We start from the raw sequence: 55,898 nt of genomic DNA on the forward strand, positions 1-55,898 counted from the left end.
CCTTCCCGTACGCGTCGGCCAGGGCCCGCCGGCCCAGCTCTTTGAGCCACGCCGGGAACTCCGCCACCCGGCGGCCGTTCACGTCGTGGGCCAGGCGAGTGTAGCGGTAGGGCTGCCAGTGCCAGCCGACGCAGACAGTCTGCACGGACATGACGCCGCCGCCGGGCAGCACGGTGTGCCGGATCGGCACGGGGCCCTTCGCCCATTCCCGGCACGCTTGGACGAGGTGGCGTTGCTGGTCGAGGGTGAGCCAGCCGGGCACATGCACCGCGCCCGGGGCGATCTCTCGGAACGGCAGCGGGATCACGAGATTTCCTGATCTGGGGTCGCGGGCCACATGCCCCCATTCTCGTGGACGGCCCCCGCGACCCACTCGGCCTCGTGGAGCCCGTCCCATCGGCGTGGAGCATGACGGACCTATGTGGCGTCGTGGAGGACGAGGCCGAGAGTGTGGCGCAGGCCGGAGCGTACGGTGCTGACGCCGTGCCGCACCGGCGCGGCCGACCAGCCGCGCGACGACCGCACCGGCCGGTCGCGCGTGGTGAAGACCAGCCCGTGACCCTGGGGCAGCAGCGTCACCGTGCCCCGCGACTGCGCCCGCGGCCGCTGCTCCACCAGCAGGAACTCCCCGCCCGTGTAGTCGTGGCCGGGCCGGTCAAGCCCGATCACCACCTGGAGCGGGAACACCAGGTCGCCATAGAGGTCGCGGTGCAAGGCGTTCCAGTCGTTCTCGCGGTAGCGGAGCAGGATCGGGGTCGGCCTCGTCTGCCCGGCGCGGTGGCACATGTCCAGCCATTCATTGAAGTCGTCCGGCCAGGGCGCGGGCTGCCCCAGCCGGGCCGCCCAATCCCGGGCGATCGGCAGCAACCGGGCGTAGAACGCGGCCCTCAGCCGTGCGATCAGGGGAGGGATCGGGTGCCCGAAATATCGGTACTGTCCGGCGCCGAAGCGGTGCCGTTCCATGTCGATGGTGGCGCGGAAGTGCCCGGGTTCGTCGTACAGGCCGGCGATCTGCGCGCACTCCTCCGGAGTGAGCACCTGCGGGGTCAGCGCGCAGCCGTACGCGTCGAGCTCGCGCGCCAGCCGCTCGTCCGTCACGATGTCCATGCCTGTCCCAACACCGCCGCCTCGCCGGAACTCGGCAGTTTTCGGACCTCGCGCCCGGTCATTTGATCGCGGGGGCCGGACGTCGTACGCTCACCGCACTCCGGACCCAGGAGTGAGCACCCAGGGAGTAGGCATGGCCGCGTCGCGCGAATACACCTTCACCGGCACCCGAGTCGTCAACCACGTCCGCGAATGGCCCCATGACCGGCCGCGCTACGTCGCCCTCCTCGTGCACGGCTACGGCGAGCACATCGGCCGCTACGAGCACGTGGCCGACCGGCTCGTCCGCCACGGCGCCGCCGTCTACGGGCTCGACCACATGGGCCACGGCAGGTCCGAGGGCGACCGGGTGCTCATCGCGGACTACGAGGACGTGGTGGCCGACGTGCACGCCCTCGAAGGGCAGGCCAGGGCGGCGCATCCGGACGTACCGGTGGTGATGATCGGGCACTCCATGGGCGGCCTCATCGCGGCCCGCTACGCCCAGCGCCACGGCACCGGCCTGGCCGCGCTCGTCCTGTCGGGGCCGGTGCTCGGGGAGTGGGCGGTCGTGCCGCAGCTGCTGGCCTACCCGGAGCCGCCCGACACGCCCATCGACCCGGCCACGCTGTCGCGCGACCCGGCGGTGGGGGAGGCGTACGCGGCCGACCCGCTGGTCTGGCACGGCCCGTTCAAGCGGACCACGCTCGAAGCCCTCGCCACGACCCTCGACGTCATCACCAAGACCGGCCCGCTCGGCCCCCTCCCCACCCTCTGGGCCCACGGCGAGGACGACCAGCTGGTCCCCCTGGAAGGCACCCGTCCCGGCATAACCGCCATCCGCGGCACAAACCTGATCGAACGCATCTACCCAGGCGCCCGCCACGAGATCTTCAACGAAACGAACAAGGACGAAGTCCTGAACGACGTCACCTCGTTCATCGACCAGTCCCTGTCGTAAAGATCACTTTCCGTACGACCAACCACCATCACACAAGGGGCGGCGCTCCACGTCGTCGCGGGTACGGCGACGGCCGGGCATCGCCCGCGCCCTGCGACCCATAAGCCCACACCACACCCTCACCGTATCCTCCTCTACCTCGCCGTCCGGGTCGTCCCACCCCCACTACTCCGAATTCCGCCACGAGGTTCCAGCCCCGGCCCAGCGCACGACCCGTCCTGACAGGTCCCCGATGAGTTCTCGCCTCGCCACGGGTCTCCCTCTACGAGGAGGCGATATGAGCGAGCACGAGCAGGCGCTGAAGGCAGGGGTGGCACTGCTGGAAAGAGCCATCACGTACGCCCTCGGCAGCCTGCGCCTGGTCACCCCGGCCACCCTCTGCCGCCCCACCCCCTGCACAGCTTGGGCCCTGCACCACCTACTGACCCACCTGACGGACTCCCTCCAGGCCCTCGCCGAAGCCGCCGGCACCTCTGTCTCGCTCACACCCCAGAGCAAGGAACACGAACCCCCACCCCTGACCCCCACCGCCCACCGCCCAACCCCACTCCCCGGCCCCGGCCTCGGCCTCGGCCCCGGCCCTGGGCTTGGGCCGGGGCTCGGGGCAGGCCCTGCATCCGGGCACGAGCACAGGCGTGGGCCAGGGGACGGACGCGGGTTCGGGCTGGTGCATGGACACGGGCCGAGGGCCGGTCGCAGCTCTGAGCCTGGGCACCAAGGTGGGCCTGAGGAGGGGCGCGGGTTGGGCGTCGTGCACGGCTACGAGCCGCGGCCTGGCCAAGGCTCTGGGCTTGCGCACGGAATGGGGCCTGGCGACAGGTTCGCGCATGGAATGGAGCCTGGCGACAGGCTTGGGGATGAGCGCGAGTCCGGGCCCCGTAACCCGGCTCTGCTGCTCAGGGACAGTGCCACCGAGGTGCTCGGTCGATGGGTCGCTCTGTCGGGGGATGCCCTCATCGCCGTCGGCGACCGCAGGCTGACCCGTCCGATGGTGGCGGCGGTGGGCGCGATCGAGATCGCCGTCCACGGCTGGGACGTTGCCATGGCGTGCGGTGAACGTCGCCCGCTTCCGCCACTCCTGGCCGAAGAACTGCTCGACCTGGCCCGGCTGTTCGTCACCGCTCAGGAGCGCCCAGCCCGCTTCGCCCCACCCTTCACCGTCCCTCCGCACGCCCCCGCCCAGGACCACCTCCTCGCCTACCTCGGCCGCGACCCCACCTGGACCCCCTTCCACTGACCACCTGCGCCGAGGTCCTCTGTCACCTGCGCTGAGGTCCTCTGCCACCTGCGCCGAGGTCCTCTGTCACCTGCGGAAAGGGTCTCCGTCATGGCTGCAGCGTCTTCGCCAGTGGCTTCGTCCATGGGCCTAGAAGGCGCGGGTTAGGGCCGAGGGTTCGCTTGTGGGTTCTGCTCCGAAAGGCCCAGGGCGGCGGGTTTTCGCTGGCCGGGCGTTCGGGGAGGCCGTGGCGCGGTGGGTGTTGAGGGGCTCGTGGTGGTGGCGACGGCCGCACGAAGAACGGTCGTCGCCACCACGTTGGCCGGCCTGTCCGCGGTGGACGAAGAGGTCGCCTCGCGGACTCGGACCGGACGGGTTACCGTCCCCCCGGCACGGTGTGGCTTGGGTGGCCTTCCAGCCATGGCTGGATACCTTAACCGATCTTCTCACCGTATCGGTCGGAACGCCGCCGGGTTCTACCCAGAGCCGCGTCACGGTGTGCGGTTTGACATTTCCGTACAAAGTGATCGTACGACGTGTGGGGTGGTGTTGTGCAGCCGGGTTCTGTTGGGCGACGTACCGGTGGTCGGCCTGGAGGCTCAGTCGCGGAGTGGTGTAGCCGCATGGCTTCCGGGCGCTTGCGGTTACGGGGCAGGGGTGTCCTCCTGTAGGACTTCCAGGACTTGTTCGCCGTACTTCGCGAGCTTGTTCTCGCCTACGCCGTTGACCTTGCTCAGCTCTGCCAGGGTCGTGGGGCGGGCGGTGGCGATCTCGCGGAGGGTCGCGTCGTGGAAGATGACGTAGGCGGGGACGCCCTGCTCCTTGGCGGTGGCGCCACGCCATGCGCGGAGGTGTTCGAAGAGGGGGGCGGCTTCGGCGGGCAGCTCGACGGCGGCCTTCGCGGACTTCGCCGAGCCGGCCGCCTTGGCGCGGGCCGGGCGGAGGGTGTCGCGGCGCAGCCGCACCTCGCGCTGGCCGCGGAGCACGTCGGCACTGGCGTCGGTGAGCACCAGGGCGCCGTAGTCGGACTCCACCGCCAGCAGGCCCTGGGCGAGGAGCTGGCGTACGACGCCGTGCCACTCCGCGTTGCCCAGGTCGGTGCCCACGCCGAAGACCGTCAGCGTGTCGTGGTCGTGCTGGATCACCTTGGCGGTCTTCTTGCCGAGCAGGATGTCGACCACCTGCCCCACCCCGAACTTCTGCCGCCGCTCACGCGCCAGCCGCAGCACGGTGGACAGCACCTTCTGGGCGGGGACCGTGCCGTCCCACGACTCGGGCGGAGCCTGGCAGGTGTCGCAGTTGCCGCAGGGCTGCGAGCCCTCCTGCCCGAAGTAGTCGAGCAGCATCGTGCGGCGGCAGCCGACCGTCTCGCACAGCGCGAGCATCGCGTCGAGGTGGAGCACCTGGCGGCGGCGGTGGGCGTCGTCGCCCTCCATGGCCATGCGCCGGTGCTGGACGACGTCTTGCAGCCCGTACGCCATCCACGCCGTCGCCGGCAGCCCGTCGCGGCCGGCCCGCCCGGTCTCCTGGTAGTAGCCCTCCACCGACTTCGGCAGGTCGAGGTGGGCCACGAACCGCACGTCAGGCTTGTCGATGCCCATGCCGAACGCGATCGTGGCCACCACCACGAGCCCGTCTTCGCGCAGGAAGCGGGCCTGGTGGTGGGCGCGCGTGCGCGCGTCGAGGCCCGCGTGGTAGGGGACGGCGGCGATGCCGTTGTCGGCCAGGAACTCGGCGATCTTCTCCACGGACGAGCGCGACAGGCAGTAGACGATGCCGGAGTCGCCGTCGTGCTCGGTGCGCAGGAACTCCAGCAGCTGCCGCTTGGGGTCGCTCTTGGCGGTGATGCGGTAGTGGATGTTGGGGCGGTCGAAGCTGGCCACGAAGTGGCGGGCCTGGTCGAGGTTGAGCCGGGAGGAGATCTCGCGGTGGGTGGCCGGCGTGGCGGTGGCCGTGAGCGCGATGCGCGGCACCTCCGGCCACAGCTCGTGCAGCCGCGAAAGCTCCAGATAGTCGGGACGGAAGTCGTGGCCCCACTGCGCCACGCAGTGCGCCTCGTCGATCGCGAACACCGAGATGTCGCCCTTGGCCAGCAGCCGCTGCGTCGCCTCGACGCGCAGCCGCTCGGGGGCGAGGTAGAGCAGGTCGAGCTCGCCGGCCAGGAACTCCGACTCGACGAGCTGGCGTTCGTCGAAGTCCTGCGTCGAGTTGAGGAACCCGGCGCGTACGCCCAGCGCTCTGAGCGCGTCCACCTGGTCCTGCATCAGGGCGATCAAGGGGGAGATGACCACGCCGACGCCTCGGCGCACCAGGGCGGGGATCTGGTAGCACAACGACTTGCCGCCGCCGGTGGGCATCAGGACGAGCGCGTCACCCCCGGCGACCACGTGATCGATGATCTCCTGCTGGCCCTCGCGGAAGGAGTCGTAGCCGAACACGCGGTGCAGGACGTCGGTGGGGGTATCCATGCGGCTACCTTACGTGTTCGGTGGCGGGTGGATGGCCGGTTCCGCCGACGGCGGAGCCGGGCAGCAGCCTACGAAACCGCCCGAATGCGGGAGTCTCGACCTATCTGGAGGCCGACGCCGTCACGAGGCGCGGTACGCCCACCTGTCGACTAGAGGTGGCCGAGGGTCGTGCTGCACGTCTACCGTACTCAAGCGGTCGCCCCTCCCGTACGCCCTGCGCCGGTCATTGCATGCCATGAAGCGCGCCGTAGCCGGCCGTCCGAATGATCGCCGGTGTGCCGATCAAGCGTTTGTGGAGCGTCCCACCGGTGATCGCGAACTACCGCGTTCCCGGCCATTCTCGCGGGAATGCGGGAATCAGCATGACGCGTATCACTATGCGCACTACAAATGATCGAATGGCCGCATAGCGTAAGCAATATGAGCATTTCCTACGTAGTGACTGGTGGCGGACGAGGCATCGGCAGGGCCGTGGCCGAGCGGCTCCTGCGCGACGAGGAGGCCACCGTGATCGCCGTCGAACGTGACAAGGATGCGCTCTCCTGGGCGGACGGCCGGCGGGTCGTGCCGGTCATCGGGGACGCGGCCGACGAGGAGGTCGCCGCGTGGGCCGCCGACCTGGCGCAGGAGTCGGGCACGCTGGCGGGGTGGGTCAACAACGCCGCGATCTTCCGTGACGCCTCCGTGGACTCGTCGCCGGTCGCCGAGGTCAGGGCCTTGATCGCGGCCAATCTCGACCTGGCGGTGGTGGGGTGCGCGACCGCCGTACGCCACTTCCTGGCCGCCGGCACCCCCGGCGCCATCGTGAACGTCACCTCGCACCAGGCCGTCAGGCCCGTGCCCGGCAGCCTGCCGTACGCGACGGCCAAGGCCGCCACGGAGGGGCTGACCAGGGCACTGGCCGTGGAGTACGGCCGGCGTGGCGTCCGGGTGAACGCGGTGGCGCCCGGCTCGGTGGCGACCGAACGGTATGAGCGGTTCCTGGCGGAGCAGAGTCCCGAGGGGGCTGCGGCCGTGGAGGCCGAGCTGGCCCGGCTGCATCCGCTGGGGCGGGTCGCCACGCCGGCCGAGGTGGCGTCGGTCGTGGCGTATCTGCTCTCGCCCGACGCGTCCTTCGTCAACGGGGTCACGGTGCCGGTGGACGGGGGTCGTGCGGTGCTGGGGCTCGACCCTGAAGCTCGGGAATGAAAACCGTTGCCAACGGGTTGCAGGGGGCATGAAGAAGAACCTGCACCCCGCGTACCGCCCGGTCGTCTTCCGCGACCCGAGCGCCGGTTACGCCTTCCTCACCCGCTCCACGCTGACCAGCGGCAAGACGGTCGAGTGGGAGGACGGCAGGACCTACCCCGTGATCGACGTGGACGTGTCGTCCGCGAGCCACCCCTTCTACACGGGCAAGGGCCGCATCCTCGACACGGCCGGCCGCGTCGAGCGCTTCAAGCAGCGCTATGGCCGCGCCACGTCCTGAAATATCCCAAGAATCGTGATGGCGCCCGCGCGCCCTGGGCCACCCCAGGACGCGCGGGCGCACTGCGTTGCATGGCCGTGTGGGGGCGGGTGGGGTCTGAGGCGTTGGTCAGTGGTGTCGGCGGGGCTGCGGGCGGCGGGAGACTCGGCGGTGGCGGATGATCAGGAGGTCGACGGCGGCGACGACGGCCACTGCGGCTGCGATCGCCGCCTCCCACACCCATACCTGCTCGCCCGTCCGCATGGCCTGGACGGCGAAGAACACCGCAGCCACCACCCCCAGCACCAAGGCGATGATCGACAGCACCCGCCGCACGCCCAGCGCGCTGCGGGCCGTCACCGGCTCGGTGCCCTCGCGGTCACGCAGCCACATGGATCCGTCCTCTCCAAGTAAGGGTTCAGGCCAGGCAGCGCAGGGCGGCCGCCAGCCGGGGGTCGAGGTCGTGGCCGGCGGGGAGCCGGCCCACGGTGGCCTCCACGAAGTCCGAGGAGGGGAGCGTCGCGCCGACCCCGTTCACGGACGCCCTGACCTGCCCGTCGGCGGGCTCCACCTGCACCTTGGCCTCCTGCTCGGCCAGGACGAAGCGGCCCACCGCCACCCGCCACGCCGTCCGCCCGGCGGCCTCGTCGGACGAGACGGGCGCGCCCACGTCGTCGGCGTGGGTGGCGTACTCGGAGTCGTAGTGGAACGTCTGGTGACCCACCGGGTAGGGCCCGGACAGGGTGTCGAGGGTGCCGTCGGAGCCCAGTGCCCGCATGCGCGCCCGGGTCTCGCCGTTCTTGGTGCGCCACTCCTCCAGCACCTGCCCGATCGGCAGGCTCCTGCGCTGGCGTACGGACAGCTCGTTGAAGTCGTTGTAGTCGCTCACGCCCTCGGCGGCCAGCCGCGCCATGAGGTCCGGGACGGTCCCGTCGAGGCAGGCGTGGTTGTAGAGCTCCTCGCCCGCGAGGTGCGCGAGCACGTCGCGGACCGACCAGCCGGAGCATCGTGACGGCCGTGCCCAGCCGGCCTCGTCGAGCCCGGAGAAGAAGCGGTCGAGCCTGGCGGCCTCGGCGTCGAAGATGTCGAACGGGTTGAAGTCTTTGAGCAGGTCCTCGGACATACCGGGGACGCTACCCGTCAGATCCGACGATTCACGGCCCGGTACGGACGGCGCCCCCGATGGCCGACCTGACCCGCTCGTACTCGGCGGGGCAGGAGGGCGCCCGCTCCGGCGGCACCCAGCCGCCCTTGGCGATGGAGGCGTACTTGGCCGGGTCGGAGCCGTAGAGCAGGCAGGCGAACGTCGCCGACTCCTTCATGCCCTCCAGATGCTCGGCGCCGTCGTGGCCGGCGAGCAGGTGGCGGGCCTCGGCGGCGGCCACGACGTGCTCGGGGTCGTCGGCGAGCAGGGTGAGCGCGGCGAACTGGTCGGCCTGCGCGACGCTGTCGGGCAGGCCGTTGAGCGTGGTCAGGGCGTGGCCGAGCTGGCGGTGGAAGAGCATGGCGAGCGCGCCGTCGGTGCGGGCGCCGGTGGCCTTCGCGTCGGCCTCCTCGGTCTCGGAGATGCCCTTGATCGTGCGCTGCACCTTGTCGACCAGCGAGTAGCAGATGGTGATGCGGCGCTTGCCGGAGCTCCAGGTGGTCTCGGGGGAGTCGCAGTCGCGGGCGACGACCTGCACGTCGCGCGGCGGCATGATGTCGGTCTTGAGCGCCTCGCTCTTCTTCAGCAGCCGTTCTGCCTGCTCGGCGCTGTTGGAGGAGGGCTGCTCGTAGCGTACGGACACCTCGGGTGAGGGTGCCGCTCCCAGGGCGCTCGTGATGCTCAGGACGAGGGCGATCACGGAGTGCGGCATCCGGGGAGCTCCTTCAGGGGTCGGCCGTCGCAATGGGTGGTCCCATGCGGCGATATCAAGATCGCTAAACCTCCCGGACGGTAAAAAGCCGGAAACCCGGCCCCGCGAGGGGACCGGGCTTCTCGGCCTGGATCACATGAGCGGGACCTTCAGGCCCTGCCCAGGTGGTCAGTGACGGTGCCAGGTGTACACGCGCACGTAGTCGCTACGGCTCGTGGTGTCCTCGAGACGGCGGTCGCCGCTGAAGACGGCACGGAAGGAGCCGCTCTTGTACGCACGGGTCTTGGCGTAGAACTTGCCACCCCACGACGTACGGTCGGTGGCGACCCACTTCCAGGTGCTGGAGCCGTAGGCCTTGTAGTAGATGTTCACCCGCTCGTTGCGGACGCCGTCCCAGTCACGGCCGTCACGGGCCTCAAGACGACCGGTGAAGGTGATCGTCCTGCCCTTGTGGACCTTGCCGGGGCTGGCGTAGAAGCGCGAGATGCGGGTGTCGTCCTTGCTCTTCACCTGCTTGACGTAGAAGTAGGCCGAGTCCGTGGCGATCCGCTCGCCGTCGCGGTCGAAGGCCACGGCGGTGGCCTTCCACTTGCCCTGCGGGTCGTTCTCGTTGAAGGCGGCGCTGAAGCGCCAGCCCTCGAGGCCCTTGACGTCCTTGGCCGCGAGCGTGCGCACGCCCGCGGGGGCCACGCTGAGCTCGACGCGCTCGACGTTGCGGCTGGCGAGGACGTTGAAGTGCGCCGTGGTCTCGGCGCCCTCCTTGACCAGGACCGGGTTCGGGCTGACGTCCTTGATGTAGAGCTTGGTGTGGGGCCTCGCGGCGGTGGACGCCGAAGCGACGCCCGCGCCCGAAACCACCATGGTGCCGCCGACCATGGCGGTCAGGATGCCTACTGCGAACTTCTTCATGAGGGTGCTGATTCCTCTCCCCGTATTGACTTCAGAGCGTGGCCTGGGGGTGCCGCGCTCCCTCTACTACTTTGAGGCACGGGATCGGGAAAAGGTTGGGCCAAAGTTCCGAAAAAATTTCGATCAAGCTTTAACCAGTACTTATGCGGAAAAATGGGATTTAGGACACGTGATCGACTACGCTCTGGCGCCATGACGGACGTCTACACCCTGGGAGAGCCACTGGGCGTCGTCTCCAGCGGCAGAGTCCGCCATGAGAGCGAGGCCAGGCTGGACGTCTGCGGTCCCGAGTTCACCCTCGCCGTCGCACTCGCCAGGCTCGGCCACGACTGCGCCTACCTGGGCAAGGTCGGCGAGGACGAGCTGGGCGCCAGGGCGCTGACCGTGCTGCGGGGCGAGGGCGTGGACGTCGCCGACACGCGGGTGGTGGCCGGCACGCGCACGGGGATGCTGCTCCGCGACACCCGCGTGGCCAGGCCGACAGGCGTCTCCCACTACCGCGCGGGCTCGGCGGGCTCGCTGCTCGCGCCGGGCAACGTCCCGATCGACCGGATCGGCGCCGCGAAGATGGTGCACGTGACCGGCATCACCGCCGCTCTGGGCAGGGACCCGCTCGAAGCCGTGCGCACGGCCGTCAACGCGGCGCGCAACGCCGGGGTGATGATCTCCTTCGCCGTCGAGTACGTCCCCGAGCTGTGGCCGTCCGTCCGCGAGGCAGAAGAGGTGCTCGGCGAGCTGGCCCGCGCCTCCCACCTGCTCTTCCTCCGCCAGGACGAGCTCGACCTGGTCAAGCCCGCCCTCACCCCCGAGCGCGAGGTCATCGTGGACCGGGGCGCGAAGGGCGCGAGCGTGCGCGCCGACCGCATGCGCTACGACGTCCAGGGCTGGCAGGTGCCGATCGTGGACACCTGCGGCGCGGGCGAGGCGTTCGCCGCCGGTTACATCAGCGCCGCGCTCGACGGACTCACCCCGCAGGAACGCCTGCACCGCGGGGCGCTGCTGAGCGCCGCCGCGGTGACCAGCGTGAGCGACTGGCAGGGCATGCCCACCAGGGCCGAGCTCTAGTCGGCTCTAGGGCGTGTTTCATAAGGCACTGAGCCACTGGTTGATCGCAGCGATGATGACGACGGCTTCGTAGCGTACGGCGAGCTTGTCATAACGGGTCGCCATGCCGCGGTTGCCTTTGAGCAGGTTGATGCCGCACTCCACAGCGTGACGCAGCCGGTAGAACGCGGGGTCGAAGGACGGCGGGCGACCTCCCTTCGATCCCTTGGCTCGCCGCTGAGCGTCCTGGTCGGCCTTGCTCGGAATGCACGCCTTGATCCCACGCCGGCGCAGATGAGTCCGGTTGGCCTTGCTGGTGTAGGCCTTGTCGGCCAGGACCCGATCCGGGCGGGTCCTGGGACGGCCACCGCCGAGGCGGGCCACCCGGATCTTGCCGAGCACCGGGATGAACTGCGGGCTGTCGCCCCGCTGCCCGGCGGTCACCACCGCAGCCAGCAGCTTGCGGCCCTGCTCGCAAGCCAGATGGGTCTTGGTGGTCAGCCCGCCGCGTGAGCGCCCCAGCGCGTGATCGGCCGGCTCGCTGTGCACCCCGCCGGGTGGCTCCTTCTGCAGGTGACCGTCCCGGCGGGCTCCGGCCGCGTGCTGGTGAGCCCGGGTGATCGTGGAGTCCACGCTCACCGTCCAATCGATCTTCCCGGCGGCGTCCGCACACGCCTGCAACGCCGCCAGGATCCGCGCCCAGACCCCCTCCCGCTGCCAGCGCCGGAACAAGCCATACACGCTGAACCAGTGGCCGTAGCAGGCAGGAACGTCCCGCCACGGCGCCCCGGTCCGGATCCGCCACCGGATCCCGTCGATCAACTGCCGCCTGCTCCACTTCGGCGGACGCCCCTTGCCCGATGCGGCAGGCAGATGCGGCTCCAGCGCCGCCCACTGCGCGTCAGTGAGGTCGTGCCGCCTCGTCACCACTACGCTGGCCACGAGGTCTCCGGTATTTCGTTCTTCTTGGTCGTTGAACCAACTACCGGAGACCTCTTCGTTCAACGATCACCGACACGCCTCACACGTGATCTTTCGAAACACGGCCTAGTCGGCTCTAGTCGATGGTGAGGGTGAACGTCGAGGTCGTGTTCCTGATGTTCTGGTGGTTGTCGCTGAAGCGCAGGTTGTGGAAGGTGGCCGACCCGATCGCCGGGCCCTGGCCGGGCTCGGGCAGCTCGTTCACCCAGATCCCGAAGCCGGACTTGGCGTCGAAGGCGTCACCGCTCTTCCTGGCCCCGCTGATCGACACGTTCGTGAAGACCGTGTCCCGCACGGGGTTGAGCGGCGTGCTCGGGTTCTGGTAGCCGGTCTGGAACATGATCCCGCTGTACGTCGGGTCCACGATGTCCAGGTTGCTGACGCGGATGCCCTGGAACGTTTTCGAGGAGGAGAACAGCCACATCGCCGGGAACGTCTGCTGCCCCCAGAAGTGACCACCCGCCCTGACCAGCGAGATGTCGTCGAACCGCGTGGGCGGGCTGGCGCCGAAGCCGTGCATCGGGTAGCCGAAGTCCAGCGAGGAGATCGTGACGCCCGAGTACACCAGCGTGTCCGCCACGTAGATGTTCCTGAAGGTGTTGTCGTAGCCGCCGTACACCGCGAGGCCGGCCGCCCGCCAGGTCAGCAGCGAGGTCAGGTTCTCGTAGACGTTCCCGAACTGCTCGCCCGGGTTGTTGTCGGTGGCCGAGAACAGCGCGAAGCTGTCGTCGCCCGTTGACCTGGTCTCGATGTTGCTGACGCGGTTGCCGGTGCTGCCGTTGGTGAGGTTGAGGCCGTCGGCGAACACGTTCCTGATCCTGGAGTTCTTGATGGTCAGGTTGTCCACGTTCGTGCCCCACAACATGCAGACCTGGTGCTCGACCCAGATGCCGTCGATGGTGAGGTTCGCGACGTTGGTGAGGTCGAAGACCTTGCCGGGGCCGTTGATGCGGTCCACGTAGTTGCCGAAGTAGGCGAAGCCGGTGAACGACGAGCCGTTCGCGGTGGCGTCCGCACGGAAGCCGACGTCGGTGTTCTGCTGCCCGGCGGGCGCGTGGAAGCGGGTGAACCACGGTCCCGCCCCGACGACCTTGATCGCCTTGCCGTACACCTGGAACTTGCCGCTCGTCCGGTAGTCGCCCGCGGGGAGGTAGACGCCGGTCAGGTCGGTGTCCATGCGGGCGCGGTCAAGCGCGTTCTGCACGTCCTGGTGGGTGAAGCCGGCCGGTACGGCGTACTTCGCCGGGTCCGGGTTGGGCACCTGCGCGACCTGCTCGAAGTCCACGAAGTCGATCGCGTACGTCGAGGAGTTGGCCGCGTCCTTCTGGAGCCTGATCCTGCTCCCGGCCGGGACGGTCGTGCCGAGCATCAGGTTCGCCTCGTCGTAGATGTGGCGGGGCGGGCCGGCGCCCGGGTTGTTGGTCGGGCTGTCCTCGGGGCCGTACAACCAGGCGTGACGCGAGGTCAGGGGGATGGCCTTGCGGAACGTGCCGTCCACGTAGACGTTGAGCGTGGTGTCGATGCCGCCTCCGCCCGGCGCGTCGGGGATCGAGAAGCGGGTGACCAGGGTGTTCGTGGGGGCCTTCGCGGTGAACTCGACGTACGCGCCGGTCTGGCCGAGCGTCACCGCGCGCCGTCCCGACGCCTCGCCGGCGATCGTGCCGATCTCCCTGCTGGGGCCGACGCGGGTGGCGCCGCCGCCGATGGCCGCGTCCTCGGCCTCGTACGTGTCGTACGGCATGTTCGCGCCCCGCCCGACGAACAGCGGCAGCGTGCTGGTGTTGTTGTCCCGCTTGACCGGCAGCTCGTTGGCGTCGGCGGCGAGCACGGTCTTGACCGTGTACCTGCCGTTGGCCGCCGTCCACGTGCCCAGATTGACGGGGTTGGTGGTGGCGCCGGGGGCGATCGTGCCGCTCACGGAGCCGGTCAGCGTCCTGACGACGGTGCCCGACGCGTCGGCGACGGTGAGCGTGATGCCGTGGGAGCCGCCGCCGGAGGCGACGGTGCCCTGGTTCTTGACGGCGACCGAGAACGTCACCGTGCCGCCCGCCGCCGGGTTGCCCGGCGTCCAGGAGACGGGGGAGGCGATGAGGTCGGCCGTGTCGACCGGCCGGACCGTGAGGGTGCCGGTCGCGGTGTTGTTGGCCTCGTTCTGCTCGGGGACCTCGCCGTCCTCGTCCACCTTGGCCGACAGCTCGTACGTCCCCGCCTCCCGCGCGCCGATGTCCGCCGACACGGTCGCGGAGGCTCCGGCGGCCAGCGCGCCCACGGCGGCGGTGCCGACCTTCGCGCCGTCCGCGTAGAAGGTCACGGAGGTCGCGGCGGAGCCGGTGCTGCCCGCGTTCCTGACCGTCGCCGACAGCCGCACGTCGTCGGTCTCGACCGGCGAGGCGGGTGAGGAGGTCAGGCCGGTGATGGTGAGATCGGGGTTGGGCGCGGGCGTGCCGAAGATCTGGAACTCGGCGATCTGCCCGCCGGGCGCGCCGGTGTTGGCCGTGACCTGCAGGCGGACGTCGGCCGCCCGGCCGCTCACCGGGATCGTGACGCTGTTGCCGGTGGCCGGGTCGAAGGTGTAGGCGGCCTGGGGGACGAGGGTGGTGAAGGCGGTGGCGCCCTGGGCGCGGCCCTGGACGGTGAGCGTCTGGGTGCGGCGGGCCCAGACGGCGTCGGGGTTGAGCTTGAGGGTGATGGAGGTCAGCGTGGCGTCGGCGCCGAGCTGGGCGGTGAGCGTGGCCGGGTAGGCGGCGCTCTCCCAGTAGGTGCTGCGGTTGTCGTCGTTGGCGTTCGCGGCGACGTACGTGTGCGTGTGCGACGACGCGGTCATCGTCTTGCCGAGCGCGAGGTTGGCGCCGTCCTGCGGGGTGCCGGGAGCGGTGCCCCAGACCTCCAGCTCGGCGAGCTGCCCGGCGGGCCAGCCGCTGTTGGCCGTGATGTGCAGGCGCACGTGGCGGGCGGTCGTGCCGGCGGGGAGGGTGATCGTGGTGGCCGGGTTGACGGCGTAGGTCGTCTGGGGCACGACGGTGGTGAAGGTGGTGCCGTTCGTGCCGGTCTGGACGGCGAGCGTCTGCGTACGGCTCGGCCAGCCGGTGGGGAGCTTGAGCACGAGGCGGGTGAGGGTGGCCGTGGCGCCGAGGTCGACCTGGATCCACTGGGGCAGCGCGTTGTTCGCCGACTCCCAGTAGGTGGCCTGGTCGCCGTCGGTGACGTTGGCGGGCCGGTAGACGTCGGTGTGGCTGCTGGCGGTGGCGGGCCGGCCGGCGGCGAGGTTGCTCTCAGCGGCGGCTTGAGCGGCCGGATGGGGGACGACGAGGAGGGCGGTGAGTAACGTGAGGGCGGCTGACAGTGCTCTCATGAGGGGTGGCCCTTCGAGGGTGGGGCGGATGGCCGAACCATAAGATGTCGAGCAGATCGCCGCAATATTTCGACGACATTTCGCAAACGATGGACTGACTCGCGTTGTAGAATTCCGCCAAGCCGCGCTGGTCAGCGCACCCGTCAGAGGCACGAAGCCGCCGTGGGAGCCGCGCAAGGCACGACGTACGGTCTACGTAAGCCGTTGCAAGCGCTTGCGCTGAAGGCCGTATAGTTTGCGCATGACTCGACGACTCGCAGAGGTGGCCAAGAAAGTCGGAGTGAGCGAGGCGACCGTGAGCCGCGTGCTCAACGGCAAGCCCGGGGTGTCCGACGCGACCCGCGAGGCGGTGCTGACGGCGCTCGACGTGCTCGGCTACGAACGCCCCACCCAGCTGCGCGGCGACCGCGCCAGGCTGGTCGGCCTGGTGCTCCCCGAGCTGCAGAACCCGATCTTCCCCGCCTTCGCCGAGGTCGTCGGCGGAGCGCTGGCCCAGCAGGGGTTCACCTCGGTGCTGTGCACCCGCACGGTCGGCGGCGTCTCCGAGGCCGACTACGTCGATCTCCTGCTCCAGCAGCAGGTCAGCGGCGTCGTCTTCGCCGGCGGCCTGTACGCCCAGGCCGACGCCTCCCACGGCCACTACGAGCTGCTGCACGAGCGCAAGCTGCCCACCGTGCTGGTCAACGCCGCCGTCGAGCGCCTCGACTTCCCCCAGGTCTCCTGCGACGACGTGGTGGCCGCCGAGATGGCCGTCGCCCACCTGCGCGCCCTCGGCCACGAGCGCATCGGCATGGTGCTCGGGCCGAAGGACCACATGCCGTCGCGGCGCAAGCTGGAGACGTTCCTCGCGTCCGGCGGCGACGCCGAGCTGGTCGAGCACACGATGTTCTCGCTCGAAGGTGGGCACGCCGCCGCGGCGCGGCTGGTCAGGCGCGGGGTCACCGGCGTCATCTGCGCCAGCGACCTGCTCGCGCTCGGCGCCGTGCGCGCCGCGCGCCGGGCGGGGCTCGCCGTGCCCGCCGACATCTCGGTCATCGGCTTCGACGACTCGGCCCTGATGAACTGCACAGAGCCGCCGCTCACCACCGTCCGCCAGCCCATCGACGCCATGGGAAGGGCGGCGGTCGACCTGCTGGTCGCGCAGATCGACAAGGCCGTCGTCCCGGCCGACGAGTTGCTGTTCGAGCCCGAGCTGGTCGTCCGCGCCTCCACGGCGCGTGCCAAGGACTGACCTGCCATGTGATGCAGTCGTTATCTTGCAACTTCAAGTCGGAATCTTGCGCCCTTCGGTCGAGGAACCTATGGTGTGGGCACCTCGCATCAAGAAGGGTCAGACCATGCAGAGATCCACCGGACTCCTGCTCGTAACCGCGCTGAGCCTCACGGCCACCGCATGCGGCTCGGGCGGCGAGCCCGCCACCCCGTCCGCCGGCGGCGCCAAGGCCGTGTCGATCACGGTGGCCTGCCAGCCGGCGAAGTCCGCGCCCAAGGAACGCCAGGCGTGGGACGACGACGTGGCGACGTTCATGAAGGAACACCCCGGCGTGACGGTCAAGAGCACGGACCAGCAGCCGTGCTTCGACCCCAAGACGTTCGGACCCAAGCTGGCGGGCGGCCAGATGGAGACGGCGTTCATGGTGCCGATGACGAACTACGCCGACGTGATCTCCAAGGGCCAGGCGCTCGACATCACGCCGTACACGAACCTGATCAAGAACTGGAACGACCTGCGCGCCGACCACAAGGAGCTGCTCACCAAGGACGGCAAGGTCTACGGCGTGCCCAACGTGCACTACAGCGTGGGCCTGGTCTACAACCGCGCGCTGTTCACCAAGGCCGGGCTCGATCCCGACGCCCCGCCGCAGACCTGGGCCGAGGTGCGCGAGGCCGCGAAGAAGATCGCCGGGCTGGGCGCCGGCCACATCGGCTACGGCGAGTACTCGGGCGGCAACACCGGCGGCTGGCACTTCACCCAGGCGCTCTACGGCCGCGGCGGCGACATCCTGACCCCCGACGGCAAGCGCGCCGCCTTCAACTCGCCTGAGGGCAAGGCCGTGCTGCAGACGCTGCACGACATGCGCTGGGTGGACGACAGCATGGGCACCAGGCTCCTGGTCGGCTGGGAGTCGCTGATGGTCGCCATGGGCAGCGGCAAGGTCGGCATGATGCTCGGCGCCCCCGACGTCGTGACCGACGTCGTCACCAAGTTCAAGGGCAACGTCGACGACTACGGCATCACCGGCTTCCCCGAGGCCAAGGCGTCGCTGAGCGGCGGCGAGGCGTTCATGATCAACCCGAAGGCGACCCCTGAGGAGGCCAAGGCCGCGCTCGAGTGGCTCGACTTCCGCTACAACACCGTCGGCAAGGGCCGCTTCGACTTCGCCCGCGGCAAGAGCATCGGCAACCCGGTCGGCGTGCCCGACAACGCGGTGTACGGCGACTCGCCCACCGGCCAGGCGCTCCAGGAGGACCGGGTGAAGAACGCGACGCTGCCGGTCGCCAACTACGACTCCTACGTCAAGGCCGCCGGCACCGTCCCGCCCAAGGCCGAGCCGGCGCACGCCCAGGAGCTGTACGCCGTCCTCGACGTGCCGATGTCGGGCGTGCTCAGCCGTGAGGACGCCGACATCGACCAGCTGCTCGCCGACGCCGAGTCGAAGGTGAACTCGCTGCTGGCGGCCAAGGGCTGACCTCCATGCAGATCTTGAGGCGCAACCTGACGGCCTACGGGTTCTTGTGCGCGGCGCTGTTCTGCTTCACGGTGTTCGCCTGGTATCCCATGGTCAGGGAGTTCATCCTGAGCTTCCAGAAGACCGACCTGCTCAACGAGCCGATCTGGGTCGGGCTGCAGAACTTCGAGACGGCCCTCCTCGACCCGGCCTTCGGCGAAGCCTGGCTCAACACCCTGAAGTTCACGCTCCTCGCCCTGCTGTGCGGCTACGCCGTGCCGTTCGTCGTCGCGCTCGTCCTGAACGAGCTGCGCCACGCCCGGGCCTACCTGCGGTTCGTGGTCTACCTGCCGGTCATGCTGCCGCCGATCGTGGCGGTGCTGCTGTTCCGGTGGTTCTACGACCCGGGGCCCGGGCTGTTCAACCAGGTGCTCGACTTCTTCGGCCTGCCGGGCCTGGCCTGGCTCGACAGCTCCTCCACCGCGCTGATCTCCCTGGTCATCGTCTCGACCTGGATGAACATGGGCAGCGCGACGCTGATCTACCTGGCCGCGCTGCAGAACATCCCGCCCGAGCTGTACGAGGCGGCCGAGCTCGACGGCGCCGGCATCTGGAAGCGGATCAGGCACGTCACGATCCCGCAGACCCGGCTGATCCTGCTGCTCATGCTGATGCTGCAGATCGTGGCCACCATGCAGGTGTTCATCGAGCCGTACATGCTGACCGGCGGCGGGCCGGAGAACGCGACGGTCACGGTGGCGTACCTGATGTTCCAGAACGCCTTCACGTTGCAGGACTACGGCTCGGCGGGGGCGCTCGGCATGATGCTGATGCTCGTGCTGCTCGTCTTCGCCGCCTTCCAGCTCCGTCTGACCAGAGAGGACAAGGCGTGATCTCCGTCGGAGCCGGGGCGGCCGCCCGCCGCGCCCGGGGCAGGAAGCGCGCGCCGAAGCCGATCGAGGTGCAGTTCCGCACGATCGTCTCGCCGCACCAGCTCAACAGCAGGTGGGGCCGGCGCATCTACTGGCTGGTGCTGGTCGCGGTGCTCGTGCTGTTCACGCTGGCGTTCGTCTTCCCGCTGTACTGGATGGCGACCGGCGCGCTGAAGACGCCGGAGGAGCTGGCGCAGATGCCGCCCACGCTCTTCCCCGCCGACCCGTCGCCCGAGGCGTTCTTCGAGGCGTGGGACCTGTTCGACATCGGGACGCTGCTGGCCAACACCGCCTACTACTCACTGGGCGGCTGGGTGGTCTGCATGGCCGTGGACGTGTCGGCGGCGTACGCGCTGTCGAAGCTGCGGCCGATGTTCGGCACCGTCATCCTCGGCATGATGCTGGCCACGCTGATGATCCCGGCGATGGTGGTGCTGATCCCGCTGTACGTCACGGTCGTCGACCTCGGCCTGCTCAACAACCCGTGGGCGCTGTGGCTGCCGGCCGCCGCCAACGGCTTCAACATCTTCCTGCTCAAGCGCTTCTTCGACTCGATCCCCAGGGAGCTGATCGAGGCGGCGCAGATCGACGGGGCGGGGGCGGTGCGGATCCTGCGTTCTGTGGTCCTGCCGGTCTCCCGGCCCATCCTGGGTGTGGTCTCCATCTTCACGATCGTCACCTCGTTCAAGGACTTCGTCTGGCCGCTGCTGGTCATGACGGACAGCGACAAGATGACGATCAGCGTGGGCCTGTCGCAGACGGCCGGAGCCGTCACCCAGAACCAGGTCATGGGCGGGCTGCTGATCACCAGCATTCCCATGGTCATCGTTTTCTTCATCTTCCAACGGCACATCATGGCGGGCCTGACCGCCGGAAGCATCAAGGGATGAGCGCATGTCGCAAACGTGGTGGCGGGGGGCCGCGATCTACCAGGTCTACCTGCGGAGTTTCGCCGACGGGAACGGCGACGGCGTCGGCGATCTCGCCGGCCTGCGCTCCCGCCTGCCGTACCTGAAAGAGCTCGGGATCGACGCCATCTGGCTCAACCCGTGGTATCCGTCGCCGATGGCCGACGGCGGCTACGACGTGGCCGACTACCGCGACATCGAGCCGGTCTTCGGGACGCTGGGCGAGGCCGAGCGGTTCATCGAGGAGGCGCACGACCTCGACATCAAGGTCATCATCGACGTGGTGCCCAACCACAGCTCGACCGAGAGCGCCTGGTTCAAGGAGGCGCTGGCGGACCCGGCGGCGCGCGACCGGTTCTGGTTCGCCGACGAGCCGCTCAACGACTGGCAGTCGATCTTCGGCGGCTCGGCCTGGACGCAGGTGCCCGACGGGCAGTGGTACCTGCACCTGTTCGCCCCCGAGCAGCCCGACCTGAACTGGACGAACCCGGAGGTGCATCGGGAGTTCGAGGACGTGCTGCGGTTCTGGTTCGAGCGCGGGGTGGACGGCTTCCGGATCGACTCGGCGGCGCTGCTCATCAAGTCGGACACGGCGTACGAGGATCTCGACGAGGTCCACGACGTCTACCGCCGGTGGCGCGAGGTGGCCGACGAGTACGGCGAGCGCATCCTCATCGGCGAGGTCTGGCTGCCCGACCAGGAGCGCTTCGCCCGCTACCTGCGCCCCGACGAGCTGCACACCGCCTTCAACTTCGACTTCCTGTCCTGCGCGTGGGACCCGCGCGACCTGCGCAGGTCCATCGACCTGACGCTGGCCACGCACACCCCCATCGGCGCCCCGCCGACGTGGGTGCTCTCCAACCACGACGTGACCAGGCCGGTCACCAGGTACGGCCGCGCCGACACCTCGTTCGCCCACGGCGGCGCCCTGCACGGCAGCCCGACGGACCTGGAGCTCGGCTACCGCCGCGCCCGCGCCGCCGCGCTGCTCGCGATGGCGCTGCCCGGCTCCGTCTACGTCTACCAGGGCGAGGAGCTGGGGCTGCCCGAGGTGGAGGACCTGCCGGACGAGCTGCGCCAGGACCCGATGTACGCCCGCTCAGGCGGCACGAACCCGGGCCGCGACGGCTGCCGCATCCCGCTGCCCTGGTCGGGGGACGAGCCGCCGTTCGGGTTCGGCACGGGCACGCCGTGGCTGCCGCAGCCGGAGAGCTGGCGCAAGCTGACCGCCGAGGCGCAGCGTACGGACCTCGGCTCGATGCTCAACCTCTACCGCTCGGCGCTCGGCATCCGCCGCGAGCTGCTCGGCGACGGGACGCTGACCTGGCTGCCGATGGGGGAGGAGGTGCTGGCCTTCACCCGCGACTCGGGCCTGACCAGCGTCACGAACCTGAGCGCCGCCCCGGTGCCGCTCCCGGAGGGCCGCGTGCTGCTGTCCAGCGGCCCGCTGGACGACGGCCTCCTGCCCTCCGACACCACGGTCTGGCTGACCCCGGCCTGATCGACGGGCCTGATCAACCGGGCCGGTTACGATCGCGGCATGGCACGCCTGCGACGCACACCACCGCACGAACTCGGCCCCGAGGCGAAGACGCTCTACGACAGCATCACCTCGGGGCCGCGCGGCCGGTTCATGGTGGACGAGCACGGCGGGCTCACCGGGCCGTTCAACGCCATGCTGCTCAGCCCGCCGGTCGGCGACCCGCTGCAGCGGCTCGGGGCGGCCATCCGCTACCGCTCCACGCTCACCGACCGGGCCAGGGAGCTGGCGATCCTCGTGGTGGCCGGGCACCAGGACAGCGCGTTCGAGCAGTCCGCCCACGAGCCGATCGCCCGCGACCTGGGCTTCACGGAGGAGCAGCTGGCCGCCCTGCGCGCCGGCGACACCCCCGAGCTGGAGGACCCGGGGGAGCGGGCCGTGCTCCGCGTCGCCCGCGCCCTGGTCACCAAGGGCGACCTGGACGACGAGGAGTACGCGGCGCTGGGCGAACGCGAGCTGTTCGAGCTGACCACCCTGGTCGGCTACTACACGACCCTGGCACTCCAGCTCCGCGTCTTCCGCGTCTGACGGTCAGCGGGTGGCGCCGGTCGGGTCGGCCAGCCAGGCGTTCAGCGCCGCGCGGGCCGCCTCCGCGCGTTCGGGGTGAGCGCGCAGGGCGGCGTGCAGCTCGGCCAGCATCCCGCCGAACGTGGCGGGCGTCGTCACGTGATCCGGGTCGTGCTCGGCGTACCCCAGAAGGAGAGCGTCACCCCGTCGCGTACGTGCGGCCCGGCCGGCAGCAGGTCACTGGGCGGCACCACCGGCGCGGCCACGTCAGCCTTCGGTGGGTGCGCGGGAGATCCTGTGCAGGGCCTCGGATGCGCCCACGTCAGGCCGACTCTCGGACGACCAGCTCCGTGGGCAGGATGACCGGGTCGGTGGGGCCGCCCTCGAAGAGGTTGAGCAGCAGCCGCACCATGGCCGCCGCCTGCTCCGCGATCGGGTGGCGCAGCGTGGTCAGCGGCGGCTCGGTGTATTTGGCCGCCTCGATGTCGTCGAACCCCACCACCGCCACGTCGTCGGGCACCCGCCGCCCGGCCTGGCGCAGCGACTGCAGCGCGCCCACCGCCATCAGGTCGTTGGCGACGAACACCGCGTCGAGCGCGGGGTCGTCGCGCAGGAGCTGCCGCATCGCGACGGCACCCGACTCGCGGGTGAAGTCGCCGACCGCGACGATGGAGCGCCGGTCGGAGTCGCGCAGCACGTTGCGGTAGCCGGTCAGCCGGTCCTGCCCGGCGATCATGTCCTGCGGCCCCGCGATGGTGGCGATCCTGCGCCGCCCGGTCTCGACCAAATGGCGCACCCCCGACTCGGCCCCGCCGACGTTGTCGTTGTCGACGAACGGGATCTCGACCGGCACGGCGGGCCGCCCGTAGGAGACCACCGGCACCCGCAGCCGCGACAGGGCCGACGGCAGCGGGTCGGCGCCGTGCATGGACAGCAGCATCACGCCGTCGACGTGGCCGCCTGAGATGTAGCGCTCCACCCGGGCGTGGCTCTTGGGCGAGGACACCAGCATGAGCACGACCTGCTTGTTGACCGCCTCCAGCTCCACCGAGGCCGACCTGATGGCGGTGGAGAACATCGGGTCCTCGGAGAAGACCCGGTTGCCGGGCTCGCTCACGACCAGGGCGACCGAGTCGGTGCGCTGGGTGACGAGGCTGCGCGCGGCCGAGTTGGGGACGTAACCCAGCTCGTCGATCGCGCGCAGCACGGCGTCGCGGATGTCGGGCGCGACCGTGGTCTGCCCGTTGACGACGCGGGAGGCGGTGGCCCGCGAGACACCCGCCCGGGCGGCGACCGCCTCCAGGGTCGGGCGTCTCATGACTGCACACGAAGGGAGAGCACGGTAAAAATCTACAGGCCGTTCCTGACGATGACGTCCCTGTACCAGAGCGCGCTGTCCTTGGGCACCCGCTCCTGCGTCGCGTAGTCCACGTGCACGATGCCGAAGCGCCGCCGGTAGCCCTCGGCCCACTCGAAGTTGTCGAGCAGCGACCACACCAGGTATCCGCGCAGGTCGGCGCCCGCCTCGATGGCGCGGTGCACCTCGCGCAGGTGTCCGTCCAGGTACGCCACCCGGTCGTCGTCGTGCACCATGCCGCCTTCGACGACGTCGTCGAAGGCCGCGCCGTTCTCGGTGACCATGAGGCCGACCTGCGGATAGTCCTGGGAGAGCCGGACCAGCAGACGGGACAGGCCGTCGGGGACGATCGGCCAGCCCATGGCGGTGGTGGGCGCGTCGGCGGGGGCGAACCTGACGCCTTCCGAGCCCGGCCAGGCGGCGTCGGCCGGCAGCCCGGGGCCCGCCTCGACGACGCACGGGTTGTAGTAGTTGATGCCGATCAGGTCGAGCGGCGCGTTGATCAGCTTCAGGTCGCCGTCCTGGATGTGCGCGGTGCCGCCGTTGCGCTCCGCCGCCGCGAGCACCTCCTCCGGGTACGTCCCGTACACGGCCGGGTCGAGGAACTGCCGGGTCAGCAGCGCGTGGATGCGCCGGGCCGCCGCCGCGTCCGCCTCGCCCGCCACCGCCGACGGGTCGTTGACCTGGGCCGGGGTGAGCACGGGCGCGGAGTTGACGACGAGCATGATGCTGCCCGCGCCCGACTCGCGCAGCCGCCGGGCCGCGAGCCCGTGGCCGAGCAGCAGGTGGTGGGCCGAGCGCAGCGCCTCGCCCGGATCGCGGCGGCCCGGCGCGTGCACGCCGTTGCCGTAGCCGAGGAACGCGGCCACCCAGGGCTCGTTGAGCGTGGCCCAGTCGGTGACGCGGTCGCCGAGCTTGTCGTGGACGGCCTGGGCGTAGTCGGCGAACCGGTACGCGGTGTCGCGGTTCGTCCAGCCGCCCCGGTCCTCCAGGGCTTGGGGGAGATCCCAGTGATAAAGCGTGACATAAGGCGAAATACCGGAGGTGAGCAGCTCGTCCACGAGCCTGTCGTAGAAGGCCAGGCCGCGCGGGTTGATCTCCCCCTCGCCGTCGGGCTGGATGCGCGGCCAGGCCACCGAGAACCGGTAGGCCGCCAGCCGCAGCTCGCGCATCAGGGCGATGTCGTCGCGGTAGCGGTGGTAGTGATCGCAGGCCACGTCCCCGGTGTCGCCGTCGGCCACGTTCCCGGGGGTGTGGGAGAAGGTGTCCCAGATCGACTGGCCCCGCCCGTCCTCCTTGACCGCCCCCTCGATCTGGTAGGAGGCCGTGGCGGCTCCCCAGACGAAGTCCTCGGGAAAGATCATCCCTTAACAGCTCCTTGCATGATTCCGCCGATGATTTGCTTGCCGAACAGGGCGAAGACCGCCACGAGCGGCAGCGTGCCGATCGCGGTGCCGGCCAGGCCGAGCACGTAGTCGTTGACGTAACCGCTGGCCAGGGTCGACAGCGCCACCTGGACGGTGGGGCTGTCCGGGGTGAGCACGACCAGCGGCCAGAAGTAGTCGTTCCAGGCCGACATGAACGTCAGCATGCCGAGCACCGCCGCCGCCGGCCGCGCGGTGGGCAGCACGACGTGCCAGAACAGCCGCCACGTCGTGCACCCGTCCACCCGCCCGGCCTCCAGCAGCTCGGTGGGCAGCGCGCGCTGGAGGTACTGCGTCATGAAGAACACGCCGAACGCGTTGACCAGCGCGGGCACGATGAGCGCGTAGTTGGTGCCGGTCCACTCCAGCTTCACCATGAGCATGTAGAGCGGGATGATGCCGAGCTGCGCCGGGACCATCATGGTCGCGACCGTGATCACCAGCATGATGTTCTTGCCCCTGAAGCTCAGCTTGGCGAAGGCGAACCCGGCCAGCGTCGAGAAGAACATCACCGCGATCGAGATCGAGCCGGCCACGATGACCGAGTTGAGCAGCGCCAGCCCGAACGGCACGGTGTCGAAGACGCGCGCCACGTTGGCGAAGAAGTTGCCGCCGGGCAGCAGCGGCGGCGGCACCTCGGCCAGCGCCGAGTTGTGCCTGGAGGCCACCACGACGCTGTAGTAGAGCGGGAAGGCGGAGAAGAAGGCCACCGCGATCAGGGTCAGGTAACGCAGCCTCACAGCAGACCGCCCTTCACGCGACGGGTGAGGAGGAAGTTGATGCCGGCGACGACCACCACGGCCACGAACATCAGCCAGGAGGCCGCGGAGGCGTACCCGAAGTCGAACGTCGCGTTCGCGAAGCCCTGCTCGTAGACGAACAGCGCCAGCGTCTGGAACTGCCGGTCGGGCCCGCCCGTGGCGATGCCGCCACCGCCGCCGCTGCTCTGCCCGAACAGCATCGGCTCGGCGATGATCTGCATCGCGCCGATCGTCGAGACGATGACCACGAAGATGATCGTCGGGCGGATCATGGGGATGGTGATGCGACGGAGCTGGGTGAAATTGCTCGCGCCGTCGAGGGTGGCGGCCTCGTACAGATCGCGCGGTACGGCCTGCATGGCCGCGAGGAAGATCAGCGCGTTGTACCCGGTCCAGCGCCACATGATCATCACCGAGAGCGCGACGTGCGAGCTGGCCGTGCCGGCCGCCCAGTCGATCTGGCCGACCCCGAACCAGGACAGGAGCCAGTTGATCATGCCGAAGTCCCGGCCGAAGAGCTGGCTGAAGATCACGACCACCGCGACCACGCTGGTGACGTTCGGCAGCAGCAGCGCGACCCTGAACAACGTCTGGAGCCGCAGCCGCCGGTTCAGCAGGTGCGCGAGCCAGATGGCCAGCGCGAGCTGCGGCACGGTGGACAGGATCCCGATGGACAGGGTGTTGAAGGTGGCGTTCCAGAAGTAGGAGTCGGCCAGCAGCGTCGAATAGTTGCCGAGGCCGATGAACTTCTGCGTCTCCGACAGCAACGTCCATTCGTGCAGGCTCACCCAGGCCGTGTAGACCAGCGGGAAGAGCCCGAAGGCGCAGAACAGCAGGAAGAAGGGGGCCACGTAGGCGTACGGCGACACCCTCACGTCGAGGGTGTGCCGCACGCTGCGCCTGCGCCTCTGCGTGACCGCGAGAGGAAGGGAGCTCATTTGATCTTCTTGACGTCCTCGAGCACCTGCGCCCACGACTCGTCCGGTGTCTGCTTGCCCTGCTCGACGCGGCCGAGCCCGTTGCCGATGGCGGTGCGCACGTCGGCCTCCTTCGGGCCGAGGTGCTGCGGCTTGAGCGCCTTGGCGGCGTCGGAGTAGATCTTGCCGATGGGGGCGTCACCGAAGAACGGCTTGGTGAAGCCCTGGATCGACGGGTCGTCGTACAGCGAGGGGATCGACGGGAACGTGCCCTCCTCCTTGAAGACCTTGGCCTGGTTCTCCTTGGAGGTGAGGAAGTCGATCAGCTCGGCCGCCTCCTTCGGGTGCTTGCTCTGCTTCGGCACCATGAGGTGCGAGCCACCGCTGTTGCCCGAACCGCCGGGCACGGCCGCGATGTCCCACTTGCCGGCCGAGTCCTTGGCCTGCTCCTGGATGAAGCCGGTCATCCAGGCCGGGCAGATGATCGTGGCGAACGAGCCCTTGGCGAAGCCGGTGTTCCACGGCGGGGAGAAGGCGGCCAGCTTGGCGGTCAGGCCCTCCTGGGTGATCTGGTTCGACAGGTCCCAGGCCTTCTTCACGTCGGGGTTGGACTCGACGATGATGGTGTCCTGGTCGTCGTACAGGCCGACGGGGGCCTGGTTGACCATCGCACGGAAGATCTCACCTGGCGAGTCCACGAACTTGGCGCCGGCCACGTTCGCCGCGGCGAACTTCTTGCCGGTCGCGATGTACTCCTCCCAGGTCGGCCAGAGCGCCGAGACCTTCTCGCGGTCGTCGGGCAGCCCGGCCTTCTTGAACAGGTCCTTGCGGTAGCACATGGCCAGGCCGCCGACGTCGGTGCCGAGGCCGAGGACCTGTGAGCCGTCCTTGGACAGGCCCTGCTGCCACTTCCAGTCGAGGTACTCGGGCCGGCGCTTGTCGAGGCCGTACTGCTTGAGGTCGACGAACTTGCCGGGCTGGGCGGTGAAGGTGCTGATGTAGCCGACCTCGACCGCAGCGACGTCTCCCGCGCCCGCGTTGGTCGCCAGCCGCTTGACCAGGTTGCTGTGGTGGTCGTTGAACTGGGTGACGTTCTCGACGATCTCGATGTTCGGGTGCGTCTTCTTGTATTCCTCGTAGAGCGGCTGGAAGCCGAAGTCGCCGAAGAGGTCGACGGTCAGCTTGATCTTCTCGCCGGGCTTGGCGCTCGACTCGGCCGCGGTGCCGTCGCCTCCTCCGCCACAGGCCGTCGCCAGGGCGAGGACGGACGCGGTGAGCAGGGGCAGGCCGAGCCGATGGATGCGAGGGGCCATCGAAACCCTCCTGGGTCTCTTGCGAAGGGGGTGGATGAGAGAGCGCTCTCTCAGAGATTCGCGGTGCTCACAGGGCTCTGTCAACGGGAGTCACATAACGAATGCGTTATCCGTGAGAGCGCGATCTCGGTCGGCCGAGCGGCGTTTCCGAAGGTGGGGCGGACAGGAACCGGTTCAGCCGGTGAGCGCGCGGCCGGCCATGCGGGCGTACATGCGGCCGGGGCTCGGCGCCGTGGTGAGGAAGCCGGGCAGCATGGGCAGCGCCACCGCGAAGGGGTCGAGGCGCTCGTACAGCTCGTCGGCGTCGGCGGGGCGGTCGGCGGGCTGCTTCTCCAGCAGCTGCGCCAAAAGCGCGCCCAGCGGCTCGGGCAGCCCGGGGATGTCCGGCGGGCGCTCCTTGACCTGCTTCTCGAAGACGACGTAGTCGGTCGGCCCGGTGAAGAGCTGCCGTCCCGAGAGCATCTCGTGCAGGACGCAGCCGAGGGAGTAGAGGTCGCTGCGCGGCTCGGTGACGCCGTGCTGGATCTGCTCGGGCGCCATGTACGCCGGCGTGCCCAGGATCTGCCCGATCCTGGTGAACGTCGTCACGTCGGAGTCCCTGAGCATCGCCAGGCCGAAGTCCAGCACCTTCACGCTGCCGTCGGGGCAGAGCATGAGGTTGGTCGGCTTGAGGTCGCGATGGCAGATCGACAGCGCGTGGGCCGCCGACAGCACCGCGCACGCCTGCGCCGCGATGGCCGCCGCCCACGGCACCGGCAGCGGCCCGTGCTCGTGCACCAGATCGGCCACGGTGACGCCCTCGATGAACTGCATCACCTGGTAGAGCCGCTGCTCGTGGGTGCCGAAGTCGTAGAGCACGGGAGCGCCGGGGTGCTCCAGCCTGGCGAGGATCCTCGCCTCCCTGATGAAGCGGCGCTCCAGCTCGTGGTCGGGGCCGCTGGGCAGGCGCAGCAGCTTCACCGCCACCCTGCGATCGAGGTGGCGGTCATGGCCCGCGTAGACGGCGCCCATGCCGCCTTGCCCGAGAGGGAGGTCGTCGAGCTCGTAGCGGTCACCGATGACCATAAACCCCCTCTCCCGCAGCCTTCCGGAGAAAACTACACCGTCAGGACTGCGGGTGCAGGTGGCCGTCGGCGAGGCCGTCGAGGCCCAGCCGGATCAGCGTCTGCCCCAGTGTCGAGGTCTCGCGGATGGCGTCCTCCAGCACGGCCAGCTGACGGAACGCCGCGCCGTACGCCTTCTGCTCCTTCAGCGACAGCCGGGGCAGCCGGGTGCGGCGCACGTCGAACCTGCTGGAGCCGGTCGTCACCCGTCCGCCCGCGGCCCGCAGGAACCCGGCGAGGAAGTCGGGGTCGAGCCGGCGCGCGTCCACGCGGTAGAGCGTCAGGTGCGGTCCGAGCACCGCTCCGGCGTCGGCGATCACACGGACGGCGGAGTAGGAGGCCACGACGTCGCCCGCCCTGATCGGCACCAGGCCCTGCTGCATGGTGGTCGAGCCGGACGGCGAGCCGCCGTTGAGCAGGTCGTCGGAGGTCAGCACCGGGATGTCGCCCCCGTCGGCGGCCATCTTGGGCGGCGCCTGCGAGGTGGTGACCAGGCCCTCCTTGATGAGGTCGCCGAGCGTCGTGGCGGGCTGGTCGAGCGGCTGCTCCAGCACCTTCAGGTCCGGCGGGACCGCCGTGGCGGCCAGGAAGCGGTCGCGGGCCTCGGCGAAGGCCCGGCCCACGTCGTCGCGCCGCTGGTGCCTGGCCGGGGTCATGTCGACCTCGTCGGCCAGCAGGTCGATGATGCGGACGGTCTGGTCGGAACGGTCCTCCACGTACGCCTGCCAGGCCGGCTCCACCGCCGACAGGTCGGCCGTGGCGTCGAGGATCAGCACCTCCGACGGCGGGCGCTCACCGGCCGCCGGGCGGCGCAGCAGCCACAGGTCGCTGCCGGGCAGCGCCACGACGGCCCGCAGCGCGCCGGCGCGCAGCAGGTTGGCCCTGATGCGGCGGCCGGCCTTGCGGCTGGCGGCGGCCGGCGGCATCAGGATGGCCACCAGGCCGCGCGGCTTGACGTGGGTGAGGCAGTGCTGCACCCAGGCCAGCTCGGGCTCGCCCCTGGGCGGCAGGCCGTACTCCCAGCGGGGGTCGCCGGTCAGCTCCTCATAGCCCCAGGCCCGCTCGTTGAACGGCGGGTCGCACACCACCGCGTCGGCGCGCTCGCCGGCGAAGCCGTCGCGGCGCATGGAGTCGCCGGCCACGATCGTGGCCTCGACGCCGCGCAGCCGCAGCCGGGAGGCGGCGATGGCGGCGGAGGTCTCGCTGAGCTCCTGGCCGAGGATGCGGCCCGCGCGGCTGGAGGCCAGCAGCAGCGTGCCGACGCCGCACGCGGGGTCGAGCACGGTCGCGCCCTCGGCGCCGGCCAGCCGGACCATGAGCGCGGCGACGTCGTCGCGGGTGACCGAGAGCTGGCGCGAGTGGGCCTCGAGATAGCGCTCGCAGAGGAACTCGTACGCCCGCAGCGGCCCCAGCTCCTTGCCCAGCTCCAGGATGAGCCCGGTCAGCTCGGGATCGAGCGCCCCCGGATGACCTGCGCTTTCCTGGCCGGGGGCGTCGGCCTGGCCGTCGCCGGCGGCGGGGGTCGCGCCGGTCAGCAGCGCTCCCGCGCGGGCCACCAGCTCGCCCAGCCGCAAATCTCCGGCGGCTTTCAGGCGTTGCCACGCCCGATCTCCCAGGGAGACCTGGTAGGACTTCCCATAGCGCCGCAGCCATGACTCGACCTGCCGCAGCGAGAACAGCGGCTGGTTGGCGGTGCCGCCGATGGGCTGGGGGAAGTCGTCGTGGCGACGGCGCCAGTTGCTCACCGCGGCCCGCCCGACGCCGGCGAGCCGGGCGATGTCCCCGGCGTTGACGGTCGGGTCGTGGCTCATGGTGGCCACAGTAGTTCACAACGAGTCTTCAGCGCATCTGCTTGTGAAGTCTTTCAACCAATGATTTACTGCAGGGTATGAAGCACAACATCCGCTATGCCGCCGGATCAGATGTGGGCCGTCGCAGGGAGCAGAACGAGGATTCTGGCTACGCGAGCGGCCGGTTGCTCGTGGTGGCTGACGGGATGGGTGGACACGCGGCCGGCGAGCTGGCGAGCTCGGCGGCGATCGCCGTCATGCGCGAGCTGGATGCCACGCTTCCCGAGACGGGCGCCGACCTCGAGGCGGCCCTGGAGGGCGCCGTGCACGAGGCGGCGCGCAGGCTGGTCGAGCTGGCCGACATCGACCCCGCTCGCAGGGGGATGGGGACCACGGTGACCGCCATGCTCTGGGACGGCTACCGCTTCGCCCTGGCTCATCTCGGTGACTCCCGCGGATATCTGCTTCGCGATGGCGCTCTCTACCAGATGACCAAGGATCACACACTTGTGCAGTCGATGGTGGACGAAGGGCGCATCACGGAGGACCAGGCCGCCGTGCACCCCCGGCGGTCGATGGTGCTGCGCGTGCTGGGCAGCGAGGGCCGGGCGGAGCCCGACATGGCGCTGCGCGAAGCCGAGCCTGATGACCGCTACCTCCTCTGCTCCGACGGGCTCACGACCGTGCTCGGGCCCGAGGTCCTGCACGAGGTGCTGACCAATGTGGCAGACCCGGCGGCGGCCGTCCAGCGCCTCATCGACCTCGCCAACGAGGGCGGCTCGCCCGACAACGTCACCGTGATCGTGGCCGACGTGGTGGCGCCGGGCGCGGGGGACGTGACCGTCTACCGCGTGGGTGCCGGCTCCTAGATCACGTAGTAGCCCGTCTCACCAACATCAGCAGTAACACAACCGAAATTTCGGCTCATAGGGTGACACTTTCCAGGTGACCCGCGCGCATTCGCGATGGCGCTACTACAGTCCATCGTGATTCGCCGGTTTTCTGGGAGGAGTCACGCTGGACCCGATCGCCGACAAGCTGCTGAAGACGGTGCGACAGGAACTCGGATACAAGGAGAAGAGCGACCAGTTCACCAAGTTCGGCCAGTGGTACGCCGATCGTGTCCAGGACACCCAATACCGCGACGCGCCGTGGTGCGACATGTTCCTCGCCTGGGCCGCGAACAAGGCCGGCCTCTCCGACTACGTCGGGGAGTTCGCCTGGACGCCTTCCCACGCGGCCTGGTTCATCCAGAAGGACGCGTGGAGCCAGCGGCCTGAGCCGGGCGCGCTGGTCTTCTTCGACTGGCGCGGCGGCAAGAGCTACAAGGGCATCGACCACGTCGGCGTCGTCGAGCGGGTGGCCGGCAAGAAGATCCACACCATCGAGGCGAACGTCGATCGCGTCTGGCTCAAACGCAAGACCAGAGAAACCGACAAGGTCGTGGGCTACGGCATCCCGCGCCTGGTCAAGGCCAAGGCCGACCAGGAGGAGATCCGCTCGACCGAGCAGCCCTTCGTCTCGCCGCCGCGCACGCAGACCGGGCACGGCTCGCCCTTCGACGTCTTAGGCACGCCGCCCGCGTTGCTGGCCGTCATGGTGCTGACGACGATCATCCTCTCGCTGCGCGTCACCCGCCGCCGCGGCACCCACCGCCGCCTCGCGTGGCCGTGGCTCGGCCGCCGCCCTTCCAGCGCCCCTGACATCCAGCGCGTCCCTTCACCCAGGAACCCGTTCGCGGGCGAGGGAGCCGCCAAGGCCCAGGGCGCGGCGCCCGCGCGTCCCGCCCGTCCGCGGGTGCCCGCCGGTTCCGGTTCCGCCGCCGAGCACGCCTCCAGGCGCCGCAGGCCGTACGACGAGGGCTAGGCCGTCAGGTCGATCACCGCCTTGACGTCCTTGGCCGGCTCGAACGCCTCCAGCGCCCGCGTCAGCGGCACCCGCCGGGTGATGAGCCGCTCCAGCCACCCCCGGTCGGCCCGCGCCAGCGCCTCGGCCGCCGCGCGGAAGTGCCGCAGGTTCGCGTTGACCGTCCCGAAGACCACGTCGTTCTCCAGCACGATGTCCCGGTTGATCACGCCCGCGTCCACGCGGTGCGCGCGCCCGCCGGGAGCCAGCCCGCACAGGCACACGATGCCCACTGCCGCGGTGGTCGTGAGCGAGTCGATGACGAGCTGCCCCGCACCCGTGCACTCGATGATGATGTCCGGCTTGGCCTGCCGGAACTCCTCCAGCGTCGAGGACGAGTGGTAGATGCCTCCCAGCTCCTCCACGAGGCTCGACTTGAGCCCGCGCGGTGACCGGTCGAGCACGTGCGTCTCCAGCCCGCGCTGCCGGCCGAACAGCGCCGCCAGCAGCCCGATCGGCCCGGCGCCCGTCACCAGCAGCGTGCGCGGCTCGAACCAGGCCCTGGCGCCGATGCGCTCGATCTGCTCCCACGCCTTGGCGACCACGGAGGCGGGCTCCACCAGCACGCCGAGGGTGTCCAGAGCGGGATCGACGCGGACGGCGTACGCGGCCTCGATCGTCCACTGCTCGCTGCCGAAGCCGTCCAGCTCCTTGATGCCCCGCTCGGTGTAGCGGCCGTTGCGGCACATGTCGAACTCGCCGCGCCGGCACGCGCCGCACGGCTCGGGATCGGGCCGGCGGACGACGCCCACCACCAGGTCGCCGGGCGAGAACGCGGAGCCGTCGGGGGCCCGCAGCACCCGGCCGAGCGACTCGTGCCCGATGATCATGCGCTCCTCGCCGGGCGGCGGCCAGCCGTAGTCGCCCTGCTCCAGCTCCCTGTCGGTCCCGCAGATCCCCAGGGCGAGTCCCTGGACGAGCAGCTCGCCCTGGCGCGGCTCGGGGTCGGGCATCTCCCGCACCTCCAGCGTGCCCTTGCCCCCCGGCACGAACGTGAGCGCGCGCATCGCCTCACCTCCTCGCCACGGCCCCTACCCCGGAGTCCCTTGGGAAATAGTAGGACGTCCTAGTATCTTCTTAGATGAAGCCTCCACGAAGGAGTGATCAGGCGTGCACGTCCCGGTACACCCCGTCCGCTTCGTGACCGCCGCGGCCCTGTTCGACGGGCACGACGCGGCGATCAACATCATGCGGCGCATCCTCCAGTCCCAGGGGGCCGAGGTCATCCATCTCGGGCACAACCGCTCGGTCGACGAGATCGTCACGGCCGCCATCCAGGAGGACGTCCAGGGCGTGGCGATCAGCTCCTACCAGGGCGGGCACCTCGAGTTCTTCAGCTACCTGGTCGACCTCCTGCGCGAGCGCGGCGCGGGCCACGTCAAGGTGTACGGCGGCGGCGGAGGCGTGATCGTCCCCGAGGAGATCGAGCTGCTGCACTCGCGCGGCGTCACGCGCATCTTCTCGCCCGAGGACGGCCAGCGCTACGGCCTGCCCGGCATGATCAACCAGCTCATCCAGGAGTGCGACGTCGAGCTGGGCGACCCGCCGCCGGTCGAGGCCGTGATGGCCGGCGACCAGGCGGCGCTGGCCCGCGCGATCACCCTCATCGAAGGCGGCAGGGCCCCCTCCGAGCTGATGGACGGCTTGAAGAACGCCACGGACCGCCGCGCGCCCGTCCTCGGCATCACCGGTACGGGCGGCTCGGGCAAGTCCTCGCTCACCGACGAGCTGGTCAGACGCTTCCGCGTGGACCACGACGACAAGCTGCGCATCGCCGTCATCGCCATCGACCCCACCCGCAGGCGCGGTGGCGGCGCGCTGCTCGGCGACCGCATCAGGATGAACAGCCTGAGCCCGCAGACCTACTTCCGCTCCCTGGCCACCAGGGGCGCGCCCAACGAGGTGCCGGCCTGTCTCGACGACGTCATCGCCGCCTGCCGGGCCGCCGGCTACGACCTGGTGATCGTCGAGACGCCCGGCATCGGCCAGGGCGACGCGGGCATCGTGCCGCACGTGGACGTGCCGATCTACGTCATGACGCCCGAGTTCGGCGCGGCCTCCCAGCTGGAGAAGATCGACATGCTCGACTTCGCCGAGGCCGTGGTGATCAACAAGTACGAGCGGCGCGGCGCCGAAGACGCCCTGCGCGACGTGCGCCGCCAGCTCGTACGCAACCGCGAGGCGTTCGGCGTCGCCCCCGAGGACATGCCGGTCTTCGGCACCATCGCCGCCCGCTACAACGACAGCGGCGTCACCGCCCTCTACCACCACCTCAAGCCGCTGCTGTTCACCGGCGCGACGGGTCCTGGGCTGCTGGCGCCGGTCGAGGGGCGGACGTCGAAGGTGTCGGCGGCCATCGTGCCGCCCGCGAGGTCCCGCTACCTGGCCGAAATCGCCGAGACCGTGCGCGGTTACCACGCCGAGACGCTGGCCCAGGCGGAGGTGGCCAGGCGCAGACAGCAGCTGGCCGCCGTACGCGACCTGCTGGGGGAGGGCCCGAGGGAGGGCACAGGGGAGGGCGCGGAGCCGGCGCGGCTCGCGGAGCTGACCGAGCAGGCCGAGCGGGAGCTGAGCGACGAGAGCCGCGCGCTGCTCGACGCCTGGCCCGCGCTCAAGGAGCGCTACCGCGCCGACGAGCTGGTGGTGCGGATCCGCGACCGCGAGATCCGCACGCCGCTGTGGCGCGAGACCCTCTCCGGCAACCGCATCCCCAGGGTCGCGCTGCCCCGCTACACCGACCACGGCGACCTGCTGCGGTTCCTGCGGAGCGAGAACCTGCCTGGCATGTTCCCGTTCACCGCCGGGGTGTTCCCGTTCAAGCGCGACGACGAGGATCCGACCAGGATGTTCGCCGGCGAGGGCGACCCGTTCCGCACCAACAGGCGCTTCAAGCTGCTCTCGGAGGGCCAGCCCGCGACCCGGCTGTCCACCGCGTTCGACTCCGTCACCCTGTACGGCCACGACCCCGACCCCAGGCCCGACATCTACGGCAAGGTCGGCACCTCCGGCGTCTCCATCGCCACGCTCGACGACATGAAGGTGCTCTACGACGGCTTCGACCTGGCGGCGCCCAACACGTCGGTGTCGATGACGATCAACGGGCCCGCCCCGACGATCCTGGCCTTCTACCTCAACGCCGCCATCGACCAGGCGAGGGACCGCTTCCGCGCCGAGCACGGCCGCGATCCCGGCGAGCAGGAGGACCGCGAGCTGAGCGCCCGCACGCTGGCCACCGTCAGGGGCACCGTGCAGGCCGACATCCTCAAGGAGGACCAGGGGCAGAACACCTGCATCTTCTCCACCGAGTTCTCGCTGCGGATGATGGCCGACATCCAGGAGTGGTTCGTCCAGAACGGGGTCAGGAACTTCTACTCGGTCTCCATCTCCGGCTACCACATCGCCGAGGCGGGGGCCAACCCGATCAGCCAGCTCGCGTTCACGCTGGCCAACGGGTTCACGTACGTGGAGGCGTACCTGGCCAGGGGCATGAAGGTGGACGACTTCGCGCCCAACCTGTCGTTCTTCTTCTCCAACGGCATGGACCCCGAGTACAGCGTGCTCGGCCGGGTGGCCCGCCGCATCTGGGCGGTCGCCATGCGCGAGCGCTACGGCGCGGGGGAGCGCTCGCAGAAGCTGAAGTACCACATCCAGACGTCAGGGCGCTCGCTGCACGCCCAGGAGATGCACTTCAACGACATCCGCACCACGCTGCAGGCCCTCATCGCCGTCTACGACAACTGCAACAGCCTGCACACCAACGCCTACGACGAGGCCGTCACCACGCCGTCGGCCGACTCGGTGCGCCGGGCCATGGCCATCCAGCTCATCATCAACCGCGAGTGGGGCCTGGCCAGGAACGAGAACCCGCTGCAGGGCGCGTTCGTCATCGAGGAGCTGACGGACCTGGTCGAGGAGGCGGTGCTGGCCGAGTTCGAGCGGCTGTCCGACCGCGGCGGCGTGCTCGGCGCGATGGAGACCGGCTACCAGCGCGGCCGCATCCAGGACGAGTCGATGCTGTACGAGACGCGCAAGCACGACGGCTCGCTGCCCATCATCGGGGTCAACACCTTCCGCAACCCCGCGCACTCCGACGACGCCGACCCGCACAAGCTGGAGCTCGCCAGGGGCACGGAGGAGGAGAAGCAGTCGCAGCTCGACCGGCTGCGCGCCTTCCACGAGCGGCACCGCTCCGAGGCGGCCGCCCAGCTCGCCCGGCTGCGCGAGGTCGCCATGTCCGACGGCAACGCCTTCGAGGTGCTGATGGAGGCGGCCAGGCACTGCTCGCTCGGCCAGATCACCGACGCCCTGTTCGAAGCCGGCGGACAGTACCGGCGCAACGTGTGAGCACGACCCGGTGCGCGGGGGCGGCGGGCCGGCGTCGATAGGATCGCGCTGCTGGGCAAGATCAGGGGACCATCGTTATCAGGAGGCTTTCATGTCCGACGTCACGTTCAAGGGCAACCCCATCACCGTCGCCGGCACCTTCCCCAAGGCGGGCGACACCGCTCCCGCGTTCCGGCTGGTGGGCAGCGACCTCGCCGAGCGCACGCTCGACGACTTCGGCCAGAAGACCAAGGTGCTCAACATCTTCCCGAGCCTCGACACCGGTGTGTGCGCCGCCTCGGTGCGCCGCTTCAACGAGATCGCCGGCGAGCACCCCGACGTGGCCGTGCTCTGCATCTCGGCCGACCTGCCGTTCGCGCAGGGCCGCTTCTGCGGCGCCGAGGGCCTGGAGAACGTCACCACGCTGTCGATGATGCGCGGCCGCGAGTTCCTCGCCGACTACGGCGTGGCGCAGGAGTCGGGCCCGCTGGCCGGCCTCGCCGCCCGCGCGGTGGTCGTGCTGGACGGCGACAACAAGGTCGTCTACTCGCAGCTGGTGCCGGAGATCACCCAGGAGCCCGACTACGACGCCGCCCTCGCGGCCCTCAAGTAACTCGCGGCCCTCAAGTAGGCGGCCAGCCGAGGCGGGTGGTCAGCTCGTCCTGGAAGGACGCGGCGAGGTCGAGCAGGTGGCGGTCGTCGGTGGCGGTGTGCTGGAGGTCGAGGATCAGCTCGTGCGCCCCGGCCGCCGCCGCCGCGGCGAGGTAGGCGCTGATCTGGGCGACGGTGCCGCTCCTCGGCGGCCGGCCGTCGCCGGTGACGATCGGGTTGGCGCGCAGGATCATGCGCAGCGCGCCGGGGTCGCGCCCCGCGATCTCCGCGGCGTGACGGATCTTCCGCCACATCGAGGTCAGCACGGAGGCCGGCAGCGTGGCCGTCAGCCAGCCGTCGCCGCGCCGGCCGATGCGCCGCAGCGCCGGGTCCGCGAAGCCCGCGAGGTAAAGGGGCGGGCGGCGGGCCGGCTTGGGCTCGACGTGGCTGGGCGGGATCGTCCACAGCTCGTGCTCGAACCACACCGGGTCGGTGGTCCAGATGGCCTCGAGCGCGTCGAGCGTGGCGTCGTAGCGCCGGGCCCGGCCATCCCACGGCACGCCGGTGGCGGCGTACTCGTCGGAGGACCAGCCGAGCCCGAGGCCCACGTCGAGCCGGCCGCCGCTGAGGTGGTCGATGGTGGTGAGGGAGCGGGCCAGCACGATCGGGGGGTACCAGCAGGCGTTGAGCGCGCTGGTGCCGAGGCGTACGGACGTGGTGACGGATGCGGCGACCGACAGCACCGCGAACGGGTCGAGGAAGACCCGGTGGGCCTCGGGGATGGAGCCGTCGCCGCCGGGATAGCGGTCTTTCGGCCGCATCGGGGTCAGCAGCCGGTCACCGGCCCACAGGCTGTGGAAGCCCATCTTCTCGGCCGCCCGCGCCACCTCCAGCACGCTGGCGAGCGAGGCGAACCTGCCGTACTGCGGGACGGCCAGCCCGACGCGCATGGCTCAGCCCTTCCTGCCGACGCCGCACAGGATGAGCGAGGAGGCGGGGTCGTCGACGAAGTCGATGACGTCGGCCTGCTCGGGCCGCCACTCGGGCAGCCACACCAGCCCGGGGTCGATGAGCGTGAACCCGTCGAACAGCTCGCGGATGCGCTCTCTGCCGCGCAGCGTGAGCGGGGCGCTGGCGCTCTGGTAGACCTGGGTGCCGCGATCGACGGCGGCGGCCCTGGCGTCGCTGGTGCCGTGGGACAGCACGAGGTAGCTGCCGGGCGCGAGCGCGTCGCGCAGGGTGGCGAGGATCTCGTCGGGCCGCTCGGCCTCGGTGATGAAGTGCAGGATCGCGACCAGCAGCAGCCCCACGGGCTTGCTGAAGTCGATGGTCTGCCGCACCCCGGGATGGGCGAGGATGGCCGCGGGGTCGCGCAGGTCGGCCTCGATCACGGTGGTGTCGCCGCCCTGGTCGGCCAGCAGCGCCCTGGCGTGCACCAGCACCACCGGGTCGCGGTCGACGTAGACCACCTTGGCGTCGGGCACGACCTTCTTGGCCACCTCGTGCACGTTGCCCTGGGTGGGCAGCCCCGTGCCGATGTCGAGGAACTGCGTGATGCCGGTCTCGGCCAGGTGACGCACCGCGCGGCCCAGGAAGGCGCGGTTGGCCCTGGCGGCGGCCCGCAGCTCGGGGGCGACTTGCAGGATCTGCTCGGCCGCCTCGCGATCGGCGGGGAAGTGGTCCTTCCCGCCGAGGTAGTAGTCGTAGAGCCGGGCCACGCTGGGGGTGTTGGGGTCGAAACCGAGTGACTCCTGCTCCAACCGTCTTCTCCCGATCATCGAGGTAACGATCTTTGCCTGGAGTCTACGGCCCGGTGCCGACAAAAGAGATCATCGAGCCGTCGATCTAGGCTGTCAATGTGGATGACACCGGGACGACCGTAAAGATTCCCGGCGAGGTGCGGCGGATCGTGTCGCTGGTGCCGTCGCTGACCGAGTCGGTGGCGGCCACCGTGCCGCACGCGCTGGTCGGGGCCACGAAGTGGTGCTCGCATCCGGCCGATCTCGACGTGGCGAGGGTGCGCGGCACCAAGAACCCCGACCTCGGCGCGGTCCTGCGGCTGCGGCCCGACGTGGTGCTCGCCAACGCCGAGGAGAACCGCCCGTCCGACATCGAGGCGCTGCGCAGGTCAGGCGTCGCCGTCTGGGTGACCAAGATCGCCACGCTGGAGGAGGCGTTCGTGTCGCTGGAGCGGATGTTCACGCACGCCTGCCGTACGGACCCGCCCGGGTGGCTGGCTGAGGCACGCGCGGCGTGGGGCACGCCGTGGGAGGGCCCGAGGCGTACGGCGATCATCCCGATCTGGCGGCGGCCCTGGATGGTCGTGGGCCGCGACACCTTCACCGGCGACGTGCTCAGGCGCCTCGGCGTCGACAACCTGTACGCCGGCCACCCCGAGCGCTACCCCAAGATCCCGCTCGACGAGCTGACCGGCCGCCGCCCCGACCTCGTGGTGCTGCCCGACGAGCCCTACGCCTTCAGTGCGAGCGACGGCCCCGAGGCGTTCCCCGGCCTGCGGTCCGTGCCGGTCAGCGGCCGGCTGCTCACGTGGTACGGCCCTTCGCTGGTGGCGGCGGCGAGCGTGCTGCGCCGCGCGCTCAGCTGACCTTGTCGCGCCCGGCCTCGGCCAGCGCGGTGTCGACGGCGGCGGCCGACAGCACGTGCTCCATGACGATCACCGCCATGCCCACGATGCCGGCCCGGTCGCCGAGCGAGCTGGTGACGATCTCGAGGTTGCGGGTCGTGTACGGCAGGCTGCGCCGGTAGACGGTCTCCCTGATGCCGGTCAGGTAGTGCTCTCCGGTGCGTGCCATGTCGCCGGCCAGCACCAGCACGCCCGGGTTGAGCAGGCTGACCGCGGTGGCGAGGACGACGCCCAGCGTGCGCCCCGCCTCCTGCACCTTGGCGATGGCGGCGGCGTCGCCGCTCTGCACGAGCCTGACCACGTCGCGGCTGGAGGACACGCCGAGGTCGCTGGCGAGCGCGTGGCCGCTCGCCAGCGAGGCGACGCAGCCGCGCGAGCCGCAGGTGCAGACCCGGTCGTCGGTCTCGCGCAGGCGTACGTGGCCGATGTTGCCCGCCGCGTCCTCGACGCCGCGGTAGACCTGCCCGTCGAGCACGATGCCGGTGCCGATGCCGGTGGAGACCTTGACCAGGACGAGCGAGTCGGTGCCGCGCCAGGACGACCACCACTCGCCGAGCGCCATCGCGTTGGCGTCGTTCTCGACCAGGATGGGCACGTCGTAGGACGCCCTGATGGCCTCGCGCACGGGATGGTCGTCCCAGCCGGGCATGAGGAACGACCTGATGACGTGCCCGGTGACGTGATCGACCGAGCCGGGCACGTCGAGCCCGATGCCGCACACGTCGGCGGCGGGCCGCCCGGCCCGGTCCAGCATGCGCTGGAACGCCTCGCGCACCCACGAGAGCACCGCGTCGGGGCCCAGCTCGATGCGCATCTCGGTGCGCTCTTCCGCCATGGAGCGGGCGGCGAGGTCGGTGAGCGCCACCCTGGCGTGGGTGGCGCCCAGGTCGGCCACCAGGATCAGCCGCCTGGCGGCGTCCACGTCGAGCACCGAGGGCGGCCGCCCGCCTCCGGACGCGCCGACGCCGGACTCGTGGATGTATCCGGCGGCGATCAGCCGGTCGACCCGCTCGGTGATGGTCGAGCGGGACAGACCGGTGTGCTCGATGAGCTCTTTACGGGTACGGCAGGAGCCATGGCGGATGAGCTGGAGGATCTGCCCTGCCGTCAGCATGGGGTCTATCCCTTCTCCGCTCCTGCGGTGAGGCCCTCCGTCAGCAGTCGCTCACTGGCGAAGAACACGATCACGATGGGCAGCGTGAGCACCACCGACCCTGCCATCAGGACCGTCGTCGGAATCTCGATGCTCCCCGCGAGCTGCGAGAGCCCCAAGGACACCGTCCAGCTCTCCCGCCGTTCCACGAGGAAGAGCAGGGCGAACAGGAACTCGTTCCACGCGATCATGAACGCGTAGAGGCCGGTGGCCATCAGGGCGGGTTTGGAGAGCGGCAGCACCACCCGCCAGATGGTCGACAACCTCGTGCACCCGTCGATCGCGGCCGCTTCCTCCACGCTTTGCGGCACGGTCTCGAAGTAGTTGCGGAGCATGTATACCGTGACCGGCACCGTCTGCGCGATATAGACGAGGATCAAGCCCACAAGAGAGCCGCGCAGGCCGATCATGGTGAACAGCACGAACAGGGGGATGGCCAGCACGATCGCCGGGAACAGGTACACCGCGAGGAAGAGGAAGTGCACCTGGCGGCGGCCGAAGAAGCGCAGCCTGGCCACCGCGTACGCACCCGGGATCGAGATCAGCAGCGTCACCGCCACCGACGCGACCGCGATGATCGTGCTGTTCCTGAGGAAGGTCAGGAAGCCCTGCCTGGTCAGCACGTTCACGTACGTGTCCAGGGTGAACGCCGACGGCCACAGCGAGCCTGGGTCGAGGATGAGCTCCTGGATGTCGCGTACGGACAGCATCACCATGTAGAGGAACGGGAACGCGGTGATCAGGAAGAGGAACGCGATCACCAGCGGCCTGAGGACCTTGAACAGGCCCCGCTCGAACCTATCCCTGCTCACGCTCACCTCCCGCGAAGAACCTGAGGTAGATCGCCAGGAAGACGACCAGGAAGACGGCCAGCACGATCGCCTGGGCAGCGGCCGCGCCGATGTCGTCGCGCGAGGTCAGGAAGTTGTAGACGCGCACGCTGACCACCTCCGTGCCGGCGCCGCCGCCGGTCAGCAGGTAGACGTCGTCGAACTTGGTGAAGGTGAAGACGAACCGCAGCACCGACAGCAGCGCGATGATGCGCCACAGCTGCGGCATGATCACGTAGCGGAAGCGCTGGGTGGGCGTGGCGCCGTCCACCACGGCGGCCTCGTCCAGCTCCTTGGGCAGCGCCTGCAGCCGGGCCAGGATGAACAGGAACGCGAACGGGAAGTACCGCCACGCCTCGAACGCGATCACGGTGAGCAGCGCGACCGGCACCTGCACGCCGAGGATCTCGCCCCTGGCCTGGGTGAGGAACGCGATCGGCTCGTCCAGCCAGGTGTTGACGATGCCGTACTGGGGGTTGAGCATCGTCTCCCACAGGAACGCCACCGCCACCACCGGGGCCACGTACGGGATCAGGATCGAGGCTCTGACCAGCGTGCGGCCCTTGAACTTGTCGCGCAGCGCGAGCGCGGTCACCAGCCCGATCGCGATCGACAGCGCCGTCCCCGCGACGGTGTAGACGAGCGTGTTGACCAGCGACGACCAGAAGCCGGGCTCGGAGATCACGTACGTGAAGTTCTCCAGCGTGTAGTGCCCGAAGACGCCCACCCGCCTGATGTTGATCAGCCGCGCGTCCTGGAACGCCAGCATGATCGCCCACAGCAGCGGCAGCACCACCACGACCAGCGTGATGATCAGCGTCGGCGAGATGAGCACGAGCCCGGCGCGGCCCTCCTGCCGCCGCAGCGTGCCCCCGCGCCGCCGGCGGGGCGGGGAGCCGGCCGGTGTGCGCGGCTCCCCTGTGCCGGTGGCGGTCACTGCCTGATCCCGCGCTTGATGCTCTCGACGTCGGCCTTGGCCTGCGCGGCGGCGGCCTGCGGGGTCAGCGACCCGTCCACGACCATGCTGAGCGCCTTGGGCACGGGCAGCTCGCCCATCGTGGCGCCGACCAGCTTGCCCTGGCCCTGCGGGATGCCCCAGCGGGCGAAGGTGTCGGGGCTCTTGCGCAGCGCGTCGAGCACGTCGGCCGGGTAGACGTCGGCGAGCGGCTTCTTGGTGTCGACGCCGGCGGGCAGCGCGTCCCACTTCGCGTCGAAGCCCTTGCGGGTCGGGAACTTGCCCTCGGGCGCCATCCCGATCCAGCGCTCGTAGCCCTCGTTCATCATGTACGACACGAATCTGCTCGCCGGGTCCTTGGCGGCGTCGCGGGTGATCGCCCAGGAGACGATCTCGCCGTACTGGGCGGGCGCGGCGCCGTCAGGGCCCTTGAGCGCGGTGACCACGCCGGTGTTCTCGGCCAGCCACTCGGGGTTCTCGCGGCACTGCGGGCAGCTCGGCAGCGCGTCCTTACGCAGCCCGGCCAGCTCGTCGAGGATGAACGACGACCAGACCGTCATGGCCGCCTTGCCGGAGAAGTAGGTGGCCCTGGTCGAGTCGACGTCCTGCTTGCCCTTGACGGACAGGTTCCTGGCCAGGTTCGCGTAGAACTCGAACGCCTTGACGCACTGCGGCGAGTCCAGCGTGACGTTGCCCGAGCCGTCCACGAGCTGGCAGCCGTTGGCCTGGGCGATGTGCTCGAAGCTCTGCGCGGTGAAGGAGTCCTTCGGGGCGATGGCGAGCGTGATGCCGGCGACGCCGCCGGTGTTGAGCTTGGTGGCGGCCTCCTGCAGCGCCTCGTACGTGTCAGGCGGCCGCAGCCCGGCCTTGTCGAACAGGTCCTTGCGGTAGAGGATCAGCTGCGCCCACCCGTCGCTGGGCACCGCGAGCAGCGTCCCGCCCGAGCTGTCGAGCTCCAGCGCCCGCGGCGAGAACGTGTCGCGCCCGAGCCCGTCGACGATCCTCCCCGGCGTCTCGGTGTCGAGCAGGTCGTTGGCCTCCAGCTCGCGGACGGCCGCCAGCGGCAGCGCCCCGATCACGTCGGGCAGGTCGTCGGCCGCCGCCGCGGCCGTGATGGTCTGGCTGAACTGGTCCTCGGCCACGCCGACCAGCTTCACCTTGATCCCGGTCTTCTGGGTGAACTCGGTGACGATCGCGTTCTGCACGGCCATCCGGTCCTCGAGGTTCTCCTCGGTCCAGACCGTGATCTCATTACTGGCTGACTGCTCGCCACCGTCGTCGCCGCAGGCCGCCAGCGAGACGGCGGCCAGCAGGGCGACGGAGAGGACGGCGGTTACCTTCGTCGGCATGGCACGCTCCTCTGATTGGGGATAAGCCGCACTTACCCCTGCACGAGATGGCGCAACGTGCGGTAGGCGATACCGAGACCGGTCTGTACCCTCTCCGTGCTTCCGCTCCACACCGGGTCCTCGTGCTCGACGGAGACCACTCCGTCGTAGCCGCCCTCGTACAGCGCGTCGATCACCCGCGTCCAGTCCACCTGCCCGAGCCCCGGCACGCGGAAGCGGTACCAGCCCTTCTCGCCGCTGATCGGGCCGTAGAAGCCGTGCCGGTCGATCGCGCCGGGCAGGATCTGGGTGTCCTTGGCCTGCACGTGCGCGATGTTCCCGATGTACGGCCGGAGCGCGGCCACCGGGTCGATGCCGAGCGCCACCAGGTGGGACGGGTCGTAGTTGAGCTTGAGCCCGAGCGTGAACATCCACTCCCACAGCTCGGGGGAGTAGGCGAGGTTGCCGGGATAGCCGTCGGGATGCCAGCTCTTCATCACGCAGTTCTCGATGACCAGCTCGACCCCGCGGGCGGTGGCGTACTCGACGAGCGGGCCAAAGACGTCCTCGGCGCGCTTGAGGTTGTCGCGGACCGGCAGCCCGGGGTCGCGGCCGACGAACGTGCCGACCGTGGGGCAGCCGAGCGCGGCGGCGGCGTCCACGCAGCGCATCACGTGCGCGTTCACCTGCGGCCCTTGCTCAGGGTGAAGATTGTTCTCGTAATAGGCGATCGAGGAAAGCGTCAGTCCGGTCTCGGTGAAGATTCGCCGGACTCGGGCGTTTTCTGCCTCGTCGAAACAATCTACCTTGATGTGATTTCGGGCATCCGGAGCCGGCCAACCCGCGACTTCGAGAGCCTCGTAGCCCTGGTTCGCGGCCCACCGGGCAATGTCGGTAAGGTCGCTTTCCGGAAGACACGCTGTCAGAAACCCCAATTTCATCAGTCACCTCCGACAGAAGTCGTAGACTTAAGCGTGTTACGAACGCTACTAGTGCGTACCAAGAATCACTAAATCTTTGACTTTTGTTTGATCATTGAGCGTAAGTGTGAGGAATGCGCGTCATCACCTTCGAAGAGCCAGGCCATGTCCGCGTCGGCCTGGAGTCGCCCGCCGATCTCGTCCCGGGCACAGTGCGCGTACGCACTCTCTATTCAGGAGTCTCAGCGGGCACCGAACTCACCGCCTACCGCGGCACCAATCCCTACCTCAATCGCAGATGGGACACCGAGCGCCGGCTCTTCGTCGAGGGCCGGACACATGCCTACCCCCTGGCCGGGTGGGGCTACCAGGAGGTCGGCGAGGTCGTCGAGGCCGCGCCCGACGTGGCCGACCCGCCGCTCGGCAGCCTGGTCTGGGGCATCTGGGGCCACCGCGCCGAGGCGGTCGTCCCGGCCGCCAAGCTGGAGGGCCACGTGCTGCCGCCCGGCGCCGACCCGCTGACCGGCGTCTTCGCCCGCGTGGGCGCCATCGCGCTCAACGCCGTGCACGCCGCCGACGTGCACCTCGGTGACCAGATCGCCGTCTTCGGCCAGGGCGTCATCGGGCTGCTCGCCACCCGGATGGCCGTGCTCAGCGGCGCCCGCGTGGTCGCCGCCGACGCCATCGCCGACCGGCTGGAGCTGGCCAGGCGTTTCGGCGCCGCCGAGACCTTCGACATCGCCTCGGGCTCGGTGGCCGAGTTCATGCGCAAGCGCGTCGAGGGCGCCGACGGCGTCATCGAGCTGAGCGGCAGCAACGCCGGCCTGCACGAGGCGATCAGGACCGTGCGCAGGGGCGGCAGGGTGGTCGCCGCCGGGTTCTACCAGGGCGACGGCGTCGGCCTGCGGCTCGGCGAGGAGTTCCACCACAACCAGGTCCAGCTCGTCTCCTCACAGATCGGCGGCGTCGCCTCGTGGCTGGCGCACCGCTGGGACGTCGAGCGGCTGCAGCGCACGTTCATGGAGCTCGTGCACCGCGGCGAGGTGGACGCGCGCGCCCTCGTCAGCCACGTCGTGCCCGTCGACCGGGCCCCTGAAGCCTTCGACCTGCTCGACAAGCACCAGTCCGAGGTGCTTCAGCTCGTCTTCGAATTCAAGGAGTGACAGTGAAGCTCGCCGTACAGGAGCAGCTTCTGCCTGGCCGCAGCCTGCAGGAGAAGTTCGCCTTCGCACTCGACGCCGGCTTCGACGCCATCGAGCTTCGCGGCAAGGGCGACTTCCACTTCGCGGGCCGGCTCACGGAGCTCAAGCGCGCGCGGGCCGACGGCGTCGTCATGCCGACGGTCTGCGTGGACATGCCCCACTTCATCGGCGACTTCGACCCGGCCAAACGCAAGGACGCGATCCAGCAGCTCCGATCGCAGCTCACCGTGATCGGCGAACTCGGCGGCATCGGCGTCATGACCCCCGCCTCCTGGGGTCAGTTCTCCCGCCGGCTGCCACCGTTCGAGCCGCCGCGCAGCCCGGAGGAGGACCGCGAGGTGCTGGCCGAGGCGCTCGGCATCCTCGGCGAGCACGCCCACCGCAACGGCGTGCTGATCATGCTGGAGCCTCTCAACCGGTACGAGAACCACATGGTCAACACGCTGGCCGAGGCCGTCTCGTACTGCTCGATGGACTCCATCAGGATCGTCGGCGACACCTACCACATGAACATCGAGGAGGACGACCCCTGCCGCGCCCTCATGGCGGCGGCCCCCTACCTCGCCCACATGCAGATCAGCGAGTCCAACAGACACCAGCCCGGCACCGGCCACCTCGACTGGGGCGCCCAGCTCGCCACCCTCGACGCCGTGGGCTACGACGGCTATCTCGCCCTCGAATGCCGCCTGCGCGGCGAGCCCGAGATCGTCCTCCCCCAGACCGCCGCCTTCGTCAGGAAATATCTATGATCCTCCGCGACGCCGTGCGCGTCCTGGTCAGCAACTGGGATGGCAGCTACACGGTCCCCTCCCGTCGCCTCTATCCCCACCAGTGGAGCTGGGACTCCGCCTTCGTGGCGATCGGCAACGCCCACCTGTCGCCGCGAAGGGCCAGGTCGGAGTTGCTGACCCTGTTCGGTGCGCAGTGGAGTGACGGCCGGGTGCCGCACATCGTGTTCAATCCCGAGGTGGCCGAGGGCGCCTATTTCCCCGGCCCGGCCTTCTGGGCCGCGCGGGCGCCGTCGGGCGTGCGCACCTCCGGCATCGTCCAGCCGCCCGTCCACGCGCTGGCCGCGTGGAAGACGTACCTGGCCGAGCCCGATCTCGGGTTCCTCGACCGCATCTACCCCCGGTTGGTGGCCCAGCAGGAGTTCCTGCGCGCCCAGCGGCGCTCGCCCGAAGGGCTGATCGCGATCGTGCACCCCTGGGAGTCGGGCATGGACAACAGCCCCGCCTGGGACGTGCCGCTGGCCGCGGTCGAGGCGGCGCCCGGCGGGTTCGTCCGCAGGGACCTGCAGAGCGTCAGCGCCGACGAGCGGCCCACCGACCGCGACTACCAGCTCTACATCGCGCTGGCCGAGGCATACCGCGAGTCCGGCTACACCGCGCCGGGCGCGTTCCAGGTCGAGGATCCGCTGTTCAACGCCGCGTACGGGCTGGCCGAGTCGAGGCTGGCGGACATCGCGCGGGCGCTCGGGCTCGACCCAGAGCCGCACGAGCGCGAGGCGGCGGCCGTCACCCGCGCCATGGTCGAGCACCTGTGGGACGGCGCGCTCTTCCAGGCCCGCGACGTGCGCACCGGCAAGCCGACCGAGTCCGCGAGCGCGGCGGGGCTGACCCCGCTCGTGCTGCCTGACCTGCCGGACGAGGTGGCCGACACGCTGGTCAGGACCGCGCTCGACCGGTTCGGGCTCAAGGAGCTGCCGCTGCCCAGCTATGCCACGGACGCCGCGGAGTTCGACCCCGCCCGCTACTGGCGCGGCCCGAGCTGGATCAACGTCGGCTGGCTGGTCTGGCACGGGCTCAAGGACCGCCGTCCCGACCTCGCCGCCGGCCTCGCCGACTCCATGCGTCGCGCGGTGTGCAGGTCGGGCTTTCGTGAGTACTTCGACCCGGTCAGCCTGCGCGGCCACGGCTCGCGCGACTTCAGCTGGTCAGCCGCCCTCATCCTCGACCTCGTCGCAGAGCACGGCCTGAACGCACTGCAGCCGTCCGGCCGCGAGCTCTGTCATGAGACGTGGCGCTTCGCCGAACCCGACCAGATCGGTGACCACGTGCCGGCGTAGCGCCGGGCCGTGCCGCCGCAGCAGCGCGATGGTCTCGTGCGACAGGCGTTCCCTGTCCCAGGCGTGCGCGAGACCGCGCGGCACCCGGCCGATCTGCGCGCAGCGCACGGTGAGTCCGTTGTGGTGGAACTCCTCCCCGAGCCGCACCTCGGGGGCGCCGCCGGTGTAGAAGGCCAGGTCGATCAGCGTGCCCTGGGGACGCAGCAGGCGCAGGCCGAGCGCCAGCGCCCTGGCCTGGCCGCGGCACTGGAAGACGACGTCGGCGCCGCGGTCGTTGGGCCCGTGCCGCCAGCGCCGCTTGAGCTCCACCGCCGGGTCCTCCCCGGCGTCCATGGTGCCGGCGCCCAGCGCGGCGGCGATCTCCAGCCGGGACGGCGTCTCGTCCACCACCACGACCTCGGCCGCGCCCGCGTACATCGCGAAGCAGGCCGTCAGCAGCCCCACCACGCCGGCGCCCACCACCGCCACCCGCCGGCCGCGCACGCCGTCGCCCAGGTCGCGCACCGCCGGGCCGTGCAGGTCGTGGGCGGCGTGGAGCAGGCCGTTGGCGCAGATCGGGCCCATGTGGGCGACGTAGATGCCGAGCAGCGGGTCGAGGTCGTCGGGCAGCTCCACGAACCGGTCGGTCATCGGGTCGGCCACGTACGCCGTGCGGTGCCCGTACGCCATCGCCACCAGCGCGCCCTCGCGCACGGCCCGCGTCCGCGTCTCGACCACCAGCCCCACCTGCATGTAGCCGATGCCGCGCACCGGGTACGCCACTGACGGCGCGCCGTCGAGGAACAGCCCGAGCGCCGGGTCCCAGCTCGCCCCGAGGTAGGGGTTGGTGCCCTTGACGTAGGTCAGCTCGGTGCCGGCCGAGACGCCGCTGTAGGCGGTGGCGACCATGAACCCGCCGTCGGGCAGGTCGGGCAGCTTCTCCTCGACCAGGCACACCTCCCCTGGCGCCTCGATGCTGAGGGTCTCACTGGTCATCGAGCATCACCGGCCTCTGCTCGGCTGCGGATCGGGCGAGTGCCAGCGCCAGGCGGTGGGTGCGCAGCGCCTCCCCGTACGGTACGCGCACGTCGGCCGTCTTGCCCTGCACCGCGTTGATGAACTCGCGATCCACCCGCGTCTTCGCCCGTCCGTCGTCCTCGATCGCGCGGTGCCCGTCCACGAGCAGCCGGGTCTCGCTCAGCTCCAGCGCGATCCCGTCGGCGCACACCTCGAGCCCGACCCGGTGCTTGCGGGTGAGCAGGCAGGAGGTGGCGAGCAGCCCGGCCGCGCCGCCGGTGAAGCGCAGCACGGCGGAGGTGGCCCGGTCGATCTCACCGTCCACGGGGGTCCCTCCCGGCACCGCGTGCACCATGGACACCTCGCCCACCAGTACCCGCGCCAGGTCCAGCACGTGGACGGCCTGCTCGACGATCTGGCCGCCCGACCTGCCGGGGTCGAGCCACCAGGCGACCGGCGGCACCTTGTCCAGCCAGTGGCCGAGCGCGAGGTGGACGGGCCGGCCGGCGAGCAGATCATGCGCCTGTCGGACAATGTCTAGGTATCGCCAGTGATGCCCGACTGCTGAGGGGAGAGATCTCCGTTCGATTTCGGAGGCGATGGTTTCTGCGGTCTGGAGGTCAAGAGACAGCGGCTTTTCCACGAAAATCGGGAGATTGTACGACAGAGCGTCATGCTCCGGGTTGCCGTGCGCGAAAGGAGGCACACAGACGTAGACAGCGTCCAGACCGCCGGCGCTGAGCAGGTCGGCGTGGCCGCCATAGGCAGGGGAGCCGTGCTTCGAGGCCAGAGCCTCGGCCCTGTGGGGATCGGTGTCGGCGATCCCGGCGATGGTCACATCGGGGAAGCCGGACAGGACGTCAGCATGGCGAGCGGCAACATTTCCGGCACCTATGATGCCGACACGGGTCTTCGGGGACACAACCCGGCATATGCCACTTGTGGGCTGAATCAAACAAACATGTTCAAGCGCCTATAGATCGGGCAGAGGTCGCTACCTCTTTAGATCGGGGCTGATGCATGGAAAAAGATCTGCGAGCCTTGGCCAGAGTCCGTGAATGGTACGGACCGCACTCGAGTACGGCGGCGGAATGGCCGGTCGACGCTCTGCTGATGGCCAAGGGGAACACCACGGTGAGCGTGGTGCTGCCCGCCCGCGACGAGGAGAGCACGGTGGGCGGCATCGTCGCCGCCATCCGCCGCGACCTCGTCGAGCGCATGCCGCTCGTCGACGAGATCCTCGTCGTCGACTCCAACTCCACCGACGCGACCGCCCAGCGCGCACGCGAGGCGGGCGCCCGCGTCGTCGCACAGAACGAGGTGCTGCCCCACCTCGAACCGCTCACCGGCAAGGGCGAGGCCCTGTGGAAGGGGCTCGCTGCCTCGAAGGGCGACATCGTCGTCTACATCGACGCGGACCTGCGCAGCTTCGCCCCCCACTACGTGTCGGGCTTAGTCGGCCCGCTGCTTGTGGACGCCCACACGCACTTCGTCAAGGCGACGTACGAGCGGCCGTACACCGGGGCCGACGGGGTCGTCCAGCGCGGCGGCGGCGGGCGGGTCACCGAGCTGGTCGCGCGGCCGCTGCTCAACATGTTCTGGCCCGAGCTGGCCGGCTTCTCCCAGCCGCTCGGCGGCGAGTACGCCGCCCGGCGCGAGGTGCTGGAGCAGGTCCCCTACGTCACCGAGTACGGCGTCGAGTTCGGCCTGCTCGTCGACCTGCTGCACCTCGTCGGGCTGGACGCGATGGCCCAGGTGGACCTGGGACACCGCACCCACACTCATCAGTCGATGGCCGCGCTCGGCCGGATGGCCGGGCAGATCATGCAAACCGCCTGGTCGCGGCTGGAGCGCCAGGGCCGGGTGCTCGCCTCGGAGCCTCCGGGGCACACGCTGCTGCAGTTCGGGCTCGAAGGACAGGCGGGCCTGGTGGACGTGGCCGTGGCGGAGCGTCCCCCACTGGCCTCCCTCGTCCTGGAGGAGGATCTGGCATGAGAGTCCTGGTGAACGCGGGGCCGTGGCTGAAGGTGCCGCCGGCGGATTACGGCGGGATCGAGAACGTGGTGGCCACGCTGGTGCCCGCGCTGCGCGAGCGCGGGGTGAGCGTGGTGCTCGCCTCCGTCGGCTCCAGCACGCTGGAGGTGGACGAGCTGGTCTCCGCGTACGACGAGGGCTGCTTCAGCGAGCTGCAGAAGCCGTACAACCAGGTGATGGGCATCACCCATGCCCATCTCGCCCGGGTCGTGGCCGAGCTGCGCCGGCGCGACGACATCGACCTCGTGCACGACCACGTGGAGGTGGTCGGGCCCGCGGTGCTCTCGGCGTACGGGGGTTCGCCCGTCCTGCACACCCTGCATTGGGACCTGCGCAAGCATCCGGCCTTCTACGGCGCCTTCCCCGGCGAGATCGCGGTCAACGGCGTGTCGGAGTCGCAGCTCGCCCGCGCCCCCGAGGCGCTGCGCGCCGCCTCTCTGGGCGCGATTCACCTGGCGACCCCGCTGGCCGATCGCGACGTACGGGTGCCGCGCGGCGAGCACCTGGTGGTGATGGGCCGCATCTGCGGGCTCAAGGGCCAGCACGTGGCCGCCAGGATCTGCCAGAAGCTGGGCCTGCCGCTGGTGCTGGCCGGTCCGGTGAGCGCCCGCAACTCGCAGGCCGAGCTGGACATCGTCGCCCAGAACCCCTACCACCCGCTGCACAGCCATCCCGACGTCCGCTATCACCTCGACCACGTCGCCCCCTACCTCGACGGCGAGGTCGTGAAGTGGGTCGGGGCGGTGGGCGGCCAGGAGCGCGACGACCTGTACGGCTCCGCCCGCGCCGCCCTGTTCCCCATCCAGTGGGACGAGCCGGGCGGCACCGCCGTCGTCGAGGCCCTGGCGCTCGGGGTGCCCCCGATCGGGCTGCGCAGGGGCTGCCTGCCGGAGATCATCGACCATGGACGTACCGGCTTCCTCGCCGACACCGAGGAGGAGCTGGCCGAGTGGGTGCTGCGGGCGGACGAGATCGACCCCGAGGAGTGCCGCCGCGAGGCCCGCCGCCGCTTCTCGCCGTCGGTGATGGCCGATCGCTACCTGGAGCTGTACGAGCAGGTGATCAAGCGGCGTTAGCCGAAGCCGCGCGGCAGCACGGTGACCGGCCGCGGGGACGCGCGCAGCACCTTCATGGCCAGCTCGCCGAGGAACACCCGGTGCGGCTGCGCGTCCTCGCTGGCCGCGCAGACCAGCAGTTCGCCGTCCAGCCACTCGACGTCGCCGAGCGCGGCGGCGACGTCGTGGCCCTCGGCGACCTCGGCCTCCGCCTCGATGCCGGTGCTCTCCCAGGCCAGGCGCACGGCGAGGGCGAGGTCGTCGCGGAGCCTGCCCTGGTCCTCGGTGCGCAGGTCGAACGTGAGCAGCCGCAGCGGCACGCCGAGCCGCAGCGCGGCCTGCGCCACCTGCTCGACCGCGGCGTCGCACTGGGGCCGGTGCACGTAGGCCAGTGTGAGCCTGGTCAGCTCGTCGGGCGGGACGTAGTCGGCGGGCGCCAGCATGACCGCCTCGGGTGACATGTGCAGCAGGTGGTCTGCGGTGGCGCTGATCGAGATGCGGCCGTGCTGTCCGCCGCCCCCGGAGCCGACCACGATCAGGTCGGCCTTGATCCGGCTGGCCAGCACCGACAGACCGCGTCCCGTGCCCCTGCTCTCGAACGTGAGGTACTCGGCCGGCACCGGGCCGAGCTCCTCGGCCGCGTGCGCGAGGTTGGCCTGCGCCTCTACCGCCAGCCCGGGGCTGCCCGGAGGGTAGATCGTGGCGACCGTCAGCTCGCCGCCGGTGACACGGGTGATCACGGCGGCGAGGGCGAGCGCGTCTCGCCCGCCTGGGTTGTTCGCATATCCGACGATCACGTGCGCTCCGATCACGACGGCCCTCTTACCCACTCTCACCTGGGAATACGCCGCTTTGATCCCTGTACGTTCGCCACCGACGCCCCGGAGCCGAAACAGGCCGCATTGGCGCGTCAGCTCCTGACCTGATGACTTTCCGCCTTATGGTGGAGGCGCCGGAGCCTTCCTGTTCGTAAGGTTCTGTCCATCGGACATTCATCGATTGGACAGGCGTGTACCACGACATCGTCGACTTCGCTCTCAGCACACCCGCATGGCTGCACACCGTCGCCGAGGTCGGCACGGACGCGGGTCTTTTCCTGTTCGCGCTGCTCTTCGTGGTGGCGGCGGTGCGGGCCTGGCGTGGTCCCGCGCGCGACCTGGCGCTCGTCGTCGCCGGGCCGGCCGGCATCGTGCTCGCGTACGTGCTGAGCGAGGTCGTCAAGGTGTTCGTGAAGGAGGACCGGCCGTGCCGGGGCGGGATCGCGACGATCGCCGCGTGCCCGCCCCTCGACGACTGGTCCTTCCCCAGCAACCACTCCGTGATCGCGGCCGGCGCGGCGGCCACCCTCGTGCTGTGCCGGCGCGCCCTGGCCTGGGCGGTGTTCCCGCTGGCCGTGCTGATGGCGTTCTCACGGGTGTTCGTGGGCGTGCACTACCCGCACGACGTGGCCGCCGGCTTCCTGCTCGGCCTCGCCTTGGCGCCGCTGTTCGCGCTGCTCCTGGTGGGGGCGATCACCCCCGCCGTACGGCTGCTGCGCGCCCGCCTGCCGCGCTACTTCCCCGAGTCCGCGAACCCGTCCGTGGCGGCGATCAACCGGTCGAGGATGCCCGGCTCCGAGTAGGCGTGCCCGGCCCCGGGAATGACGTGGAACTCCGCCTCGGGCCACGCCTTGTGCAGGTCCCAGGCCGTGGCCATGGGCGTGCAGAGGTCATGGCGGCCCTGGACGATCACGCCGGGGATGTGCCGGATCCTGTCCGCGTTCCTGATGAGCTGGTCGGGCTCGAACCAGCCGCCGTGGGTGAAGTAGTGGTTCTCGATCCTGGCGAACGCGACCGCCGTCTCCGCCTCGCCGAAGTGCTCGACCAGCTCGGGATCCGGCATGAGCGTGACCGTGCCGCCCTCCCACTGCGCCCACGCGCGGGCCGCCGCCAGCCGCGCCGCGTCGTCGTCGCCCTCAAGGCGCTTCCTGAAGGCGCCGATGAGGTCGTCCCGCTCGTCCTCGGGGATCGGCGCCACGAACGTCTCCCACAGGTCGGGGAAGAGGGACGAGGTGCCCTCCTGGTAGAACCAGCGCAGCTCCTGCGGGCGCAGCGTGAAGATGCCGCGCAGGATCAGCTCGGACGTCCTGTCCGGGTGCGTCTGGGCGTACGCGAGGGCCAGCGAGCTGCCCCACGACCCGCCGAACACCTGCCACCGCTCGATGCCCAGGTGCTCGCGCAGCCGCTCCATGTCGGCGACCAGATGCCAGGTCGTGTTCGTGCTCAGATCGGTCGCCGGGTCCGAGGCGTGCGGTCGGCTGCGGCCGCAGTTGCGCTGGTCGAACAGCACGATCCGGTACCGCTCCGGGTCCCACTGGCGGCGGTGCCCGGCGTTGCACCCGCCGCCGGGCCCGCCGTGCAGCATGACCGCGGGCTTGCCCTCGGGGTTGCCGCAGACCTCGTAGTAGATCTGATTGCCGTCGCCCACGTCGAGCAGGCCGGAGTCGTACGGGTCGATGGGCGGGTACAAAGTTCTCATACGTCCTGATCCTGCCGCATCCCTCCCGGTGAGGCGTCTACTGAGACCAGGTGTGCCGGTTGAGGAAGCCGCGGTCGCCGGTCGCGTAGTCCTGGAAGGACCGCTGGACCTCTGACAGGTCCTCGACCATCGTGCGGATCAGCGTGCCCTCCTTGTACTCCAGCTCGTACCCGGGCGACACCTGAAGGAAGTGCCGGCCGAAGTTGACCAGGGCGACGAACGGGTTCTGGTGGGACATCGTGGCCAGGACGTCGTGCACGAGGCCCAGGTCGGGGTCGTTGACGATCATGCCGTCCCCCGTGTGGAGCTGCATGCCCTCGTAGACCCCGAGCGGCGCCACGTTGTGCACCAGGTCGCGCTGCGGGTCGTAGCAGACCATGCCGTGCGCCCGGGCCACGGTGAACACCTGCGAGGAGACCTCGTCCATGGTGTCGAGGTCCATCGTCACCAGCACGTGGCCGGGGTAGAGCGTGACCTCTCCCGGCAACTCCTTGGCGACGTCGGGTGCGGGGCCGTCACCGGGCTCGGTCCGCTTGACCGCCAAGTACGTCGCGCGCGCCTGGTCCCTGCTGATCGGCACCGGTTCGTCCCAGACCATCAACTCAACGCTCATCGGTCCATCTTGACGGACCCGCACCCGTGCCGTGCGTCACTGCCTGGGTTTTTCCGAATCCGGCACCAGGTGGGCGGTGCAGTGGGCGCACCGGCGCGCCTCGGCGGGGATTTCCGACAGGCACTCGGGGCACTGCTTGGTGGTGGCCGCCTTGTCCCGCTCGAACAGCTTCACGAGCCGGGTCATCGGAGCCACGATCAGCCAGTAGACGACGGCCGCGATGATC

The 55,898-nt window shown here is 70.2% G+C and carries 52 protein-coding genes (1 of these 52 only partly in view); 21 read left to right on the forward strand and 31 right to left on the reverse strand.

The window, feature by feature from the left end; genetic code table 11:
• Both ABZW11_RS02655 and ABZW11_RS02660 read right to left on the reverse strand, forming a co-directional pair.
• On the reverse strand, positions 1-307 hold a 307-nt coding region (locus tag ABZW11_RS02655), incomplete at its 3' end, for an alpha-ketoglutarate-dependent dioxygenase AlkB (protein ID WP_355411843.1).
• Between the two features lie 110 nt (positions 308-417).
• On the reverse strand, positions 418-1,107 hold the full coding sequence (locus ABZW11_RS02660) for a 2OG-Fe(II) oxygenase (RefSeq protein WP_355411845.1): 690 nt from the start codon (positions 1,105-1,107) through the stop codon (positions 418-420).
• Between the two features lie 133 nt (positions 1,108-1,240).
• Between ABZW11_RS02660 and ABZW11_RS02665 the strand changes: the two genes are divergently transcribed.
• Positions 1,241-2,047 (forward strand): lysophospholipase, encoded by an 807-nt coding sequence (locus tag ABZW11_RS02665; protein ID WP_355411847.1) that lies wholly within the window; start codon positions 1,241-1,243, stop codon positions 2,045-2,047.
• 832 nt (positions 2,048-2,879) lie between these two features.
• Positions 2,880-3,284 carry a hypothetical protein gene (locus tag ABZW11_RS02670; protein WP_355411849.1) on the forward strand — a complete coding sequence of 135 codons (405 nt, stop codon included), beginning with the start codon at positions 2,880-2,882 and terminating at the stop codon, positions 3,282-3,284.
• A gap of 623 nt (positions 3,285-3,907) precedes the next feature.
• Here the strand turns inward: ABZW11_RS02670 and recQ are convergent.
• Positions 3,908-5,731 carry a DNA helicase RecQ gene (gene recQ, locus ABZW11_RS02675; protein WP_355411851.1) on the reverse strand — a complete coding sequence of 608 codons (1,824 nt, stop codon included), beginning with the start codon at positions 5,729-5,731 and terminating at the stop codon, positions 3,908-3,910.
• Between the two features lie 420 nt (positions 5,732-6,151).
• Here recQ and ABZW11_RS02680 point away from each other — a divergent pair, with 420 nt between their 5' ends.
• The gene (locus tag ABZW11_RS02680) at positions 6,152-6,919 is read left to right on the forward strand and encodes an SDR family oxidoreductase (RefSeq protein ID WP_355411853.1); all 768 of its coding nucleotides are present in this window, start codon (positions 6,152-6,154) and stop codon (positions 6,917-6,919) included.
• Positions 6,920-6,947: 28 nt separating this feature from the next.
• The gene (locus ABZW11_RS02685; protein WP_355411855.1) at positions 6,948-7,199 is read left to right on the forward strand and encodes a type B 50S ribosomal protein L31; all 252 of its coding nucleotides are present in this window, start codon (positions 6,948-6,950) and stop codon (positions 7,197-7,199) included.
• Between the two features lie 108 nt (positions 7,200-7,307).
• On the opposite strand, the gene ABZW11_RS02690 is transcribed toward ABZW11_RS02685, so the two are convergent.
• The 4 genes from ABZW11_RS02690 to ABZW11_RS02705 form a co-directional block, all read right to left on the reverse strand.
• On the reverse strand, positions 7,308-7,571 hold the full coding sequence (locus ABZW11_RS02690; protein ID WP_355411857.1) for a DUF6343 family protein: 264 nt from the start codon (positions 7,569-7,571) through the stop codon (positions 7,308-7,310).
• Between the two features lie 25 nt (positions 7,572-7,596).
• Positions 7,597-8,301, reverse strand: coding sequence for a maleylpyruvate isomerase N-terminal domain-containing protein (locus ABZW11_RS02695; RefSeq protein ID WP_355411859.1), 705 nt, complete (start codon positions 8,299-8,301; stop codon positions 7,597-7,599).
• Positions 8,302-8,332: 31 nt separating this feature from the next.
• Positions 8,333-9,034 (reverse strand): DUF4344 domain-containing metallopeptidase, encoded by a 702-nt coding sequence (locus ABZW11_RS02700; RefSeq protein WP_355411861.1) that lies wholly within the window; start codon positions 9,032-9,034, stop codon positions 8,333-8,335.
• Positions 9,035-9,202: 168 nt separating this feature from the next.
• A complete protein-coding gene (locus ABZW11_RS02705) occupies positions 9,203-9,943 on the reverse strand; it encodes a hypothetical protein (protein WP_355411863.1) in 741 nt (246 codons plus the stop codon).
• Between the two features lie 192 nt (positions 9,944-10,135).
• Here ABZW11_RS02705 and ABZW11_RS02710 point away from each other — a divergent pair, with 192 nt between their 5' ends.
• Positions 10,136-11,008, forward strand: coding sequence for a sugar kinase (locus ABZW11_RS02710; protein WP_355411865.1), 873 nt, complete (start codon positions 10,136-10,138; stop codon positions 11,006-11,008).
• A gap of 18 nt (positions 11,009-11,026) precedes the next feature.
• Here ABZW11_RS02710 and ABZW11_RS02715 read toward each other — a convergent pair whose 3' ends face one another.
• On the reverse strand, positions 11,027-11,914 hold the full coding sequence (locus ABZW11_RS02715; protein ID WP_355412030.1) for an IS5 family transposase: 888 nt from the start codon (positions 11,912-11,914) through the stop codon (positions 11,027-11,029).
• A gap of 130 nt (positions 11,915-12,044) precedes the next feature.
• Positions 12,045-15,320 (reverse strand): discoidin domain-containing protein, encoded by a 3,276-nt coding sequence (locus ABZW11_RS02720; RefSeq protein WP_355411867.1) that lies wholly within the window; start codon positions 15,318-15,320, stop codon positions 12,045-12,047.
• A 241-nt stretch (positions 15,321-15,561) separates the two neighbouring features.
• Between ABZW11_RS02720 and ABZW11_RS02725 the strand changes: the two genes are divergently transcribed.
• From ABZW11_RS02725 to ABZW11_RS02750, 6 genes are all read left to right on the forward strand, one after another.
• Positions 15,562-16,551, forward strand: coding sequence for a LacI family DNA-binding transcriptional regulator (locus tag ABZW11_RS02725; RefSeq protein ID WP_355411869.1), 990 nt, complete (start codon positions 15,562-15,564; stop codon positions 16,549-16,551).
• A gap of 106 nt (positions 16,552-16,657) precedes the next feature.
• Positions 16,658-18,010 carry an extracellular solute-binding protein gene (locus ABZW11_RS02730; protein WP_355411871.1) on the forward strand — a complete coding sequence of 451 codons (1,353 nt, stop codon included), beginning with the start codon at positions 16,658-16,660 and terminating at the stop codon, positions 18,008-18,010.
• 5 nt (positions 18,011-18,015) lie between these two features.
• Positions 18,016-18,882 (forward strand): sugar ABC transporter permease, encoded by an 867-nt coding sequence (locus ABZW11_RS02735; RefSeq protein ID WP_355411873.1) that lies wholly within the window; start codon positions 18,016-18,018, stop codon positions 18,880-18,882.
• The gene (locus tag ABZW11_RS02740) at positions 18,879-19,811 is read left to right on the forward strand and encodes a carbohydrate ABC transporter permease (RefSeq protein ID WP_355411875.1); all 933 of its coding nucleotides are present in this window, start codon (positions 18,879-18,881) and stop codon (positions 19,809-19,811) included. Before ABZW11_RS02735 ends, ABZW11_RS02740 begins: the two co-directional genes overlap by 4 nt.
• Before the next feature lie 4 nt (positions 19,812-19,815).
• Positions 19,816-21,330, forward strand: coding sequence for an alpha-amylase family glycosyl hydrolase (locus ABZW11_RS02745; protein ID WP_355411877.1), 1,515 nt, complete (start codon positions 19,816-19,818; stop codon positions 21,328-21,330).
• A gap of 39 nt (positions 21,331-21,369) precedes the next feature.
• Positions 21,370-21,897: a carboxymuconolactone decarboxylase family protein gene (locus tag ABZW11_RS02750; protein ID WP_355411879.1), complete on the forward strand. Its 528-nt coding sequence runs from the start codon at positions 21,370-21,372 to the stop codon at positions 21,895-21,897.
• 3 nt (positions 21,898-21,900) lie between these two features.
• Here the strand turns inward: ABZW11_RS02750 and ABZW11_RS02755 are convergent, their stop codons facing one another.
• The 8 genes from ABZW11_RS02755 to ABZW11_RS02790 form a co-directional block, all read right to left on the reverse strand.
• Entirely contained in the window at positions 21,901-22,035 is a 135-nt protein-coding gene (locus ABZW11_RS02755) for a hypothetical protein (protein WP_355411881.1), read from the reverse strand.
• Positions 22,036-22,198: 163 nt separating this feature from the next.
• Complete coding sequence (locus ABZW11_RS02760) at positions 22,199-23,194, reverse strand: LacI family DNA-binding transcriptional regulator (RefSeq protein ID WP_355411883.1); 996 nt, start codon at positions 23,192-23,194, stop codon at positions 22,199-22,201.
• Between the two features lie 32 nt (positions 23,195-23,226).
• Positions 23,227-24,597, reverse strand: a complete 1,371-nt coding sequence (locus tag ABZW11_RS02765) for a GH1 family beta-glucosidase (protein ID WP_355411885.1) — start codon at positions 24,595-24,597, stop codon at positions 23,227-23,229.
• Positions 24,594-25,397, reverse strand: a complete 804-nt coding sequence (locus ABZW11_RS02770; RefSeq protein ID WP_355411888.1) for a carbohydrate ABC transporter permease — start codon at positions 25,395-25,397, stop codon at positions 24,594-24,596. The genes ABZW11_RS02765 and ABZW11_RS02770 overlap by 4 nt, the downstream gene beginning before the upstream one ends.
• Complete coding sequence (locus tag ABZW11_RS02775; RefSeq protein ID WP_355411890.1) at positions 25,394-26,356, reverse strand: sugar ABC transporter permease; 963 nt, start codon at positions 26,354-26,356, stop codon at positions 25,394-25,396. Before ABZW11_RS02775 ends, ABZW11_RS02770 begins: the two co-directional genes overlap by 4 nt.
• Positions 26,353-27,648: an ABC transporter substrate-binding protein gene (locus tag ABZW11_RS02780; protein WP_355411892.1), complete on the reverse strand. Its 1,296-nt coding sequence runs from the start codon at positions 27,646-27,648 to the stop codon at positions 26,353-26,355. The genes ABZW11_RS02775 and ABZW11_RS02780 overlap by 4 nt, the downstream gene beginning before the upstream one ends.
• A 174-nt stretch (positions 27,649-27,822) precedes the next feature.
• A complete protein-coding gene (locus tag ABZW11_RS02785; RefSeq protein ID WP_355411894.1) occupies positions 27,823-28,713 on the reverse strand; it encodes a serine/threonine-protein kinase in 891 nt (296 codons plus the stop codon).
• A 40-nt stretch (positions 28,714-28,753) separates the two neighbouring features.
• Complete coding sequence (locus ABZW11_RS02790; protein WP_355411896.1) at positions 28,754-30,562, reverse strand: N-6 DNA methylase; 1,809 nt, start codon at positions 30,560-30,562, stop codon at positions 28,754-28,756.
• Between the two features lie 77 nt (positions 30,563-30,639).
• Here ABZW11_RS02790 and ABZW11_RS02795 point away from each other — a divergent pair, with 77 nt between their 5' ends.
• Together ABZW11_RS02795 and ABZW11_RS02800 are read left to right on the forward strand one after the other, a co-directional pair.
• Entirely contained in the window at positions 30,640-31,410 is a 771-nt protein-coding gene (locus tag ABZW11_RS02795; protein WP_355411898.1) for a protein phosphatase 2C domain-containing protein, read from the forward strand.
• Between the two features lie 181 nt (positions 31,411-31,591).
• On the forward strand, positions 31,592-32,407 hold the full coding sequence (locus ABZW11_RS02800) for a CHAP domain-containing protein (protein WP_355411900.1): 816 nt from the start codon (positions 31,592-31,594) through the stop codon (positions 32,405-32,407).
• On the opposite strand, the gene ABZW11_RS02805 is transcribed toward ABZW11_RS02800, so the two are convergent.
• A complete protein-coding gene (locus tag ABZW11_RS02805) occupies positions 32,404-33,453 on the reverse strand; it encodes a glucose 1-dehydrogenase (RefSeq protein WP_355411902.1) in 1,050 nt (349 codons plus the stop codon). The two genes, ABZW11_RS02800 and ABZW11_RS02805, sit on opposite strands and share 4 nt — an antisense overlap.
• Positions 33,454-33,556: 103 nt before the next feature.
• On the opposite strand from ABZW11_RS02805, the gene icmF reads away from it, so the two are divergent.
• Both icmF and tpx read left to right on the forward strand, forming a co-directional pair.
• Positions 33,557-36,790: a fused isobutyryl-CoA mutase/GTPase IcmF gene (gene icmF, locus ABZW11_RS02810; protein WP_355411904.1), complete on the forward strand. Its 3,234-nt coding sequence runs from the start codon at positions 33,557-33,559 to the stop codon at positions 36,788-36,790.
• A 91-nt stretch (positions 36,791-36,881) separates the two neighbouring features.
• On the forward strand, positions 36,882-37,382 hold the full coding sequence (gene tpx / locus ABZW11_RS02815; protein ID WP_345397384.1) for a thiol peroxidase: 501 nt from the start codon (positions 36,882-36,884) through the stop codon (positions 37,380-37,382).
• A gap of 10 nt (positions 37,383-37,392) precedes the next feature.
• Here tpx and ABZW11_RS02820 read toward each other — a convergent pair whose 3' ends face one another.
• Positions 37,393-38,310: a TIGR03619 family F420-dependent LLM class oxidoreductase gene (locus tag ABZW11_RS02820; RefSeq protein WP_355411906.1), complete on the reverse strand. Its 918-nt coding sequence runs from the start codon at positions 38,308-38,310 to the stop codon at positions 37,393-37,395.
• Positions 38,311-38,313: 3 nt separating this feature from the next.
• Positions 38,314-39,138, reverse strand: coding sequence for an SAM-dependent methyltransferase (locus ABZW11_RS02825; protein WP_355411908.1), 825 nt, complete (start codon positions 39,136-39,138; stop codon positions 38,314-38,316).
• Between the two features lie 80 nt (positions 39,139-39,218).
• Between ABZW11_RS02825 and ABZW11_RS02830 the strand changes: the two genes are divergently transcribed.
• A complete protein-coding gene (locus ABZW11_RS02830) occupies positions 39,219-39,965 on the forward strand; it encodes a helical backbone metal receptor (RefSeq protein ID WP_355411910.1) in 747 nt (248 codons plus the stop codon).
• Here ABZW11_RS02830 and ABZW11_RS02835 read toward each other — a convergent pair.
• Genes ABZW11_RS02835 through ABZW11_RS02855 form a run of 5 tightly spaced genes read right to left on the reverse strand, consistent with a single transcriptional unit; the run spans position 39,958 to position 45,211 of the window.
• Positions 39,958-41,118 carry an ROK family transcriptional regulator gene (locus ABZW11_RS02835; RefSeq protein ID WP_355411912.1) on the reverse strand — a complete coding sequence of 387 codons (1,161 nt, stop codon included), beginning with the start codon at positions 41,116-41,118 and terminating at the stop codon, positions 39,958-39,960. The two genes, ABZW11_RS02830 and ABZW11_RS02835, sit on opposite strands and share 8 nt — an antisense overlap.
• Before the next feature lie 5 nt (positions 41,119-41,123).
• Positions 41,124-41,969 carry a carbohydrate ABC transporter permease gene (locus tag ABZW11_RS02840; protein ID WP_355411914.1) on the reverse strand — a complete coding sequence of 282 codons (846 nt, stop codon included), beginning with the start codon at positions 41,967-41,969 and terminating at the stop codon, positions 41,124-41,126.
• Positions 41,956-42,924 (reverse strand): sugar ABC transporter permease, encoded by a 969-nt coding sequence (locus tag ABZW11_RS02845; RefSeq protein WP_355411916.1) that lies wholly within the window; start codon positions 42,922-42,924, stop codon positions 41,956-41,958. The genes ABZW11_RS02840 and ABZW11_RS02845 overlap by 14 nt, the downstream gene beginning before the upstream one ends.
• Positions 42,921-44,291: an extracellular solute-binding protein gene (locus ABZW11_RS02850; RefSeq protein ID WP_355411918.1), complete on the reverse strand. Its 1,371-nt coding sequence runs from the start codon at positions 44,289-44,291 to the stop codon at positions 42,921-42,923. The genes ABZW11_RS02845 and ABZW11_RS02850 overlap by 4 nt, the downstream gene beginning before the upstream one ends.
• A 32-nt stretch (positions 44,292-44,323) precedes the next feature.
• A complete protein-coding gene (locus ABZW11_RS02855) occupies positions 44,324-45,211 on the reverse strand; it encodes a sugar phosphate isomerase/epimerase family protein (RefSeq protein WP_355411920.1) in 888 nt (295 codons plus the stop codon).
• 113 nt (positions 45,212-45,324) lie between these two features.
• Between ABZW11_RS02855 and ABZW11_RS02860 the strand changes: the two genes are divergently transcribed.
• Positions 45,325-46,353: a zinc-binding dehydrogenase gene (locus ABZW11_RS02860; protein WP_355411922.1), complete on the forward strand. Its 1,029-nt coding sequence runs from the start codon at positions 45,325-45,327 to the stop codon at positions 46,351-46,353.
• Between the two features lie 2 nt (positions 46,354-46,355).
• Positions 46,356-47,141 carry a sugar phosphate isomerase/epimerase family protein gene (locus ABZW11_RS02865; RefSeq protein WP_355411924.1) on the forward strand — a complete coding sequence of 262 codons (786 nt, stop codon included), beginning with the start codon at positions 46,356-46,358 and terminating at the stop codon, positions 47,139-47,141.
• Positions 47,142-48,325: 1,184 nt separating this feature from the next.
• Here ABZW11_RS02865 and ABZW11_RS02870 read toward each other — a convergent pair.
• Positions 48,326-49,432 carry a zinc-binding dehydrogenase gene (locus ABZW11_RS02870; RefSeq protein WP_355411926.1) on the reverse strand — a complete coding sequence of 369 codons (1,107 nt, stop codon included), beginning with the start codon at positions 49,430-49,432 and terminating at the stop codon, positions 48,326-48,328.
• Positions 49,422-50,375, reverse strand: coding sequence for a Gfo/Idh/MocA family oxidoreductase (locus ABZW11_RS02875; protein WP_355411928.1), 954 nt, complete (start codon positions 50,373-50,375; stop codon positions 49,422-49,424). The genes ABZW11_RS02870 and ABZW11_RS02875 overlap by 11 nt, the downstream gene beginning before the upstream one ends.
• Positions 50,376-50,473: 98 nt before the next feature.
• On the opposite strand from ABZW11_RS02875, the gene ABZW11_RS02880 reads away from it, so the two are divergent.
• Both ABZW11_RS02880 and ABZW11_RS02885 read left to right on the forward strand, forming a co-directional pair.
• Positions 50,474-51,448, forward strand: a complete 975-nt coding sequence (locus tag ABZW11_RS02880) for a glucosyl-3-phosphoglycerate synthase (RefSeq protein WP_355411930.1) — start codon at positions 50,474-50,476, stop codon at positions 51,446-51,448.
• Entirely contained in the window at positions 51,445-52,563 is a 1,119-nt protein-coding gene (locus tag ABZW11_RS02885; RefSeq protein ID WP_355411932.1) for a glycosyltransferase, read from the forward strand. Before ABZW11_RS02880 ends, ABZW11_RS02885 begins: the two co-directional genes overlap by 4 nt.
• Here ABZW11_RS02885 and ABZW11_RS02890 read toward each other — a convergent pair.
• Positions 52,560-53,354 (reverse strand): universal stress protein, encoded by a 795-nt coding sequence (locus ABZW11_RS02890; RefSeq protein WP_355411934.1) that lies wholly within the window; start codon positions 53,352-53,354, stop codon positions 52,560-52,562. The two genes, ABZW11_RS02885 and ABZW11_RS02890, sit on opposite strands and share 4 nt — an antisense overlap.
• Before the next feature lie 197 nt (positions 53,355-53,551).
• Between ABZW11_RS02890 and ABZW11_RS02895 the strand changes: the two genes are divergently transcribed.
• Entirely contained in the window at positions 53,552-54,163 is a 612-nt protein-coding gene (locus ABZW11_RS02895) for a phosphatase PAP2 family protein (protein ID WP_355411936.1), read from the forward strand.
• Here the strand turns inward: ABZW11_RS02895 and pip are convergent.
• The 3 genes in view from pip to mscL are tightly spaced (at most 37 nt apart) and all read right to left on the reverse strand, a layout consistent with a single transcriptional unit that may run on beyond the window.
• Entirely contained in the window at positions 54,094-55,059 is a 966-nt protein-coding gene (gene pip / locus ABZW11_RS02900) for a prolyl aminopeptidase (protein WP_355411938.1), read from the reverse strand. The genes ABZW11_RS02895 and pip overlap by 70 nt on opposite strands.
• A gap of 37 nt (positions 55,060-55,096) precedes the next feature.
• Positions 55,097-55,672 (reverse strand): hypothetical protein, encoded by a 576-nt coding sequence (locus tag ABZW11_RS02905; protein ID WP_355411940.1) that lies wholly within the window; start codon positions 55,670-55,672, stop codon positions 55,097-55,099.
• Positions 55,673-55,708: 36 nt separating this feature from the next.
• A protein-coding gene (mscL, locus tag ABZW11_RS02910; protein WP_355411942.1) for a large conductance mechanosensitive channel protein MscL crosses the window boundary here: on the reverse strand, positions 55,709-55,898 show its final stretch. The gene runs 233 nt beyond the window's last position; only the last 190 of its 423 coding nucleotides appear in the window; the start codon falls outside the window, past its right edge; its stop codon occupies positions 55,709-55,711.

The sequence above is a fragment of the Nonomuraea sp. NPDC004580 genome, assembly GCF_040609855.1.
Lineage (GTDB): Bacteria > Actinomycetota > Actinomycetes > Streptosporangiales > Streptosporangiaceae > Nonomuraea > Nonomuraea salmonea.

Bases quoted from the DNA above. Each gene is read 5' to 3' on its own strand.
- ABZW11_RS02795 (WP_355411898.1), top strand. From the start codon at position 30,640: ATGAAGCACAACATCCGCTATGCCGCCGGATCAGATGTGGGCCGTCGC.
- ABZW11_RS02775 (WP_355411890.1), bottom strand. From the start codon at position 26,356: ATGAGCTCCCTTCCTCTCGCGGTCACGCAGAGGCGCAGGCGCAGCGTG.
- ABZW11_RS02705 (WP_355411863.1), bottom strand. From the start codon at position 9,943: ATGAAGAAGTTCGCAGTAGGCATCCTGACCGCCATGGTCGGCGGCACC.
- ABZW11_RS02785 (WP_355411894.1), bottom strand. From the start codon at position 28,713: ATGGTCATCGGTGACCGCTACGAGCTCGACGACCTCCCTCTCGGGCAA.
- ABZW11_RS02855 (WP_355411920.1), bottom strand. From the start codon at position 45,211: ATGAAATTGGGGTTTCTGACAGCGTGTCTTCCGGAAAGCGACCTTACC.
- ABZW11_RS02720 (WP_355411867.1), bottom strand. From the start codon at position 15,320: ATGAGAGCACTGTCAGCCGCCCTCACGTTACTCACCGCCCTCCTCGTC.
- ABZW11_RS02660 (WP_355411845.1), bottom strand. From the start codon at position 1,107: ATGGACATCGTGACGGACGAGCGGCTGGCGCGCGAGCTCGACGCGTAC.
- pip (WP_355411938.1), bottom strand. From the start codon at position 55,059: ATGAGAACTTTGTACCCGCCCATCGACCCGTACGACTCCGGCCTGCTC.
- ABZW11_RS02805 (WP_355411902.1), bottom strand. From the start codon at position 33,453: ATGCGCGCGCTCACGTTCGTGCCGGGGGGCAAGGGCACGCTGGAGGTG.
- ABZW11_RS02870 (WP_355411926.1), bottom strand. From the start codon at position 49,432: ATGACCAGTGAGACCCTCAGCATCGAGGCGCCAGGGGAGGTGTGCCTG.
- ABZW11_RS02725 (WP_355411869.1), top strand. From the start codon at position 15,562: ATGACTCGACGACTCGCAGAGGTGGCCAAGAAAGTCGGAGTGAGCGAG.
- ABZW11_RS02790 (WP_355411896.1), bottom strand. From the start codon at position 30,562: ATGAGCCACGACCCGACCGTCAACGCCGGGGACATCGCCCGGCTCGCC.
- ABZW11_RS02670 (WP_355411849.1), top strand. From the start codon at position 2,880: ATGGAGCCTGGCGACAGGCTTGGGGATGAGCGCGAGTCCGGGCCCCGT.
- ABZW11_RS02860 (WP_355411922.1), top strand. From the start codon at position 45,325: ATGCGCGTCATCACCTTCGAAGAGCCAGGCCATGTCCGCGTCGGCCTG.
- ABZW11_RS02760 (WP_355411883.1), bottom strand. From the start codon at position 23,194: ATGAGACGCCCGACCCTGGAGGCGGTCGCCGCCCGGGCGGGTGTCTCG.
- ABZW11_RS02710 (WP_355411865.1), top strand. From the start codon at position 10,136: ATGACGGACGTCTACACCCTGGGAGAGCCACTGGGCGTCGTCTCCAGC.
- ABZW11_RS02695 (WP_355411859.1), bottom strand. From the start codon at position 8,301: ATGTCCGAGGACCTGCTCAAAGACTTCAACCCGTTCGACATCTTCGAC.
- ABZW11_RS02905 (WP_355411940.1), bottom strand. From the start codon at position 55,672: ATGAGCGTTGAGTTGATGGTCTGGGACGAACCGGTGCCGATCAGCAGG.
- ABZW11_RS02680 (WP_355411853.1), top strand. From the start codon at position 6,152: ATGAGCATTTCCTACGTAGTGACTGGTGGCGGACGAGGCATCGGCAGG.
- ABZW11_RS02700 (WP_355411861.1), bottom strand. From the start codon at position 9,034: ATGCCGCACTCCGTGATCGCCCTCGTCCTGAGCATCACGAGCGCCCTG.
- ABZW11_RS02745 (WP_355411877.1), top strand. From the start codon at position 19,816: ATGTCGCAAACGTGGTGGCGGGGGGCCGCGATCTACCAGGTCTACCTG.
- ABZW11_RS02885 (WP_355411932.1), top strand. From the start codon at position 51,445: ATGAGAGTCCTGGTGAACGCGGGGCCGTGGCTGAAGGTGCCGCCGGCG.
- ABZW11_RS02780 (WP_355411892.1), bottom strand. From the start codon at position 27,648: ATGGCCCCTCGCATCCATCGGCTCGGCCTGCCCCTGCTCACCGCGTCC.
- recQ (WP_355411851.1), bottom strand. From the start codon at position 5,731: ATGGATACCCCCACCGACGTCCTGCACCGCGTGTTCGGCTACGACTCC.
- ABZW11_RS02750 (WP_355411879.1), top strand. From the start codon at position 21,370: ATGGCACGCCTGCGACGCACACCACCGCACGAACTCGGCCCCGAGGCG.
- ABZW11_RS02880 (WP_355411930.1), top strand. From the start codon at position 50,474: ATGGAAAAAGATCTGCGAGCCTTGGCCAGAGTCCGTGAATGGTACGGA.
- ABZW11_RS02850 (WP_355411918.1), bottom strand. From the start codon at position 44,291: ATGCCGACGAAGGTAACCGCCGTCCTCTCCGTCGCCCTGCTGGCCGCC.
- ABZW11_RS02835 (WP_355411912.1), bottom strand. From the start codon at position 41,118: ATGCTGACGGCAGGGCAGATCCTCCAGCTCATCCGCCATGGCTCCTGC.
- ABZW11_RS02825 (WP_355411908.1), bottom strand. From the start codon at position 39,138: ATGATCGGGAGAAGACGGTTGGAGCAGGAGTCACTCGGTTTCGACCCC.
- ABZW11_RS02685 (WP_355411855.1), top strand. From the start codon at position 6,948: ATGAAGAAGAACCTGCACCCCGCGTACCGCCCGGTCGTCTTCCGCGAC.
- ABZW11_RS02765 (WP_355411885.1), bottom strand. From the start codon at position 24,597: ATGATCTTTCCCGAGGACTTCGTCTGGGGAGCCGCCACGGCCTCCTAC.
- ABZW11_RS02730 (WP_355411871.1), top strand. From the start codon at position 16,658: ATGCAGAGATCCACCGGACTCCTGCTCGTAACCGCGCTGAGCCTCACG.
- ABZW11_RS02820 (WP_355411906.1), bottom strand. From the start codon at position 38,310: ATGCGCGTCGGGCTGGCCGTCCCGCAGTACGGCAGGTTCGCCTCGCTC.
- ABZW11_RS02665 (WP_355411847.1), top strand. From the start codon at position 1,241: ATGGCCGCGTCGCGCGAATACACCTTCACCGGCACCCGAGTCGTCAAC.
- tpx (WP_345397384.1), top strand. From the start codon at position 36,882: ATGTCCGACGTCACGTTCAAGGGCAACCCCATCACCGTCGCCGGCACC.
- ABZW11_RS02735 (WP_355411873.1), top strand. From the start codon at position 18,016: ATGCAGATCTTGAGGCGCAACCTGACGGCCTACGGGTTCTTGTGCGCG.
- ABZW11_RS02690 (WP_355411857.1), bottom strand. From the start codon at position 7,571: ATGTGGCTGCGTGACCGCGAGGGCACCGAGCCGGTGACGGCCCGCAGC.